Raw genomic sequence first — 55,298 nt, forward strand, 5'->3', positions numbered from 1 at the left:
GCGATCCGGGACGTGACAGCCCGGACCGGGTCACGATGCGATCACAGACGTCTCCACTCGGCGATCGACCACCGGACCCCCGACCAAGCCGACACCGGACGGAGACAACAACACAAGACAGCAGCCCGAGACCACCCATCAACCACTGCCTGAAAAACCCACATCACTCCACCTCGTGCGTGGGGTGGAGCATAGGGGACTCGAACCCCTGACCTACGGCTTGCAAAGCCGTCGCTCTACCAGCTGAGCTAATGCCCCGGAACGGGCCCCGCACGGGCGGCGGAGCGCGCAACGGCGCCTCACAGTGTAGCCGGTGGCCGGCCCCGCGCCGAACCCTCCGGCGGTCGGTTCTCGGTTGTCCCGCTTCCGTCCTTCCGGCCCCGCTCGAAGCGGCCCGCGCCTGGTGGGGGCCGGGTCGGCAGGGGCAGGACGTTCGCGCCCCGCCCGCCGGTCCCGCGCCGAACCCTCCGGCGGCCGGTTCTCGGTTGTCCCGCTTCCGTCCTTCCGGCCCCGCTCGAAGCGGCCCGCGCCTGGTGGAGGCCGGGTCGGCAGGGGCAGGACGTTCGCGCCCCGCCCGCCGGTCCCGCGCCCGCCCGTCGAGGGCCCGTCGCCCCTCGTCCGCGCCCTCCTCGGCCGCCGCCCTCCTCAACCCCCGCGTGACCTCTCATGACGCCCGGGTGCCCCGAGCCGGCCGGCGCAGTTACCCTTGGATTCATGCGGACACAGCGTCAGGTGGTAAGTCATGCGTTGCGGCGTCGGGCGACGCTCGAGGCGATGCGGCGCCCCGATGCCGTCATGATGGAGTCCGATCCGTGCGACGCGGATCCACTCCTCATCCGCTCGGCCCTCCACCACGGCGTTCCGTCCGGCTCCGCCTGCCCGGTCTGCGCCGGCGGGCGCCTGAGCGTGCTGAACTACGTGTTCGGCGACCAGCTCGGACAGTTCTCGGGACGCATCAAGCAGCCCGCGGAGCTGGACGAGATGGAGACCCGGTTCGGCGAGTTCACCGTCCGGGAGGTCGAGGTTTGCCCCGACTGCGGATGGAACTTCATGCTCTCGTCCTACACACTGGGCGATGGCCACCGTCGCCGCCCGCCGCGGCACCAGCAGACAGTTGAGGACATCTATGGCTGACAACAGGAGCACCCCTCGTCGTCCGGTGAAGGCCGCCGGCAAGGGCGGCAAGAAGAGCAGGGGCGGCGGGAAGAAGCGCATCGCCGGCATCGCCGGGATGGTGCTGGCCGGCATCATCGTCCTCGCGCTCATCGTGTCGGGCATCTTCTACCTCTCCGTCGACCTGCCCGAGCCCAACGAGGACTACACGACGCAGACGACGAGCATCTACTACCGCGACGGCACGACGAAGCTCGGCGAGCTGTCGGTGCAGAACCGCACCGAGGTCGACTACTCGACCATGGCCGAGCCCATGAAGAACGCGATCATCGCCGCCGAGGACCGCACCTTCTGGACCAACCACGGCATCTCGCCGAAGGGCATGTTCCGCTCCCTGTGGGCCATCGCCCGCGGCGAGGAGCTGCAGAGCGGCTCGACGATCACCCAGCAGTACATCAAGATCCGCTACCTCACGAGCGCCCAGACGATGAGTCGCAAGCTCAAGGAGCTGGCGCTCGCGGTGAAGATCAACAGGACGGTCTCCAAGGAGGAGATCCTCTCCGGCTACCTCAACACCGTCTACTTCGGCCGCGGCGCCTACGGCATCGAGAAGGCCGCCGAGACCTGGTTCAACACGGACGCGGCCAGCCTCGACGTGGCCCAGTCGGCCATGCTCGCCTCGCTCGTCAACAGCCCCTCGGCGCTCGACCCGTCCAACGGCGACGAGGCCTCGTCCGCCCTGCTCGAGCGCTACCAGTACGTGCTCGACGGCATGCTCGAGGCCGGCAACATCAGCCAGGCCGACCACGACGCCGCCTACGGCTCCCTGCCCGAGACGGCGCCCGTCTCCGAGGACGACACCTACAGCGGCCCCAACGGCTTCCTCATGACGATGGTGCAGAACGAGCTGCTCGACGCCGGCCTCACCGACGAGCAGATCTCCGGCGGCGGCCTGAAGATCGTCACGACCTTCGACTCGTCCATGCAGGACTCGGCGGTCAGGACCGCGCAGGACTACACGAAGCGCGCCGTCGCCAACGCCAGGACCGACGGCCTGTCCGAGTCCGATCTGCACATCGGCATCGCCTCGGTGGCGGTCGGCACGGGCGAGGTCTACGCCCTCTACGGCGGCCCCGACTACCTGTCCTCCCAGATCAACTGGGCCACCACCGCCCGCCCGTCGGCGTCCACCTTCAAGGCCTGGGCGCTGCTCGCCGGCCTCAACCAGGGCTTCGGCCTGGGCACGACCCTCAACGGCAGCACCTTCACGCCGACCGGCGACTCGGTCGTCGTGCACAACGACTCCAACGTCAACTACGGCAACGTCACCCTGCTCAAGGCCACCTCGTACTCGATGAACACGGCCTTCACCGACCTCGTGACGACCATGGACAACGGCCCGCAGTCGGTCGTCGACATGGCCAACGCGGCCGGCGTCCCCACCGGCGACGGCTGGGACATCAACAACCGCATCGCGCTGGGCACCGCCCAGGTGAGCCCGCTGTCGAACGCCACCGGCTTCGCGACGATCGCCAACGACGGCAAGGTCAACTCCACGCACGTCGTGCAGAGCGTCACCGATGCGAGCGGCGCGACGCTCCACAGCGGCGACACGGCGTCCTCCCAGGCGATCGACGAGAACGTCGCGCGGAACGCCCAGACCGCCCTCAAGTCCGTTGTCACGAGCGGCACCGGCACGACGGCCGGCCAGCTGGGCCGCGAGGTCATCGCCAAGACCGGCACCAAGGACGACGGCGACGCCGAGACGATCTCGGCCTGGTTCGTCGGCGCGACGAGGCAGGTCTCGACGGCGGTCATGTTCGTCGCCGGCGACGGCAACGCCGACCTCAACCCCTACTCGCCGTACGGCTCCTTCAGCTCGGCCCTCTACCCGGCCAACACCTGGGAGGACTACATGGAGGCCGCCACCGCGGGCATGGACTACAAGTCCTTCCCCGCGCTCAACAACATCGGCGCGAGCTCGGGCAACAACGCCACCTACGCCCCGACGAGCAACCAGAGCTACTCCTACCCGACGAGCAACCAGAGCTACTCCTACCCGACGAGCAACCAGAGCTACTACTACCCGACGTTCTATCCGACCGAGGAGCCGGCCGCCACCCAGGAGCAGCAGGGCAACGGCGGCACCGGTGAGGGCGGCGGGGACGACGACAACAACGCCCCCGGCGGCAATGATCCCGCCCCCGGCATCGGCGGCGTCCCCAGCTCCAATCACACCTGAGCCGCGCCGGTGACGCGCGCAGGCCCGCCGCTGCGTCCCGGGCCGGCGGTCCATGGCGCCGATCGGCCGCTCCAGCGCCGCCCGAGTGCCGCGGGACGGGCCGCTCGGGCGGCGGCAGGTCGTACTGACGGCGGGGAAGTGGGCATCGCCCGCCCCCGCCACCGGCGACTGGCAGGATGGACGCCATGAACGGAGCGGCACGTCTGACGGAGCGCATCGGCGGCCCGGTGGGGGCCCATGCGCGCCCCTGGGGGCTCTGGTTCAACCCCCTGCCCTGGTCGATCCTCGTCGCCGGGCTGTCCTGGGTCGTCCTCATGCTGCGCCAGGTCCCCTGCCAGCAGCACGTCTACGGCACGACGGTCAACACGTACGCCCGCCTGTGCTACTCCGACATCCCCCTCCTCTACCAGGGCAACGGCGTCGCCACGGGCGCCGGGCTCTACTCCGAGGCCGGCCTCACCCATCCGCCACTGGTCGGCGCCCTCGTCGCGGTCTGCCGCTGGCTCACCGGGCTGTTCGGCGCCGACGTCGGCGCCTCGGCCACCGGCCAGGAGCAGCTCGACGCCTCCTACCTGTTCTTCGTCCTCACCGCCGTCGTCCTGTTCGTCTCCTTCCTGGCGGTCGTCGTCGTCCAGGCCGAGCTGGGCGCCGGCTCGGCCAGCTGGGCCACCCAGGGCGTCGCGACGCGCAGCTTCGACGCGCTGCTCGTCGCGGCCGCGCCCGTCGTCATGGCCTCCGGCCTCATCAACTGGGACATGCTCGCGGTCGCGCTCGTCGGCCTCGGGGTCCTCGCCTGGGCCCGGTGCCGCCCCCTGGTCGCCGGCGTCGCGCTCGGTGCGGCCTTCTCGACGAAGTTCTTCCCCGTCCTCGTCCTCGTCGCCCTGGCCCTCGTGTGCCGGCGCGGCGCCCGCATGGGCGCCTGGCGCGCCTGTCTCGGCGGTTTCGCCGCGGCCTGGGCGCTCATCAACGCGCCGCTGCTCCTCACCGACCCGCACGGCTGGTCGTTGTACTGGTCGAGCAGCATCGGCCGCGGCGCCGACCTCGGCTCGCTGTGGTACGTCTTCGAGCTCATGGGGCTGCGGGTGCCCGGCGTCAACGCGGTGTGCCTCCTGCTCATGGCGGCCGCCCTGTGCGCCATCGCCCTCCTCGTGCGCCGGGCGCCGCGCCGCCCCCGCACCGCGCAGGTGATCCTGCTCGTGCTCATCGCCTTCGCCGTGTGCACCAAGGCCTACGCCCCGCAGTGCGCCCTGTGGCTGCTGCCCTTCGTCGTCATGGCCCGGCCGAGGGTCTTCGACTGGGCCGTGTGGAACATCGCCGAACTGGTCTACTTCTTCGCGGTCTGGGGCTTCCTCGACGGCGTGCTGGGCCCCGGCACCGGCGCCGACGCCCTCTACTGGGGCGCGACGCTCCTGCGCATCGGCGTCCAGCTGTGGCTGGCCGCCCAGGTCTGCCACGACGTGCTCAACCCCTGGGACGACCCGGTGCGGGTCGGCCACGTCGACGACCTCACCGGCGGCGTTCTCGACCACGCCGTCGACGCGGTGCCCCCGCCGGTCCCGCAGGCCCCGCCCGTCCCGCCGACGCCCCTCCCCGCGGCCGGGCACGACGGGTGCCCGCGGTGAGCGCTCCGCGCACCGCGGGCACCGGCGGCACCCTCACCCTCGGCGCCCGCGCGGCGGGCGCCGCGCGCAGCCGCACCGGAGGCGCCACGCGTGTCGTCGTCATGGTCTGGGCCTGCACCCGCGCCCTGCTCGCCGCGGTGCTGCTGCACACCGTCCGTGCCAACGGCACGACGGCGGCGCGGGCCCTCGGCAACTGGGACGTCCAGCACTACCTGGCCATCGCGGTCGACGGCTACGCCGACCAGCTGAGCATGGCCTTCTTCCCGGGCGTCCCGCTCGTCATGCGCGCCCTCGCGCAGCTCGGCCTGCCCGCCGTCGAGGCGACCGCCGCCGTGTGCGCGCTCGCCTCCCTCGTTGCGGCCCTCGCCATGGACCGTCTCGGCGGTCAGTGGGCGGCCATCGCCTGGCTGCTCGCGCCGATGGCCGTCTTCACCGTCGTCGGCTACTCGGAGGCCCTCTTCTGCGCCTTCGGCCTGTGGGCCTGGGTGCTCGCCCGCCGCGGCCGCTGGTGGTGGGCGTCCCTGGCCGCCGCGTTCGCCTGCACCACCCGCATCTCCGGCGTCTTCCTCGTCGGCGGCCTCATCCTGCTCGCCCTGACCGGCGGCGAGCCCACCGCCCCGGGCGCCGCGCCCTGCACGCGGACGACCGGGCCGCGCGACCGGCTGCGGCACGCCGCCATCGCCGCGCTGCCGCTGCTCGTCGTCGTCGCCTTCTTCGCCCACCTGCACGACATCACCGGCGCCTGGGACGCCTGGTTCACCGCCCAGCGGGCCGGCTGGGACCGCAGCTGGACGAACCCCTGGCAGAGCTTCCAGAACACCCTCTTCGCCGTCGACCCGGCGGCCTGGCCCGAGGAGCCGACGCGCGCCTGGATCTTCCGCTTCGAGATCGCCTCGGTCGTCATCGGACTGGTCACCGTGCTCGTCGCCCTCGCCCGCCGGGCCTGGGCGCAGGCAGGCTACGTCCTCGTCCAGCTCCTCGCCCTGACGACCGCCACCTGGTTCATGTCCGTCAACCGCGGCGACCTGCTGTGGTTCCCGCTGTTCATCGGCATCGGCCGGCTCGTCGCCCACCGTCCGGACTCGAAGGGGGCCGATCTGCTGCGCTCGGTCGTGCTGCTGCTCGTCGTCCTGGCCGATCTGGTGCTCATGGCCTGGTGGGCGCGCCTGTTCTTCCTCGGTCACTGGGCCAGTTAGGGCCGCCTCCCGGTCGTGGCCGGTCGTAGAGTGTGGCTGGACCGTGCTGAGTGCACCCGACGAGAGGAGCCCGTGATGTCCGGCTGGAGCGACGACACGATCTGGTGGGCCGTCTACCCGCTCGGCTTCCTCGGCGCCTCCACCCGGCCCGCCGACGGGCGGCGTCCTCTGGAGCACCGCCTGCCCGCGCTGGAGGGATGGCTCGACTACCTGCTGTCGATCGGCTGCAACGGCCTGGCCCTCGGTCCGATCTTCGAGTCGGTCTCGCACGGCTACGACACCCTCGACCACTTCCGCGTCGACCCGCGCCTGGGCGACGAGGACGACCTGGCGCACCTCGTGGCGGCCTGCCACGAGCGCGGCATCCGCGTGGCCCTCGACGGCGTCTTCAACCATGTGAGCGCCGCCCACCCGGCCCTGCTCGCGGCCCTGTCCGGCGGCCCCGGCTCCCCGACCGCCGACATGTTCCACATCGACTGGTCGACGAACCCGCCGACGCGCCTCAATTTCGAGGGCAGCGACGACCTCGTCCGGCTCAACCACGACAGCCCGGCGGTGCGCGAGCTCGTGACGCGGGTCATGAACCACTGGCTCGAGTTCGGCGTCGACGCCTGGCGGCTGGACGCCGCCTACGCCGTGCCGCCGTCCTTCTGGGCGCCGGTGCTCGCCGAGGTACGGGCCTCCCACCCGCGGGCCTTCGTCTGGGGGGAGGTCATCCACGGCGACTACGCGCGGATCGTCGCCGACTCGACGATGGACTCGCTCACCGAGTACGAGCTGTGGAAGGCCATCTGGAGCAGTCTGGCCGCGGAGAACTTCTACGAACTCGACTGGACCCTCGCGCGGCACAACGGCTTCGTCGAGGACTTCGTCCCGATGACCTTCCTCGGCAACCACGACACCACCCGCATCGCCAGCCGGGTGGGGGACGCGAAGGCCGTCCTGGCGGCCGTCGTGCTCCTCACCGTCGGCGGTATCCCGAGCATCTACTACGGTGACGAGCAGGGCTTCCACGGCGTCAAGTACGACCGCCCCTGGGGCGACGACGAGGTGCGTCCGGCCATGCCAGCCGGCCCGGGGGAGCTCTCGGGGCTCGGCGCCGGCATGCTGCGCCGTCACCAGCAGCTCATCTCGATCAGACGTCGCAACCCCTGGCTGGTGCGCGCCCGCACCACCGTCACGCAGCTCGCGAACGACCACCTCGTCTACGAGGCGTACGACCCCGCCGACGCGGCGCGCCGCCTCTACGTGTCGCTGAGCGTGGGCGCGCGCGCCAAGGCCCACGTCGCCGACGCGGCGGGCGGGCTCTTCGCGTTCGAGGGCTGATGCGCCGGTTCCTCCTGCCGCACGGCAGGGCCGCCCGCCCGCGGGGGCTCGGGGCGGTGACGTGGTGCGCGGGCAGCGCCGTTGATGCCCGCGCACCAGGATCGCGGCGGGGCCGCCGCGACGGTCGTCCGCGGCGGCCCCGGGTTCAGACGACCAGCTGGCCGCCCTCGGGCGTGATCGTCTCGGCGTCGATGTCGTCGAACCACTGACCGTTCGCGCCGAGGTAGCGGAAGTGGATGCGGGTTCCGACGGGCACGGTGACCATCGCCGTGGCGCTGCCGTCGGGGCGCATCTTGAGCGGGTTGCGCAGGGGCTGCCAGTCGTTGAAGGAGCCGACGACGCTCACCGGCATGGCCGGGTGGTCCGCCGGCAGGGAGAAGATGACGGCGACGGTGCCCTCCGACACCGGTTCCTTGCGGATCATGGAGAACCTCCGCGTTGGGGCGCCCCCGACTCCGGTACAGGACCGTGCCTCCGGACGAGTCGGGGCTGAACGGTCCGGCAGGCCTTCTGCCCACAGACTAAGGGCGCGCCGCGGATTAATCGAGGCGTCCCATCAGGGGAGAGGGCCCGCGGGCCAGGTCGCCGCGGCCCCTGCGCCGGGCCCCGGCAGCCCGTGTCTGAACCCCGCCCGCACCCTGCTTCGTTCAGGCGTCGGTCCCGAGCAGTCCCGCGGCCCCCTCGAGTCGATCGTCCACCATGCCGATCGCCTGCATCATCGCGTACACCGTGGTGGGGCCGACGAAGACGAAGCCGGCGGCGCGCAGCGCCGCGGCCAGCGCGGCGGACTCGGGCGTGCGGGTCGGGATCTCCGCCGTGCTCACCGGGCGCGGCCGGGCGGGCGGGCGGAACGACCAGACGAGACCCGGCAGTCCGCCGTGCTCGCGCAGGCCCCTCGTCGCGTGGGCGTTCGTGACGGCGGCCCCGATCTTGCGCCGGTTGCGCACGATGCCCTCGTCGCCCAGGAGCCGGTCGACGTCCGCGGAGCCGTAGGCGGCGACCCGGTCGACGTCGAAGTCGTCGAAGGCCCGGCGGAAGGCCGGGCGCTTGCGCAGGATCGTCGCCCAGCTCAGGCCGGACTGGAAGCCCTCCAGACACAGGCGCTCGAACAGCCCCCGCTCGTCGGTGACCGGGGCGCCCCACTCGTGGTCGTAGTAGTCGCGCAGCAGCGGATCGTGGGCCGCCCAGCGCGGGCGGGCGCGCCCGTCCGCGTCGATGACCAACTCGTCGCCGGCCATGGCTCAGCCCCCGAGGACGGGGCCCCGGGCGGACTCGTCGAGGTGGCGCCGCTCGAGGGCCAGAAGCCAGCGCTTCATCTCGGCGCCACCCCGGTAGTTCCCCACGCCGCCGCCCAGCGGCAGCACCCGGTGGCACGGCACGATGATCGGGACCGGGTTGTGCGAGCAGGCGCCGCCGACCGCCCGGGCGGCGCCTGGAGGCGCCCCGGCCATGCGCGCCAGGCGGCCGTAGGTGGCGGTCCGGCCGTAGCCGATCCGGAGCATCGCCCGCTGCACCCGCTCGCGGAACGGGGTCGACAGGCGCAGGTCGACGGGCACGTCGAAGGTCTCGCGCGCCCCGTCGAAGTACTCGTGCAGCTCGTCGACCGCCTCGCTGACGCGCGACGCGGACCGGATCGGGGCCGACCCGGTCGTCGTGGCGAGGGAGCCGAGCACCGCGTCGACGTCCTCGGTGCGCAGGCCGATGCGCGCGACGCCGAGCTTCGAGACGACGAGGAGGAGCCGCCCGATGGGCGAGTTGACCGTGTCCCAGTGCAGGGGGCCCCATTCCCCGCGCTCCTCGTGACGGTCGGCGCCCGGGCCGGCCCCGGCCGGCGATGCGGTACCGCTCATGGCTGCCTCCTGAGGTATCGGCCGAAGTGGGGCACGGTGAATGCGATCTTGCCGCGTTCGCCGGAGTAGATGAGGCCCTTCTTCATGAGGGCGTCGCGGGCCGGCGACAGCGACTGCGGCTTGCGCCCCAGCCGGGCGGCCACCTCGGAGCTGGACACCTCGGCGTCGTCGGTGGACAGCTCGGCCATCGTCCGCAGGTAGTCGCGCTCGGCGGGGGTCGCCCGCTCGAAGCGGCTGCCGAAGAAACCGACCGCCAGCTCGCCCTCGGCCTCGGGGGTGCCCACCCGCACGTCGTCGGCGCTGATCGGGCTCGACGCGGCGACGTCCCAGACGGCCTTGCCGTAGGCCTGGATGAAGTACGGGTAGCCGCCGGTCGCCTCGTACATGGCGGCGAGGGCGTCGGGGCCCCAGTCGGCGTCCTCGTCCTGCGCGGGCACCTGAAGGGCCTTGTCGGCCTCGGCGCGGTCGAGACGGTCGATGTTCTGGTAGCTGAACAGGCGCTCGGAGTAGCTCTTGGACGCCGACAGCAGCGCCGGCAGGTGCGGCAGGCCGGCGCCGATGACGATGAGCGGCAGGCGCTGCTGGCTGATCTCGTGGCAGGCGGCGCACAACGCGGAGACGTCGGCCGGACCGAGGTCCTGCATCTCGTCGATGAAGACCCCGATGCCCACGCCCATGTCGGCCGCCAGGCCGCCGAGGTCGGTGAACAGCTCGACCAGGTCGATCTCGATGTCGCCGGAGTCGGCGCGGCCCTTCACCGCGGGGACGCGGATGCCGGGGTTCCAGCGTTCGGCGAGCTTGGCGCCCGGCTTGGCGTCGCGCTCGATGAAGGCGCGGATCTCGCCGAGGATCTGGTCGGTGTCGGGGTGGCCGAGCTCGCGGACGGCCATGTGCAGGGCCGCGCCGAGGGGCCGGCGCAGCGTCTGGTCGGGGCGGGACTCGAGCTTGCCGGTGCCCCAGCGGGCCCGCACCGCCTGGCCGCGCAGGGCGTTGAGCAGGACGGTCTTGCCGACGCCGCGCAGGCCCGTGAGGATGAGTGAGCGCTCGGGGCGGCTGCGGGCCACCCGCTCCAGCACCACGTCGAAGTGGGCGAGCTGTTCGCCGCGTCCGGCGAGCTCGGGGGGACGCTGGCCCGCGCCGGGCGCGTACGGATTGCGGATGGGGTCCATGGAACCACGCTATGACACCGTCTAGCCGTGTCTAGCCCCCGCGCCGGGGGCCTCGTGCGCCGGAGGGGCGTCGCGCGGACGACGTCTAGTCCCCGTGCCGGTAGTCCCCGTGCCGGGGGACGGGGCGGTGCGCGGGCTCTCGCATCGGGCCCATGCGCGTCGAGACGAGCGCGCTCGCGAGCAGGAGGGCCACGCCGAGGGCGAACGCCGGGGCGCGCCCGAGGGCGTCCGAGACGGCGCCCGCCGCGAGCGGCCCGATGATCGCGCCGGCGTCGTTGCACATCGAGAAGACGGCCACGGCGCTGCCGCCCTCGACGCCGCCGGTGGCGTCCCCGACGCTGGCCGCAGGGGCCGTGCTCATGGCCGCCGCGCCCACCGCGTAGACGCACATGGCCGCGACGACCCGGCCGATCGAGCCGCTGAGGGGCACGCTCATGAGGGAGACCGCCATGACGAGCGCCCCCGCGAGCATCGCCGGCCGTCGCCCCACGGTGTCGACGAAGCGCCCCACCGGGATGATCGCGGCGGTCTGCACGACGGCGGCGACCGCGAAGACGGTGCCCGTCCAAGTGGCGCTCAGCCCGAGGCCGGCCGTGATGACCAGCGGGATCAGCGCATTGCGCACGCCGGTGGAGTTCCAGCCCTGCGCGAAGTTGGCGACGAGGGCCGCCCGGTAGCGGCTGTCGCGGAGCACCCGGCGCATGGGGACGCCGTCCGCCCCGCCGCCCGCGGCGGCGCGGACGGCGTCCCGGGGCAGCAGGGACAGTCCGAGGACGGCGGCGACGAGCAGGGTGAGCGCGTAGAACTCGAAGGGGGCCTGGAGGCTGATGCGGGCCAGCAGGCCGCCGACGGCCGGCCCCGCCATGCTCCCGATGAGGAAGCCGCTCTGGTAGAAGCCGGTCGCCCGCCCGCGCATGCGCTCGGGGACCACCGCCAGCAGCACGGTCATCGCGGCGACGGTGAACAGCGCCGAGCCGACGCCGCCGACCGCCCGCCAGCCGAGCAGCCACCAGTAGCTCCGGGCGACGCCCATGAGGGCGCTCGAGAGGGACACGAGCAGGAGCCCGGCGCCGAGGGTCGCGCGCGCCCCGATCCGCCCCATCACCCGGTTGCTGAACGGGCTCGTCGCCAGGCGCACCGCGGCGAACGCTGAGACGACGACGCCGATCATGAGATCGTTGGCCCGGAAGCTCCCGGCGAACAGTGGCAGCACCGGGACGATGACGCCGAAGCCGAGACCGACGAACAGGGCGATGACGCCGAGGACGACGACGCCTCCGGGCATTCGCCCCCGCCTCCCGATCACCGCACCAATCTACGTCGCCCGTCCGAGGGGCCCGGGCTCCTCCGGGGCGAGCCCCGGGAGCCCGCCGCGGCGCCGGTTGCACGGACCGCCCGCGCGGGGGCCGGGGGCCACTTCGTCGTGAGGGCCGGCCCGAGGCGTCGGTTGCACGGACCGCCCGCGCGGGGGCCGGGGACCGGCTTGCCGGGCCCGGGTGCGCCAGTCGACGGCACGGCCCGCCCGCACGGGACGGAGGAGCCGCCGGGACTCCCCCCGATCCCCTCCTCCCGGTCGCGCGGATCGGGTCGGGGCCCGTCGGTCCGCCCTAGAATCCCACCATGGCCTGGTTCGGCAGGAGGAAGGACGGCGCCGGCGCCGCTCGGCACGAGATCGGCGTCACGGCGGCGCTGCACGCGATGGCGTCCGGGGCGGTGGTCATTGATGTGCGCACCCGGCGCGAGTACGAGCACGGTCACGTGCCCGGCGCCCGGCTGGTCGACCCGCGGGCCCTGCCCGCGAGCCCGGTCGACGCCATCTGGGGCGATGACCCGTTGGCCGAGACCGACCGGCCGATCATCGTCGTGAGCTCCACGGGCTCCCGCGCGCACCACGCGGCGCGCGTCCTGAGGCAGGGCGGTTTCGAGGCCTCGGTCCTCGCAGGCGGGCTCGTCACCTGGGCGCAGGACGGCCAGGTCCTCGTCCCCGGCCCTCCCCGCTGAGTCCTCCCCGGCCGTCCACCCGCCCGGGCGCGGTCCGCCGGGCGGGCCGTCCTCCCCGCAGGCCCCTGCTCGCTCCATTCCCCGTCCACCCGCCCGGGACGGGGGAGCGAAGGCGGGCCGGAGGAGGGTCCCGCAGGTGTGGCCGGGGGGAGGGTCCGCCGGGCGGGCCGGTCCGGCCGCCCCGGCCTAGACCGGCATGGTGAGGTGGGCGACGGCCTCCTCGTCGGTCCGCTCGGTCTCGGCGGCGGCGATCTGGGCGACGCGCCGGGCGTAGGCCTGCTTCTCGGCCCGCGCGGCGTCGTCGTCCCACCCCAGGAGCGGGGCGATCACCTCGAGCACCTCGTCGGCCGCGCCCAGACCGCGGTCGCGCTGCTCGAGGTCGAGGCGGACGCGGCGCAGCAGGACGTCGTCGAGGTGCGCGGCGCCCTCGTGGGTGACGGCCCAGGCGACCTCGACGCGCAGATAGGCGTCGGCCGCGGCGAGCGGGACGCCCAGACCGGGATCGGCGTCGATGGCGGCGAGCAGCTCGGGCGTCTCGTCCCCGTAGCGGTCGAGCAGGTGCATGACGCGGGCCAGCGTCCAGCCGCGCTCGCGGGCGATGTCGCCGGCGCGGGCCGCGAGCTCGTGGTAGCCGGGCGCGCCGATGAGCGGAAGATCCTGCGTGACGCACGGGTGCGTGTGCGCCAAGGCCTGGCCGAGGGCGAAGTCGACGGCGTCGGCGGCCATGACCCGGTAGGTCGTGAGCTTGCCGCCGGCGATCGAGGTGAGGCCCGGCACGACGCGGCTGACCGTGTGCTCGCGGGAGATCTTGGCCGAGGAGGCCTCGGAGCCCGGTCTGAGCCGGGGCTGCAGCAGCGGGCGCAGGCCCGCGTAGACGCCGATGATGTCCTCGCGGCTGATCGGCTCGGCGAGCACCTCGTTGGCGTGGTCGAGCACGTAGTCGATGTCGGCCGCCGTGGCGACCGGCTTGGAGACGTCGTCCGTCCACGGGGTGTCGGTGGTGCCGATGACCCAGTAGCGGGGCCATGGGATGATGAACAGCACCGACTTCTCGGTGCGCAGGAAGATGCCGGTCTCGGCGTCGATGGCCTCCCGCGGCAGGACGAGGTGGATGCCCTTCGAGGCGAGCACCTCGAGGCCGCCGTGCGGCGTGGCGAGATTCTGCGTGCGCTCGGTCCACACGCCGGTGGCGTTGATCGTCCGGGCGGCGCGGACGGCGTGCTCGGCGCCGGTGGCGAGGTCGACGACCCGGGCGCCGACGACATGGCCGCGGTCGTCCTCGAGGTAACCGGTGACCCTGGTGCGGCTCGCCGCCGCGGCGCCGTACGAGACGGCCGTGCGGACCAGGTCGATGACCAGGCGCGCGTCGTCGACGCGGGCGTCGTAGAAGCGGATGGCGCCGGCCAGGCGGCTGGTGTCGAGGGCGGGGGCCAGGGCCGCGGTGCCCTTGCGGGTCAGGTGGTGCTGGAGCGGGACGGTCCGGCGCCCGTGGGAGCCGGCGAGGGCCAGCGCGTCGTACATGCCGACGCCGATCGCCGAGTAGGCGCGTTCGTACTCGTGCTTGAGGGGCCACAGGAAGGGCTGGGCCTTGACGAGGTGCGGCGCGGTGCGGGTGAGCAGTCGGCCTCGTTCGGTGAGCGCCTCGTGCACGAGGGCGAGGTCGAGCTGGTAGAGGTAGCGCAGGCCGCCGTGGACGAGCTTGGACGACCAGCTCGAGGTGCCGCTGGCCCAGTCGCCCATCTCGACGATGCCGGTGCGCAGGCCGCGCGCCGCGGCGTCCAGGGCGATGCCGGCGCCCGTCACCCCGCCGCCGACGACGAGGACGTCGAGGCCCTCCGGCGCGCTCAGCTCCTCGAGGGCTCGGGCGCGCCGGTCGGCGGTCAGTGCCGAGTTGCGACGTGATGCATCCATGACATGCTCCTTCGGGGTGCTCCGGGTTGTGCTGACGGGGCCGATCCTCGATCCGCCCGCGGCCGGGCACAACGGTCACGCACGAAAGTGCATGGTGAGGCTCACCCGAGGAGAAGAAGGACAGCCCGCGCCCCCGGCAGGCCCTGGGGCCGCCGTTCCGCGCCGCCCTCGCCGCCGCAGTCCGGCCGGGCCGTCCCCGCGCGGAACCGGGGTGCTGGCCGTAGATCTCGAGGGCCGCGGTGAGGGGCCGTTCCCGCGCATGCGGAAACCGGGCGCGGCCGCGTCACCTTCCGCATCGACGCGAGCCCGCCGTTCCCGCGCATGCGGAACCGGGCGGGGACTGCGAGGCGGCCGCGGGAGTGGTCAACCGGGTCGTCGTCGCGTAGACTCGGCCACTGGTTGTGCGCACCCGCGCCCGGCCGAGCACGCGCCCTCCTGCCATGGGACCCGCCCATGGCCGTCGAGACCGAAGGAGGTGGAGTTCGCAATGCGCACGTACGAGATCATGGCCATCATCAGCCCGGATGTCGATGAGCGACAGCTGCAGCCCATCGTTGACAAGTACGGCAAGCGTCTGGTCGCCGAAGGCGCCACCGTCGACAGCGTCGACGTCTGGGGTCGCCGTCATCTGGCCTACCCGATCAACAAGAAGACCGAGGGCTACTACGTGGTCTGCACCGTGACCGCCGAGCCCGCGGCCGTCGCCGAGGTCGACCGTCTCATGTCGATCGACGAGCAGGTTCTTCGCACCAAGGTTCTGCGCACCGACGCCTGATCGGGGTCCGTTCAGGGTCCGGGGCGGAAGAGAATGTCGGTGCCGCCGCACACCCTGGAGGTGTCGGGGCGCCGGGCCCGCACGCGCACCGTCCAGGCGGCGCCCCCAGCCGGGCGGCGCGGACGACGAGGACAGCAGACAGCCAGGACTGCACAGCAGGACGACAAGGACAGAGAGAAGGCACATCATGGCAGGCGAGACCCCCATCACGGTGATCGGCAATCTCACCGCCGATCCCGAGCTGCGCTTCACCCCTTCGGGCGCCGCGGTCGCCAACTTCACGGTGGCGTCCACGCCGCGCACCTTCGACCGCCAGACCAACGAGTGGCGCGACGGCGAGGCGATGTTCCTCAACTGCTCCGTGTGGCGCCAGGCCGCCGAGAACGCGGCCGAGTCGCTGACCAAGGGCATGCGCGTCATCGTGAACGGCAGGCTGCGCGCCCGCAGCTACGACGACCGCGAGGGCAATCGCCGCACGGTCTTCGAGATCCAGGTCGACGAGGTCGGCCCCTCGCTGCGCTACGCCACGGCCCGTGTGACCCGCACCCCGTCGGGCGGCGGTGGCGGCGGCGCCTGGCAGAACAACGGCGCCGGGGCGCAGTCCTCGTACGGTGCCGCCCAGCCCGGCTACCAGCAGCAGCCCGCCCCCGGCGGCTCGCAGCAGAACCATCAGGCACCCCAAGGCGGCGGCCAGGCCCAGCAGGTCAACGACCCGTGGGCCAACGCCCAGAGCGACGAACCGCCGTTCTGATCGTCGTCCCGGCCCGCCGCGAGGCGCACGCCATCCCGCATCACATCCACAAGGCACATTCCGGTGGTGGAACACCGGGCTCAGGGGCCGCCGACGGGCGGACCCGCACGATCGAAGGAGCACCACGATGGCCGGTCCACAGCGCAAGTCTGTGAACAAGAAGAAGGTCGCCCCCATCAGGACGACCCACGTCGCCAACATCGACTACAAGGACACCGCCACGCTGCGCAAGTTCATCTCCGAGCGCGGCAAGATCCGCGCCCGCCGCGTGACCGGCCTGTCCGTCCAGGACCAGCGCAAGGTCGCCATCGCGATCAAGAACGCGCGCGAGATGGCCTTGCTGCCCTACACCTCGAACAGCCGCTGAGAAGGGGGTCGACCGACATGAAGCTCATCCTCACCACCGCTGTTCCGCATCTCGGCGTCGCCGGTGACGTCGTCGAGGTCAAGGACGGCTACGGCCGCAACTACCTGCTGCCCCAGGGCTGCGCGATCGTCCACAATCGGGGCGCCGCCAAGCAGATCGAGGGCATTCAGCGCGCCCGCAACGCGCGCACCATCCGCGACAACGAGCACGCCCTCCGGCTGCGGGAGCAGCTCGAGGCCTTGACCGTCCAGGTGCCCGCCAATGTCGCGTCCTCGGGCAAGCTGTTCGGCGCCGTCACCGGCTCCGACATCGCCGTCGCCGTGAAGAAGGCCGGCGGCCCGGCCCTCGACAAGCGCACGATCAAGCCGCTGAAGCCGATCAAGCGCCTCGGCAACCACGCCGTCCAGATCCGTCTCACCGACGCCGTGAAGTTCCGCCTCACCATCGAGGTCGTCCCCGCGGCCTGAGGAGCCGACGTGCGGGCGCGCCCGTCCGTGCCCGATCAACGACCCAGCCGGGTCCTCTGCGGCCGCACCCTGGAGGGTGCGGCCGCAGTCGTGCACGGCGGACCGCGGAGGATCCCCCGATGCCGGTGCCCGCGGGCCCCCATCGCGCCCGCCGGGACGCCCCGACCACCGGCGCGGGGCGCGCCCGTCGTCCGGCACGGGCCCGGTCGGCGTCCCGGGTCAGCGCCAGCGCGCCGCGGGTCTCACGAGGCGCTCCACGAGGGTGGCGAGCAGGCCCAACAGGACGTCGATGCCGATCGCCAGCGCCACGATGACGATCGCCGAGGCGAGCATCTGGGGGTAGTCCTGCGTCTTGAGGCCGCGGAAGAGGTAGACGCCCAGCCCGCCGCCGCCCACGTAGGCGGCCAGCGTGGCCGTCGCGATGACCTGTACGACGGCGTTGCGCACTCCGCCGATGAGCTGGGGCGCGCCGAGCGGGATCTCGACCCTCGTGAGCACCTGCCAGTCCGACATGCCCAGCGCGCGGGCCGCGTCGAGCGTCGCCGGCTCGATGGACTCGAGGCCCGAGTAGGCGCCGGCGATCACCGAGGGCATGGCCAGCACGGTGAGCGCGACGAGCGGGGCCGTCAGCCCGATGCCGGTCAGCAGCCCGACGAGGGTCAGCAGACCGATCGCCGGCAGCGCGCGGGCCGCTCCCGTGAGCCCGACGACGAGGGGGCGCCCCCGGCCGGTGTGCCCGATGAGGTAGCCGAGCGGCACCCCGACGACGAGCGAGATGAGCGTCGCCCAGCCGGTGACCGCCAGGTGCTGGCCGGTCAGGGCCCAGAGGCCGTCGGGCCCCGTCGAGTGCGCCGGGTCGCCGATCCAGGCGAGGGCGCGCAGGATCCAGTTCATCGTCCGCCCCCCGTCCGGCCCGACCAGGGCAGTGCGAGGCGCCCCACCCCGGCGAGCAGCAGGTCGACGGCGAGCGCCAGGACGACGGTGGCGACGAGCCCCGCCATGACCTCGGCGAGGATGCCGCGCTGGAAGCCGTTGACGAAGAGCATGCCCAGCGAGTTCGTCCCGAGCACGCCCGAGACCGAGACGAGGGCGATCGTGCTCACCGAGACGACCCGCAGGCCCGCCAGCAGGCCCGGCCCGGCGAGGGGGAGCTCCACCGCGAGGAATCGCTGCGGGCCGCTGTGGCCCAGCGCGGTCGCGGCGGTCGTCACGTCGGCGGGGACCGCGTCGAGGGCGTCGGTCGCGGCGCGGATCATGAGCGCGAAGGCGTAGACCGACAGGGCGGCGATGACGTTCAGGTCGTCGCGCACCCCCGTGCCGAGGACGAGCGGCAGGACGACGAGCAGCGGCAGGGAGGGGATCGCGTAGAGGAGGCTGCCGAGGGTGACGAGCGCGAAACGCGTCCAGTGGTAGCGGTGCGCGAGCCAGGCCACCGGGATCGAGACGAGGAAGCCGAGGGCGATCGCCGGCAGCGCCAGCGCCAGGTGCGCGCCGGCCGCCGCCCAGATCGTCGGCCAGTTGTTGTCGAGCCAGGTCATGCGCGTCCCGCCGGGTGCCCGTCGATGGACCCGAGGCGCCCGAGGGGCCGGCCGTTGGCGTCCACGACGATGCGGGCGCCGTCCACCTCGTCGACCGACAGGGCGCTGGCACCGCCGGTCAGACCGATGAGGTCCGACACGTACGCGCTCGCGGGATGGGCGATGAGCTCCTGCGGGGTGCCGGTCTGGGCGATCCGCGCCCCGGTCTCCAGCAGGACGATCCGGTCGCCGAGGGCGAAGGCCTCGCCGATGTCGTGGGTGACGAACAGGATCGTCTTGGACAGGTCGGCCTGCAGCCCCGCCAGGTCCTCCTGGAGGCCGGTGCGGACGATCGGGTCGACGGCGCCGAAGGGCTCGTCCATGAGCAGCACGTCGGGGTCGGCGGCCAGTGCGCGGGCGACCCCGACGCGCTGGGCCTGGCCGCCCGAGAGCTGGCCCGGGTAGCGCATGGCGAGGGACTCGTCGAGGCCGACGCGCTCGAGCAGCCCGAGGGCGTCGGCGCGCGCCCGCCGGCGCGTGCGGCCGAGCAGCACGGGCACGGTCGCGATGTTGTCGACGACCCGTCGGTGGGGCAGCAGGCCGGAGTTCTGCATGGCGTAGCCGATCGAGCGGCGCAGCGCGACCGGGTCGGAGCCGGCGACGTCCCGGTCCCCGATGAGGACGCGCCCGGACGTCGGCGCGACGAGCCGGTTCACCATGCGCAGCAGGGTCGTCTTGCCGCACCCCGACAGGCCCACGAGGACGGTGATGCGCCCGGCCGGGGCCGTCAGCGAGAAGTCCCGCACGGCCGCCGTGCCGTCGGCGAAGGTCTTGCTCACCGCGTCGAACCGGATCTCGGGGGCCTCGCCCGTGACTGCCGTGGTCATGCGCCCAGGGTATGCGCAGCCGCCCAGCGGGTGCGGCGCGTCCTCGTCGCGCGCCGCCGCCTCTCTAGACTGGGGGCCCATGAGCGGACGCACGATCATCATCACCGGGGCGAGCGGCGGCATCGGCGCCGAGGCCGCGCGGCAGCTCGTCGCGCAGGGCGAGAAGGTGGTGATCGTCGGGCGCAATCCCCAGCGCACCGCCGACGTCGCCCGCCCGATCGGGGCCGACTACTTCCTCGCCGACTTCACCCACCTCGACCAGGTGCGCGAGCTCGCCCGCCAGCTGGACGAGCGCTACGGGCGCATCGACGTGCTCGTCAACAACGCCGGCGGCGCCGCGCCCCGCCGCCGCGTCACCGACGACGGCTTCGAGCAGGATTTCCAGGTGAACTACCTGGCGGCCTTCCTCCTCACGAATCTGCTCATGGACCGGCTCGTCGCCAGCCAGGCGACGGTCATCACCACCTCGTCCATCGCGCACCGCCTCGCCAGGCTCGACCCCGACGACCTCCAGCTGGAGAGGGGCTGGAGCGTCATGCGCGCCTACGCCAACTCGAAGCTGCTCGACATCCTCCTCACCCGTCAGCTGCAGCGCCGCTTCGGCGACCTCGGCATCAACGCCGTCTGCTTCCATCCCGGCATCGTCTCCAGCGGCTTCGCGCGCGACGTCGGCGGCTGGCTCGGCCGGTGGTACCGTTCGCGCCTCTGCAGGCTCGTGATGACGACGCCCGCCGAGGCGGCCGGCATCGTGGTCCGTCTCGCCGAGGGCGTCCCCGGGCAGGACTGGACCCCCGGCGACTACTGCGTCGGCGCGAGGCGGGCCTCCACGAGCTCCGCGGCGCGCAACCGGGGGCTCGCCGAACGCGTCTGGACGATGACCGCCGAGATGCTCGACATCGAGGCCTGACCGGCGCGGGGCCGGCCCGTCCTCACTGATGCCGGCGCACCCAGCCGGCGACCGCGGCGCGGAGGTTCCGGCCGCCCTCGGCCAGCGCCCTGTCCAGCGGCGTGCCCTCGGGCGTGATGGTCACGAGCCCGGCCACCCCCTGGTCGAGGAGCGCCCGGGCGTCGTCCGCGATGCGTCCGGCGAAGACGACGACCGGGACGCCCCTCTCGCGGGCCGCGGCGGCCACGCCGGCGGCGGTCTTGCCGGTGAGGGTCTGGGCGTCCGCCGCGCCCTCGCCGGTGAGCACGGCGGTGGCCCCCGTGAGGGCCTCGCGCAGGCCGGTCGCCTCGATGACGAGGTCGACGCCGGGCCGCATCCGCCCGCCCAGGAAGGTGAGGATCGCCCAGCCCAGGCCGCCGGCGGCACCTGCGCCGGGCTCGGACGCCAGCGCGACCCCGCGGGTACCGCTGAGCGCCGAGAGGCGCGTCAGGAGGGTGTCGAGCAGCATGACCTGCTGGGCCGTCGCGCCCTTCTGCGGCCCGAAGACCGCGCTCGCGCCCCGGGGACCCAGGAGCGGCGAGTCGACGTCGCAGGCCGCCTGCACCTCGACGTCGGCCAACCGCGGGTCGAGCCCGCCGACGTCGAGGCTGGCGAGATGGGCCAGGCCCGTCGGCGTCGTGGCGACGGGCCGGCCCCTGGCGTCGAGGAAGCGCACCCCGAGCGCCGCCAGCATGCCGGCGCCGCCGTCGTTGGTCGCCGAGCCGCCCAGCCCGATGACGAGCCGGCGGGCCCCGGCGTCGAGCGCGGCGAGGACGAGCTCGCCGACGCCGTACGAGTCGCAGTTCAGCACGTCGCGGAGCGCCGGCTCGACGAGCTCCAGGCCGCAGGCGGTGGCGACGTCGAGGACGACCGTGTCGCCGACCCGGTGGATGAGGCCCTCGATCGGCCGGCCCAGCGCGTCGTGGGAGGGGACGGAGATCGGCTCGGCGCCGAGCGAGGAGGCCAGGGTCAGGGCGAATCCCTCACCGCCGTCGGTCATGGGGCACGCGACGGTCTCGGCCGTGGGGTCGGCGTCGCGGACGCCGGCGGCCATCGCCTCGGTCGCCTCGGTGGCCGTGAGGGACTCCTTGAACGAATCGGGTGCCAGGACGTATCTGCTCATCGCGGACCTCGTGGATCGGCTCGCACCCGCAGCGGGTGCCCGGCCCGGGCGCCGTGCTCGGCGTCCGGCGGTGCCGGGCCGCAGCGCCCGCCACCGCTGTCCATGCTAACTGCCCATGTCCGCCGGTGAATCCGGCTCGTCCGATGCCGACCGGAATCGGGTGGCGCGCGCAGGCCCCCGGTGCGGGCCGGGGCGTTCGTCCGGGCCCGGCGGGAATCCGGGGTCTGCGCCCGAGCGGGCGGGCGGCGCGCCGTCCTCCCGCATCGTCCTCCCGGTTCAGCAGGTGATGAGTCCGTAGCCGAGCAGGACGGCGCGCAGCCCCGTCGTCCCCGAGTCGCGGTCGAAGAGGACCGCCTCGATGCCGAGGGCGCGGGCGGTCTCGACGTTCTCGGCGACGTCGTCGATGAACAGGGTGGCCCGCGGCTCGCAGCCGAGCTCGTCGAGGATGATCCGGAAGAAGCGCGGGTCGGGCTTGGCCACGCCCATCTGGTACGAGTAGAAAGCCCCGTCGGTGTGCAGCTCGTAACCCTTCTCGGCGATCATCCGCTCGCCGCGGCGGGGCTGCTGGTTGGTGGCCAGGTAGACGCGCACGCCGCGCCGACGCACCTCGTCGAGCAGGTCGAAGACCCCCGGCAGGGTGTGTGTCTCGTGCCAGACGGCGAGCACCGCATCGGGGTCGACGTCGAGGCCCTTGTCCGCGACGAACAAGGTGATCACGGTGCGCAGATCGGCGGTGCCGTCGAGTGACGGCGGCTCGAGACGCAGGATCTCGGTCAGCGTGGCCCTGTCGCCGAACAGGTGTTCCATGCCGGACGCGAAGTTCGGATTGTGCTGAGTCACACCGTCAGCATCCAGCAGGAGCGTGGCGATGGGCTGGATCACCTGTTCCTCCAGTGGAGTGCGGAGCGGTCGGCTCCAGTCTGCCAGATCCCGGTGCCCGTCCGTGGACCGGCGCCGCCGGACGGAGGCTCCGCCGGGCCGGGGCCGGCACGGTCCGCACCGCTGAGTTACACCGATGTCGTTGTGCACACTGTGGACAAGTCCTGTGGAAAGAGCCGTTGTGCGGGAAGAAAATGCTTGTCAGGCCGTTGTGGAAAGCGGTCCGGGGACGTGCCGGGCGCCGGTGGACGGCCGGGCCCCCCGCTGGGGGCGGCGCTGAGCTGGGGTTCCGCCGGCCCGCCCCGGCCGCACAGCCGCGTAATTACAGGGATGTGAGTTGTACACAGTGTGGACAACTCCTGTGGACAACTCGTCGTGCCTGGGGTTCTCCGGGGACGGCGCCCCGGACGGGCCCGTGCGGCGACACCGCGCCGTTCCGGTCGGGCCCCGCCGCAGGGCCCGGGAGCGGGCATCGTCCGCCCCGGATCTGTCGGTGCCGCCGTCTAGTGTCGGGGCCATGATGACGAGTACCACCACGGACGGTGCCCGGGCGGCCCGTGCGGCCGGCTCGCGCACCGTCGCCGGGGCGGCGCACCGCCTCGACGAGATGATCGCGCGTCTGGCCGGCGGCCCGGGCGACCCCACCCACCAGCGGCTCGCGCCGAGGCACTGGCTGCGCGCCACCGGCACCGGGCAGGGCCCGGCCCTCGTCGAGCTGCTCGGTGAGGGGCCCGATGTGCGCGTGCGTGCCTGGGGCCCCGGGGGCTCGTGGGTCCTCGATCAGGCGCCCCGGCTGCTGGGCTGCCACGACGATCCGTCCGGCTTCGGGGCCCTGGCCGCCCGCTCCCCGGTGCTCGCCGCCGCGCACGCGGCCCACCGGTGGTTGCGCATCGGGGCCACCGACAACCTTGCCGAGGCCCTCGCGCCGGCCGTCATCGAGCAGAAGGTCACGGGCCCCGAGGCCCTCGGCGGACTGCACCGGATCGTCGTCCGCCACGGTCGGGTGCCGCCCCTGCCCGCCGGGCCGCTGGGGGCCCCGGCCGCCCGCATGAGGGTGCCGCCGAGCGCCCGCGAGTGGTGCCGCGTGCCGAGCTTCGAGTTCACCCGCGCTGGCGTCGATGCGCGCCGGGCCGGGGCCCTGCGCGCGGCCATGAGCCGCTGCGCCTCTCTTGACCGCGCCCTGACCAGGGCCGATGATGGTGACGGGCGCTCCGTGCTGCTTCAGGCGGTCCCGGGCATCGGCCCGTGGACGGCGGCCCGGGTGCTCCAGCGGGCCTGGGGCGACCCCGACGCGTGGAGCGTCGGGGACTTCCACGTTCCGCGGCTCATGGCCGTGGCCCTCACCGGTGCGCGCGGCGGCGACGAGGACGCCGAACGGGCCCTCGCCCCCTACCGCCCGCACCGCTACCGGGTCGAACTGCTCCTGGCGCCCGCCACGGCCCCCGCCGACCGGCGCGGTGCCCGCTTGGGCCTGCCGGGGCACGTGCCGGGCATCGACCCGGGGGCGCGCCGCAGTTCTTGCGGGCGCCCGTCCCGCGGCCGATGGTGAGATCCGACCGGACGCCCGGTGGTCCCCGCGGGCGGCCCGGGCCCGCGGCGACCCGGTCACGGCCCCGCGGCCGGTCCGCCCCTGCCGCGGGGTCGTCCCTCCCCGGGCCGTTCTCTGGAAGACTGTGCGCATGGAGATTCAACTGCGACACACACCGTCATTCGGTGTGGCCCGCCTTCTGCTCGCCGGCAATGAGCCCGTCACCGTGCAGGGCGGCGCCCTCATGGCCTACAGCGCGGCCATGACCGTCGACGCGAACACCAACGGCGGCGTCCTGGCGGGCCTCAAGCGGTCGGTGCTGAGCGGCGAGAGCTTCTTCGTCTCGACCGTCACGGCGCCCCCGCAGGGCGGCTGGGCCGACGTCGTGGGCACCCTGCCCGGCGACATCATCGCCCTGCCCATCACGGCGGGCCGCGACCAGTTCATCACCCGGGGCTCCTGGGTGGCCAACTCCTACGGCGTCTCCACCGAGACGAAGTGGGCCGGCGCCCGCAACCTGATCGGCGGCGAGGGCGGCTTCGGCCTGCGCGCCTTCGGCGAGGGGCAGGCCCTGGTGAGCGTCTACGGCGCCCTCGACGTCATGGACCTCGGCCCCGGAGAGCAGGTCATCATCGACACCGGCCACGTCGTCTCGTACGACATGGGCATGTCCGTCGAGCTGCGCCAGTCGAGCTCCAGCCTGTGGCGGACGGTCAAGAGCGGCGAGGGCTTCGTCTTCTTCTTCACCGGCCCGGGGCGCGTCCTGCTCCAGTCGCGCAACCCGCGCGATCTCAACGCCTACATCACCTCGCACTCCGCGAACTCGTGACCCGCGGCCGCGAGGAGAGCGGGGCCCCCGGCCGCCTCGTCGCGGCGCGCGCGGGGGTGCTCGTCATCTTCGTCGTCAACGGCGCCACCTTCGCCTCGATGGTGCCCCGCTACCCCTGGATCATCGAGCGCCTCCATGCGAGCACGGCCGACTGGGGCCTGGTCCTCGGGCTCTGCCCGATCGGCGGCATCGCCCTCGGATGGGCCGCCGCCGGGCTCATGGCCTGGCTCGGCTCGCGCACGACGGCCGCCGTCTTCCAGATCGTCTCGACCGGCGCGCTGCTGCTGCTCGCCGGAGCCCCCTCGCTGCCGTGGGCGGCCGTGGCGATGCTCGTCATGGGCGCCTTCGACGCGCTGACCGACACGGCCATGAACTACCACGCGCTCGTCCTGCAGCGCGAGTACGGGCGTTCGATCCTCAACTCCTTCCACGGCTGGTGGAGCATCGGGGCCGTCGCCGGCGGACTCGTCGGCTCGGCCATGGCCCAGCTGCGGGTGCCCCTCATGGCCCAGGGCGTCGGGACGCTCGTCGTCTGCGCGGCCCTGTCCGTCCTCGCCCGGGCGCTCATGCTGCCGGGCGCCGGCGCCCACGACGGCCGGGGGGACGGCCTTCGCCCCGGGGCGGCCGGGCTGACCCCGCGATCCCTCGCGGTGCTCGTCGGCCTCGGCGCGCTGGGCGCCTTCGGGGGCGGCATCGAGCAGGGCGGAAGCGCCTTCGCACCGCTCTACATGACCGATCGGTTCACCGTCCCGGCATTCGTCGCCGGCCTCGGATTCGTCTCGCTCATGGTCGCCCAGACCGCCGGCCGGCTGCTCGGGGACCGCATCGTCGATCGTCTCGGTCCACGACGCACCGTGCAGCTGGGCGCCCTCGTCTGCGTCGCCACGATGACCCTGGCCGTCGGGCTGCCCGCGCCCGCCACCGCGCTCGTCGGCTTCGCCGGCGCGGGCTGGGGGATCGCGACGATGGTGCCCGCCGCCATGCACGCCGGCGACCGGGTGCCCGGCGTCGCGCCCGGCGTGGGCCTGACCGTCACCACGTGGGTCATGCGCATCGGCATGGTGCTCTTCCCGATCCTCATCGGGGCCGTCGGTGACGCCGTCGACCTGCGCGCGGCCATGCTCCTGCTGCCCGGCACGGCGGTGTGCGTGCTGGCGCTGTCCCCGCTGCTGGGCGGGCCGGGGGACGCCTGACGGGCGGCGCGCTCGGGAAGTCCCCGATCCCCGAGGGGCCGACCCCGGGGCTCGGGGCGTCCGCGGTCAGTCCTCGGAGCCCTCCGCGGCCTTGAGGGCCTCGGGCGGGGCGGGGGGCAGACGAAGCGTGAACATGGCGCCCCCGCCGGGGACGTTGTCGGCACCGACCATGCCGCCGTGCGCGCCGACCGTGTGCGCCACGATCGACAGGCCCAGGCCGGTGCCCGGGGTGTTGCGCGCCTTGTTGGAGCGGTAGAAGCGGTCGAAGATGTGCGGCAGGTCCTCGGGCGCGATGCCGGGGCCCTCGTCCGAGACGGTGAGCGTGCCGTCGGCGAGCCGCACGTGGACGGTGCCGCCCTCGGGGCTGAACTTCACGGCGTTGTCGAGCAGGTTCGTCACGGCGCGCTCGAGGGTGTCCGGCTCGCCGACGACGAAGTGGGGCTCGGTGCTCACGTCGAAGACGAGCCCCTTGCCGCGCCTCTTCGCCCGGGTGACGGCCGCGTTGACGACGTCCGCGAAGTCGAGGGGCTCGGGGCTCGGCAGCACGACGTCGTCGCGGCTGAGCTGCACCAGGTCGCCGACCAGCGAGGTGAACTCGCCGAGTTGGGCCGCCACGTCGTCGAGGATCTCGGCGCGGGCGCCGGGCGGGAGCATGCCGGACTTCTCATCGGCCACGAGCAGCTCGACGTTGGTGCGCATCGAGGTGAGCGGGGTGCGCAGCTCGTGCCCGGCGTCGGCGATGAGGCGTTTCTGTCGTTCGCGGCTGGACTCCAGGGAGACCATCATCTGGTCGAAGCTGCGCGACAGGTCGCCCAGCTCGTCGTCCCTCGTCGAGCCGACGGGCGTGAACGTGTCGGTCGCGGTGACGTGCTTGACGGCGTCCGAGAGCTGGCGCAGCGGGCGCATGACCGTGGCGCCGGCGCGGAAGCCGAGGAAGGCGGCCAGGGCGACGAAGGCCAGGCCGAGCCACAGGGTCGTGACGCGCAGGGACTCGATCGTGCTGAGCAGCGGCCCGAGCGGGCGGGCCAGCACGAGCGCGTAGCCGGCGTTGTCCTCGGACTCCATCGGCACGGCGACGAGGCGGTACTTCGTGTGGGTGGAGCCGATCTCGACGGTGCGCGCCGACTTGCCGTACTGCATGCGCGCCACCCGGATCTCCGGGGAGCCCGGCTCGATCGAGACCTTCTCGTCCTGCACGCGGATGATCGTCCGGTCGGACTTGACGAGGACGACGTTCACGTTGGCCGCGGCCAGCGAGGTGCTGTTCAGCCCGCCCAGGCCCGTCACGTCGGACTGGATGGGGGCGACCATGTAGCCGGCCGCCGTGACCAGCTCCTCGTCGATCTCGCGGTAGAGGGCGCGCTGGGTGACGACGTAGGTCATCGTGCCCACGACGAGCACGGCGATCGCCACGGAGATCGCCGTGAGCATGCTGAAGCGCTGCTGGAGGTCGCGGCCGCCGCGTTCGGAGGCCCGGCGGAGCCGGACGAGGAGCCGTCTCACGATGCGGCTTCGCGCAGGACGTAGCCGACGCCGCGCACGGTGTGGATGAGGCGCGGCTCGCCGCCCTGCTCGGTCTTGCGGCGCAGATAGCCGATGTAGACCTCCAGCGAGTTGGCCGTCGTGGGGAACTCGAAGCCCCAGACCTCGTTGAGCAGCCAACTGCGCTCGAGCACCTTCGTCGGGTTCTTCATGAAGGTCTGGAGCAGCGCGAACTCGGTGCGCGTGAGCGTGATGTGGCGCCCGCCCCGGGTGACCTCGCGGGTCGTCGGCGACAGGGTGAGGTTCGAGAAGGTGAGGGTCTCGTCGGCCTGGTTCTGGTCGGGATGGTTGCGGCGGGTGAGCGCGCGCAGCCGGGCGAGCAGCTCGTCGAGGGCGAAGGGCTTGACCATGTAGTCGTCGGCGCCCGCGTCGAGGCCGTCGACCCGGTCGCCCACGGCGTCGCGGGCCGTCAGGACGAGGATCGGCACGTCATTGCCGCTGGCGCGCAGCATCCGGGTGGTCTCCAGGCCGTCCAGGCGGGGCATCATGACGTCCATGACGACGGCGTCGGGGCGCATGGCCGAGAGCTTGGCGAGCGCATCGACGCCGTCGTCGGCGGTCTCGACCTCGTAGCCGCTGTAGTGCAGAGAGCGGGCGAGCGAGTCCCGGACGGCCTGGTCGTCGTCGACGACGAGGATTGTCATGGGCATGAGGAGGCCTTCCCACTGGCGGGTGCTGACGGGTCGACCCCGGTCGGGCCGCCGGTGGGTCCCGGGGAGGGGGCGGGGTCGCCCGCGGCCGCCGCGGGCGCGTCCCCGGTGGGCGCCGGGGTGAGGGGGACGGCGCGGGTGCGGCGGATGCGCACGTCGCCGCCGTCGCAGTGCAGCCACTGGACGATGCCGGCGCCGAGCGCCTCGTGGGAGCCGCTGACCGGATCGACGAGGAGCGTCACGCTCTCGTCGAGGGCGAGCGCGTATGCGGCGGGACTCGTGATGACGGCGGTGACGGCCCGCTCGAGGCGCTGGTGCGCGTCGGTGTCGGTCTCGATCGTCGTGCCGACGAGGGCCAGCCCGTCGGCGAGGACCAGCTCGCCGGGGCCCGAGGCCTCGTCGGCGATCCGGCGGCCGTCGGACAGCGAACCGGAGACGATGGCGTGCCGGGCGGCCAGGCGCGACCCCGCGCCCAGGCCCAGGTAGGCGAGCCCGCCGCGGATCGTGCGGGCGAGCGGGGCGAGCCGTTCGCCGAGCGCGGCGAGCAGCGTCCCCGCGTCGACGTCGGTGACGACGAGACCGCCCAGCCGGGCGGGATCATCGGGCAGCGCCAGCGGCTCGCCCGGGGCGAGGGGCAGCGCCTCGACCTCGACCGGGCCGGCGGAGTTCAGCCGCGCAGCGATCCCCTCGAACGGTTCGGGGTCGCTCCCGGCCCCGACGACGACCGCCACCCGTCCGCCGCGCGCCGTCGCCGCCGCGACGAACCGTGCGAGGACGGGTTCGGGCAGCAGCCGCGGATCGGCGCCGGACAGGAGAACACTCATGGGCTCAGCCTACCGAGCCGGTGCCGGGAGGCCGGGGCGTGCCCGCGGGCGAGTTCCGATCGGCCGGGGGACGTCGAGGGACCCGCCACCGCGGGGGAGGGGCGCTCACCGGGGGACCGCCTCGTCCAGCAGGGCGGGCATGGCCGCCTCGATCACCTCGAGGGTCGACTCGAAACCGGCGGGGCCGCCGAACCAGGGGTCGGGCACGTCGGTGCCCTCGCGTCCGGGGACGAAGTCGGTGAGCAGCCGCACCGGCCCGGCGGCGCCGAGCGCGACGAGCCGGTCGACCTGGTAGGTCTCCATGGCGACGAGGAGCCGCGCGCCGAGCTCGTCGCGGGTGATGCGGTGGGCGCGGTGCTCGCCCGGCTCGTAGCCGTGGGCGCGCAGGCAGCGTGCCGCCCGCGGGTCGATCGGGTTGCCGTGCTCCTCGTCGCTGATGCCCGCCGAGCCGATGCCCAGCTGCAGGCCGGCCAGCCGGGTCCGCGCCCTGGCGACTTGCTCGGCCATCGTGGACCGGCAGATGTTGCCGAGGCAGACGAAGACGAGGTCGGTTCGGCTCATGCACGCTCCCGGCGGGTGGCGCCGCGCGTCCCGCCCGGCCCCGGAGCGCCGTCCGGGCCCTGCGCGCTCGTGCCCCGGACGGACGGCGAGCCGCTCCCGGCCATGCCGATGCCCCGGGCCGCGACGGAGAGGGAGGTCCTGCGGGCCCGTCCCAGGGCGGCGTCCGCACCGGGCCCGCCCCTGGGCATCGTCGCCTTGATGGCGTTGAGGCCGAAGGCGTCCCACCAGCTCTTGACACCGGGCCGCTCGCGCAGGAGCGCCCTGCGTTCCCGCTCGGTCATGCCGCCCCAGACGCCCCACTCGATGCGATCGTCCAGGGCCACGGCGAGACATTCGCGTCGGACGGGGCACTTCTTGCAGATGCCCCGCGCGCTCTGCTGTCCGGAGGCCTCGGGGAAGAGGTCATCGCCCATGCCCCGGCAGCTGGCGCGCATCATCCATTCGTATTCCTCGCCTGTTCTTGGGCGCCCCTCGCTGCGCGCCGTCATATCGGGTTCTCCTTCCCCAGTGGTGGAGGTGCATCGGCCCGGGTGGGCCATGACCGAGGTGAAGAGAGCGCTGCGAACCCCGTTGGTCGCCGTGCAGCGCAAACTTCAACGATGCTGCCCCATCGATCGTTGCTTGCGTTGCCTCAGTGCTTACTCGGTTTCATCAATCGGCGCAAGTCGCGGTGGGAACGGCGGTCATCGACCGGCTGCTGGGGCGGGTCGCGCCGGGGCCGGTAGAGTGTGCCTCTCGAACCCGGGGGAGAACTCATGTCAGTGGATCTGCACGGCCGCAGCTTCCTGAAGGAAGCCGACTTCACGTCCGAGGAGTGGGCCCATCTGCTCCGCCTCGCCGGTGAGCTGAAGGCCGCCAAGCGGGCCGGCGCCGAGCGCCAGCACCTCGTCGGGCGGAACATCGCGCTGCTCTTCGAGAAGGCCTCCACGCGCACGCGCTGCGCCTTCGAGGTGGGCGCCCACGACCAGGGCGCCCACGTCACCTATCTCGACCCCTCCGGCTCGCAGCTCGGCCACAAGGAGTCCATCGCCGACACCGCCCGCGTGCTGGGCCGCATGTTCGACGGCATCGAGTACCGCGGATTCGGGCAGGAGCGCGTCGAGGAGCTCGCCGCCGAGGCCGGCGTCCCGGTGTGGAACGGCCTGACCGACGAGTGGCACCCCACCCAGATGCTCGCCGACCAGCTCACGATGACCGAGCGCACCGGGCGCCGGCTCCAGGACGTCTCGGTGGCCTACATCGGCGACGCCCGCTTCAACGAGGCCAACTCCCACCTCGTGGCCGGCGCCCTGTCCGGCATGGACATGCGCATCATCGCGCCGGTCCCGCTGCAGAACGAGCCCTGGGTGCGGGACACCGCGGCCCGCATCGCCGCGACGACCGGGGCCCGCCTGACCGTCACCGACGACCTCGGGGCCGTCGAGGGCGTCGACTTCCTCTCGACCGATGTGTGGGTCTCGATGGGTGAGCCCGAGCAGGTGTGGGCCGAGCGCATCGAGCTGCTGCGCGACTACCAGGTCGACCGGGCCCTGCTCGAGGCCACCGGCAACCCCGGCGTCGAGGTGCTCCACTGCCTGCCGGCCTTCCACGACCTGGGCACCGCGGTCGGCCGGCGGGTCTACGAGGCCACCGGCATGGACGCCCTCGAGATCACCGACGAGGTCTTCGAGGCCAACGCCGACGTCATCTTCGACGAGGCGGAGAACCGCATGCACACGATCAAGGCCGTCATGGTGGCCACCCTGGCCGGGCGGTGACCGCGCCCCGGCGGCCCGTCCCGCGATGGCCGTCCCGGGGTCCGCGCCTCGGACACGACCCGGGTGCCGGCGCGGAGGCGGGGGCCGGGGCGCGCCCTGTGTCGGGGCGGGACGGGGCGGCTGGCCCCGGTACTCGTATCGGCGGGACGGGGCCGTAGCCGCGACGGTCCCGAGTCGTCCCTGAGCGCTCCCGGAATTCCCGTCCCGTCACCGGGTGACGGAGACGCCTCCCCGGCGGGGGACGTCGGCCCCCTGAATGATCCCGGAGTTTTCGCCCCACTACCCCTGAGGCGCTCCGCTTGGTGGCCCTGACCAGTGTCTTTGCGATCCGCTGTGCGCACTCTGTGCGGGTGTGGACGCGGCGCGGGGCCCGGGACGGGCGGTGACACCATGAGCACATGCTCTACGCGACCCACGCCGAGATCAACCTCCACGCCCTCACCGTGAACGCGCGCGCCCTGCGCGAGCGGGCCGGCGGCCGCAAGGTCCTCGCCGCGGTCAAGGCGAACGCCTACGGCCACGGCGCCGTCAACGTCGCGCACGTCCTGGAGCGCCGTCGTCTCGTCGACTGGTTCGGCGTCGCCACCGTTCCCGAGGGCATCGAACTGCGGGACGCCGGCGTCTCGCTGCCGATCCTCAAGCTGTCGCACTCCTTCCCCGAGGAGCTCGCCGAGCAGCTCGCCGCGGGCATCACCCCCACCGTCGTCGACGGCGCCAGCGCCGTCCTCGTGGCCCGGGTCGCGGGCGACATGGGGCGGGTCAACGTCCATCTGGCCGTTGACACCGGCATGGGGCGCATCGGCTGCACGCCCGAGGACGCCGTCCCCGTCGCCCGCCGCATCGATGAGCTGGGCCTCGTCCTCGAGGGCGTCTTCACGCACCTTCCGGTGAGCGACACCCCCGAGGGGCACGACTTCACCGTCGACCAGCTGCGCCTGTTCGCCGACACGGTCGCCGCGATCCAGGCCGACCGCGCCGCACGCGGCCTGCCGCCGGTGCCCCTCGTCCACGGCGGCGCCTCGGCGGCCGTACTCGGGCACGACCTGGCCGGCCTCACGATGGTGCGTCCCGGCGTGTCCCTCTACGGTATGTACCCGGACCCGACCACTCCCCGCACGGTCGACCTCGAACCGGTCATGTCGGTCCACAGCCGCGTGAGCATGGTCAAGCGCGTCCCGGCCGGTGCGACGGTCGGCTACGGCCGCACCTGGCGGGCGCCCACCGACCGCTGGATCGCCACCGTCCCGATCGGCTACGGCGACGGGTTCAGCCGCCTCAACTCCAACGTCGGGCGCATGCTCGTCAACGGCCGCAGCTTTCCGATCGCCGGACGCGTCTGCATGGACCAGACGATGCTCGACCTGGGCGCCGAGGACGACCACGGCGTGCGCCCGGGCAACAAGGTCATCATCCTGGGCGCCGACGGGGACCAGCGGATCACCGCCGACGAGCTCGCCGAACGCGCCCGCACGATCAACTACGAGGTGACGACGCTCGTCACGCCCCGCGTGACGCGCATGCCGTACTGAGGCGCGCCGTCCCGTCCGCGCTGCCCTGCCGGGGGCTCGTCCCGACCGCCCGGGGGGCGGGGCCTACTCGACGTCGGTCGGCGTGATGGACCGGCGCACGACGAACTGCTGGCGCGCGTAGCGCGCGACCGTCCAGGTGGTGTAGCCGTCGGTGGCCATGCCGACGCCGCCGCCGATCATCGGAACCCGTTTGCCGAGGAAGGCGACCGTCTGCTTCGTGCCGGCGCGGCCGAGCAGCGAGCTCAGCACCTGCTCGGCGATCTGCTGCTCCAGCGCGTCGTCGGCGACCGGGGCCGTCGCGACGCCCAGCGGCGTGCTCGGCAGCTTCCCCTCGGAGAGGAGCGACTCGACCGTGCGGTGCCCCAGCAGCGTGATCCACACGGCCTGGCGCACGCGCGGGTCGTCCAAGTCGTAGCCGCGCAGGTGGGCGATCGCCGCGACCATGCGCGTCTGGATCACCGTGACGGCGGCCAGGTTGGCGGGGACGCCGGCGAGGGCCGTGATCATCCCGCCGAGGTTCGTGAGGAATCCCTGGGCGCCCGCCATGGAGGTGTGGGCGCGCGTGACGGCGTCGATGGCGGCCTCGGTGCCGCCCTTCTGGTGGCCGAGGGCGGTCGCCGCCGCCTCACGGGCGCCGGGCAGCCTCGCGACGCCGTTGATGGCGTAGTCGGCCAGGTAGCGCATGACGTTCGCGGTGGGGGTCGGGGCGACCACCGGGACGATCGACACGAGCGCGCCGCCGACGTCCGCCGCCGACGGCTTCTTGATGACTGCCATGGAACCTCCTGGACGGGGTGCACCCACCGTATCCCGGGGTCGGCCGTTCTTGGTCGGCCCGCCAGTCCGCGGGGTGGCGTGCACCCACCGTAATCCCGGGGCCGGCCCCGGGGCCTGCGGGGCCCGCCGACCGCGGGGCTCCCCGTGCCCCGCGCCGGCCCGGGGTCGCGGGCCCTCGGGCGTCGTGCGGCCCGGCGTCCCGGTGCGGGCTCCGGTGTCGACCGGACGGGCGGGCGATCGTAATATGGACCGGTTACCGCGCCTCGGCGGCGTCACTGGTCTTCCGCCGGCACGGTTTCCCGCCCGTGCGGTGCGGCGCTGCCGATCGGGCGCGCCGTCCCCGGCCCCGGGGCGGCCATCGGCGTAGGGAAGGACGGATCGTGACGGAATTCGCCAGACTCGAGATCGACGGGAAGGTCTACCGGCTGCCCATCGCGGTCGGCAGCTGCGGCGAGCGGGCCATCGACATCAGCTCGCTGCGCGCCGAGTCGGGTCTCATCACCCTCGACGAGGGCTACCGCAACACCGGCTCGTGCAGCTCGGCCATCACCTTCATCGACGGCGAGAAGGGCATCCTGCGCTACCGCGGCATCCCGATCGAGACCCTCGCCGAGAAGTCCGACTTCCTCGAGGTCGCCCAGCTGCTCATCTTCGGCCACCTGCCCACCGAGGCGCAGACGCAGAGCTTCAGCGACCTGCTCACCGAGAACGCCGCGCTGCACACCTCGATGGCCAAGCACTACGAGGCCTTCCCCGAGCACACGAACCCGATGGCGATCCTCTCGGCCATGATCAACGCGCTGTCGGCGCACGACCGCCCCAAGATCGACTCGGGCGACGACGCGATGCTCGAGCGCTACGCCGCCAACCTCATGTCGAAGGTGCGCACCATCGCCGCGGGCTCCTACAAGACCTCGGTCGGCGAGCCGATCGTCTACCCGCGCCACGACCACCGCTACGCGCAGAACTTCCTCCACATGATGTTCTCGCTGCCCTACAAGGAGTTCTACCCGAGCGAGGCCCAGGCCCACGCGCTCGACCTGTTCTTCATGCTGCACGCCGACCACGAGCAGAACTGCTCCACCTCGACGGTGCGCATGGTGGCCTCGGGCAACGCCAACCTCTACGCCTCGTGCTCGGCGGGCGTCGACGCCCTGTGGGGCTCGCGCCACGGCGGCGCGAACGTCGCCGTCGTCCAGATGCTCCAGCGTCTGCGCCGCGACGGCGTCGCCCCCCGGCAGTTCCTCGACGACGTCAAGGACCGCAGGAACTCCGTGCGGCTCATGGGCTTCGGCCACCGCGTCTACAAGACGATGGATCCGCGCGCCAGGCTCCTCGGCGCGGTGGCGGACGAGCTGCTCGAGGCCATGCGCATCGAGGATCCGCTGCTCGATCTGGCCCGCGAGCTCGCCGACGTCGCCCGCGCCGACGACTACTTCGTCGAGCGCAACCTCTACCCGAACGTCGACTTCTACTCCGGCGTCATCCTCCGCGCGCTCGGCATCCCGCTGAGCATGTACACGGTGATGTTCGCGATCGGGCGGGTGCCGGGCTGGATCGCCAACTGGCGCGAGATCGCCTTCAACGAGGGCACCCGCATCTACCGTCCCCGCCAGATCTACATCGGCCCGGCCGAGCGGCCGTGGATCGACCTCGAGGACCGCTGAGGGGCTCCCCCGGCCGGCGGCGCACCCCGGGGCGGCCCGAGGGGGCGACGGGGTGCGCGGAGCCCCGTGCGCCGGCCCCTGACCGCCCCGCGCGCCGGCCTCCCGGAGTGATCCTGAGGGGTCCGCTCAGGAGGTTCTCCCATTCTCACAGGAAACTTCTCCGACTAGGGGTGCAACCTGACAGGAAGCGCTCAATCCTGAGAGAACCTGAGAAAACGATTTGGCTTTTCTCAGGAACCAGGCCATGATGGGGGACATGGCTAAGACACTCTCTCGAATTGCTTCCGTTGCGGCTGCGGCTGCCCTGGCCGGTGGCGTCTCCGTGACTGCGGCGCAGAGCGCGTCAGCAGATGATGTCAACTGGGACGCCATCGCCAACTGCGAGTCCGGCGGCAACTGGGGCATCAACACCGGTAACGGCTACTACGGTGGCCTTCAGTTCTCCCAGAGCACCTGGAACGCGTACGGCGGTTCGGGCAGCGCCTCCAGCGCCTCCCGCGACGAGCAGATCGCCGTCGCCGAGCGCGTGCTCGACAGCCAGGGCATCGGCGCCTGGCCGGTCTGCGGGCAGTACGGCTCCAGCGGGCAGTCCTACAGCGGCACCAACACCGAGGGCTCCTCCGGCTACTCGCAGGACACCTCGTCGTCCTACTCGGAGGACTACTCGCAGGGGGCCGACTACTCCCAGAGCGCCGATTACTCCTCCGACTACTCGGGCGGCGCCGACTACAGCGCCAGCCGTGAGGCCACCGGCACCTACGAGATCCAGGCCGGTGACACCCTCAGCTCCATCGCCGAGGCCCATGGCACCACGTGGCAGGACCTCGCGGCGCTGAACTCCGGCATCGTCGACGCGAACCTCATCTACGCCGGCGAGACGATCAACGTCTGATCCCCGATCCCACGACGAGGGGCCCCGCCGACGGCGGGGCCCCTCGTCGTGCCGTTGCGGTCGTCTCGTGCCGGTGGCGGAGCCCCCGCCCACCGGCACGTCGTGAGGGCCCTCCTCAGCGCCCCAGCTCGCGCCGACCGTCCGAGCGGCCGCCCCGGCGCAGGCCCGCCGCTCCGGCGACCAGGACGATGCCCGCCCACGAGATGAGCGCGCCGAGGAGGCCCCCGGCGTCGACGGCGATCCCGGTGAGGGGGATGGCGAAGGACAGGCAGATGACCAGATCGCGGGTGCGGGTCCGCCGCTCCGCGGTCCCGCGCTGCTCGTCCTGCTGGCGCCGGTACTCGCGCTGCTGCCAGTCGGCGGCCAGCTTCGCGTTGACGTCGGCGACGAAGGCGTCCACGACGTCCCCGCGCAGGCCGGGGCCGAGCTCGGCGCTCGCCTCCATCGCGGCCAGGGCGTCGTTGCGCGTCACGGTCGGAGGCCGGTCCCGGGGGGAGAGCGGTTCCACGGGGGGACGCGGGGCGTCGAAGCCGTACGGGTCGGCGGCGCTCGGCCAGCCGGTGGGCATGTGAGTCATGCGCTCCATTAAACTCTCGGGCCGGTGCGCTTGTCATCCGCCGAGAGGATGAGTCGGCCGTCGGCCCCTTGGCGGACGGCGCGCATGCGGCGCGCATGCGTGTCGAGGCGCATGGGCGCCGGGCGCATACATTGGGGCCGTGATCTGCGAACTCTTCGGCGACGTGGGCGACTGGCCCGACCAGGACCTCATCGGCTTCACCGCCGGGCTCGACGCCGATCTCACCCTGGCCGCCTACGCCTCCGGCGTCTTCCCGATGCCGCTCCACGAGTCCGGCTACGAGGGCATCGGCTGGTGGTCGCCGATGCGTCGGGGGATCCTTCCGCTGTCGGGGCTGCACGTCAGCCGGAGCCTGCGCAAGTCGCTCGGGCGCTACACGACGAGCGTCGACAGGGCCTTCGCACGGGTGCTCGACGGCTGCGCCGATCCCTCGCGTCCCCACGGCTGGATCGACGAGGACATCCGCGCGGTCTACACCGAGCTCCACGAGCGCGGCCGGGTGCACTCCGTCGAGACCTGGGACGGGCGGGGCCGCCTGGTCGGCGGGCTCTACGGTGTCGGTGTGCGCGGGCTCTTCGCCGGCGAGTCCATGTTCCACGACCCGCGGTACGGCCGTGACGCGTCGAAGACGGCGCTCGTCCGCCTCGTCGACGAGCTGAGCGCCGACGGCGCCGGGCGCCTGCTCGACATGCAGTGGCTCACCCCTCATCTCGCCGGCCTCGGCGGCGTCGAGGTGCCGCGCCGGCGCTATCTCGAGCTTCTCGGGCGGGCCCTGGAATGCGCCGATGTGGCCTGGCCCGCGCCCGCGACGAGCGTCAGCCGGGCGCGCAGCGCCCTTGAATCGTACGAGCGCCGCGCCCTCGAATCATCCGAGCGAAGCGCCACCGGCTCCCACGGGTGCGGCGTCCCCGGTCGGTGCGGGGGTCGCGCCGCGTCCTGATCGCGCGGGCCGGTCGCCGCGGGGCGCTCCGCGCCCGGCCCCGGGGACTCCGGGCGCCCGGGCGGACACGGCCGGGGCGGGGGCCGCCCATCGCCTAGGCTCGTGGGCATGCTCGGATACTTCGGCCCGGCGGGCACCTTCACGCACCAGGCCCTGCTGTCGTACAGCACGGCCGAGGCGATCCCTTTCCGCACCGTCGCCCAGGCCCTCGACGCCGTGCGCGTCGGCCGGGTCGAGGCCGTCATGGTGCCGATCGAGAACTCCGTCGAGGGCGGCGTCTCGGCCACCCTCGACAACCTGGCCGACCCGGGGGCCGAGCCGTTGCGGATCCTCCACGAGGTGCTCGTGGGCGTGCGCTTCACCCTGTGCGCGCGTCCCGGCACGGGCATCGACCGGATCCGCCGGGTCATCACCCACCCGCATGCCGCCGCCCAGGTGCGCGACTGGCTCGCGGAGAACCTGCCGGGCGCCGAGATCATCGAGCGCGGCTCGACCGCCGGCGCCGCCCGGACCGTCGCCGACCCCGACTCCGGCTTCGACGCCGCCGTCTGCGCGGCCGTCGCCGGCGAGATGTACGGCCTGGTGCCGCTCGCCACCGACATCGCCGACAACGACGCGGCGGTCACCCGCTTCGTCCTCGTCGCCAGACCCGGGCACGGGCCCGCGCCGACCGGAGCCGACAAGACGACGCTCGTCGCCCACATCGCCCACGACGAGCCGGGCGCCCTCTTGGCGATCCTCCAGCAGCTCGCGGTGCGCGGGGTCAACCTGTGCCGGATCGAGTCGCGGCCGACCAAGACCGCGCTCGGGAGCTACTGCTTCAGCATGGACGCCGAGGGCCACATCGCCGATGCCCGGATGGCCGAGGCGCTCAAGGGCCTCCGACGGATCTGCAAGGAGGTCGTCTTCCTGGGGAGCTATCCGCGCGCCGACGGGGTGCGCCCCGTCCTGCGTCCCGGCGCCGGCAACGGCGACTACGAGGCCGCCTCCCAGTGGTTCGCCGGGCTCGAGGCCACCATGACCGACACCGCCCCCGGGTCCACCTCCGCCTCGAAGTAGGAGCCCTCGCCGACGGTGTCGCCGTCCAGCTCGAAGGGCATCGGCGCGTCCATCCGCACGCTCATCGCGCGGCCCGCGTAGCGCTCGAGGGAGCGGTCGGCGCCGATGCGGGTGAGGACGCGGGTGGCCATGCGCGCCCAGCTCGACAGCCCCGACGGGGAGCCGACGATCATCTCCATGCGCCCGTCGGTCGGGTCGGCGTCGGGGATGAGCATGACGTTGCCGCCGATGGACGGCATATTGCCCATGACCGTGAGCACGGCGTTGCCGCGCACCTGCTTGGCTCCGTCGACGCTGATCTGCACGCGGTGCGGCTTGGCGAGCAGCTCGGGCACCGCCGAGACGACGTAGGCGGCGGTGCCCATCATCCTCTTCAGCGCGTCGTTCGTGCGCGCCATGAGGCGGGCGTCGAAGCCGATGCCCGCCATGACGGCGAAACGATAGGGCTCGCCGGTCCGTCCGTCGACGACGAGCCGGATGAGGTCGATGTCCTGCGGCTGGCCGTTCACCGCGACGAAGATCGCGTCCTCCTGGTCGAGCGGCAGCCCGAGGTTCTTGGCGAGCAGATTGCCGGTGCCGGCCGGGATGAGACCGATCGGGATCCCCGAACCGGCCAGCGCCTGGGTGACGATGCGCACGGTGCCGTCGCCGCCGGCGACGATGACGAGGTCGGCGCCGCGGGCGATGGCCTCGGCGGCCTGTGCCGCGCCGGGGTCCTCGGGCGTCGTCTGCAGCCACAGTGGGGACTGCCAGTGGCGCCCGGTCAGCTCGTCGACGACCTGTCGGCGGAAGACCATCTCGTCGGCCAGCTTGATCGGGTTGTAGATGACGGCGCACAGCCCGCCGACCGGGCGCGGGGTGCTGTGCCGCCGGGTCGCGATGAGCGGCAGCATGCGCACCCTGGCCAGGAGCAGGACGCACGAGGTCACCAGGCCGCCGAGCAGGGCGCCGCCGACGATGTCGGTGGGGCGGTGGGCGTTGAGGGCGAAGCGGTCGGCCGCCTCCAGCGCGATCGCCGTCACGCCGGCGACGCGCCAGCCGAGCACGGTGGCGCGCGACTGGCGCGTCGTCGTGCTCACGGCGATCGCCGTCATCGCCCCGGCGACGATGAGCGCCATGTGGGAGCTCGGGTACGCCGAGCCCCGGTAGGTGAGCAGCCCCTCCAGCGGGGAGGGCGGGCGCGGGCGTCCGATGAGCCTCTTGAGGAGGACGCAGACCAGCCAGCTGCCCAGGCCGGAGGCGATGACGGCCACCGCGAGGTGGCGCAGTCTGCGGCGCCAGGTCCACGCGCCCAGGCCGAGCAGGGTCAGGAAGATGATGAGCGGGTGCGTGACGAGGGCGCCGGCGGCGGCGATCTGCTCGCCGGTCGAGCCCGGCAGCAGGTGCGGGACGTCGCTGAGGGCGTCGAGGCCGGCGAGGGCCCGCGTGCGCAGCGCCAGGTGCGTCCAGGCCCCGAATGCGAGCGCGAAGAGGCACATGACCCACAGGTTGAAGCGGCTGAACGTCCGGGTGGTCACGCGACGATTCTCTCAGGCGACGGCGGCAGCGACGACGCCGCCGGGCGTCGGGGCCCGGACGGTAGGCTTGCCCCCATGATCGACCCGAAGCTGCTGCGCACCGACCCCGATCGTGTCCGTCGTTCTCAGCGGGCCCGCGGCGAGTCCGTGGCGCTCGTGGACGAGGCGCTCGCCGCGGACGAGGCGCGCCGGGCCTCGATCAGCGCCTTCGAGAGCGCCCGCGCCGAGCAGAAGTCGCTCGGCGCCCGGATCGCCGTGGCCTCCGGCGACGAGCGGGCCGCCCTGCTGGCCCGCACCAGGGAGCTGGCGGCGCAGGTGAGGGCCCTCCAGACGGCCGCCGACGAGGCCGACGCCGCCTGGACCGAGGTCGTCGAGCAGTTCGGCAACATCGTTTTCGAGGACGTCCCGCTCGGCGGCGAGGACGACCTCTACGTCATCGACGCGGTGGGGACCCCCCGCGACTTCGCCGCCGAGGGCATCGAGGTGCGCGACCACCTCGACCTCGGCGAGGGCATCGGCGCCATCGACATGGAGCGCGGCGCCAAGGTCTCCGGCTCCCGCTTCTACTTCCTCACGGGCCCGGGCGCCATGCTCGAGTTCGCCCTCATCCAGTTCGCCCTGTCGAAGGCCCTCGAATGGGGCCTGGTCCCGATGATCCCGCCGGCCCTGGTCAACCCCGAGGCCATGGAGGGCACCGGCTTCCTCGGCCAGGCCGCCGACGACGTCTACTACCTCGAGCGCGACGACCAGTATCTCGTCGGCACGGCCGAGGTGCCGCTGGCCGCCTACCATTCGCACGAGATCCTCGACGCCGGCGAGCTGCCGATCCGCCTGGCCGGCTTCAGCCCCGCCTACCGCCGCGAGGCCGGCTCGTACGGCAAGGACACCCGCGGCATCTTCCGCGTCCACTGGTTCGACAAGTTCGAGATGTTCACCTACTGCCGCCCCGAGGACGCCGTCGCCGAGCACCAGCGGCTGCTGGAGCACGAGAAGGAGTTCATCGCCGCCCTGGGCATCCCCTTCGAGGTGCTCGACGTGGCCTCCGGCGACCTCGGCGCCTCGGCCGCCCGCAAGTACGACTGCTACGGCTGGGTGCCGTCCCAGAGCCGGTACCGCGAGATCACCTCGACATCGAACTGCACTCAGTTCCAGGCCCGCCGGCTGGGCATCCGCATGCGCGACGGCAAGCGGATCGAGCCCCTGGCCACGCTCAACGGCACCCTGTGCGCCATGAGCCGCATGATTCTCATGATCCTCGAGAACCACCAGCAGGCCGACGGCTCCGTCGCCGTCCCCGAGGTGCTGCGCCCCTGGCTGGGCGGCCGCGAGCTCTTCACCGCGCGCTGAGGGCGGGTCGCTGGGACGCGCCCCACGACGCCGCCCTCGCCGACGGGGACAACCGGCCGCGCCGGGGCGGATCCGTCGGGGCGCGCCGGGCCCGTTCGCCCGTACTCGTCCAGGAGCCGGGACGATCGCCCGGGGAGGAGGGCGCGTCGGCGCTGGCCGGGGACATAATGGGCACATGCACCCGAGGGAGGGTGCGCACCGCACCACAGGGGGTCCGGACCATGACGACCACAGCGAATCTGAATCTTGCGGCGGAGTACCTGCTGCTCGTCCTCAACGACCGGAAGGGCGGCTTCGTCCGCGACCTGACGACGGTGAACTTCACCATCGCCGCGGCCGAGATCGTCGAGCTCGTCGCGAAGGGCCAGCTCGTCTTCGTCGACGGGCCGAAGGGCACGAAACTGCTCGCCAAGGGCGAGAACGAGCCGAGTGGGGAGTTCTTCGGCTACATCGTCGAGGCCGTCGAGGGCAAGACCTACGACCAGGCCATCTCCACCCTTGTCGGACCCTTCTCGTCGCGGCCCGGCCCGGCCCGCTCGCTGCGCTCCTACGAGCTGCAGCACCTCGTTGAGGCCGGCATCCTGCGCGAGCGCCACATCAAGCTGCTCGGACTCATCCCGCTCACCCGCTACCCCGAGGGCGATGCGAGCACCGAGATCGACTTGCGCGCCCGGGTGCGGGCGGCCCTCGGCGGCGCGGAGCCGGACGACCGCACCCGCGCCCTCATCGCCCTGCTCTACGCCTCGCACTCGCTGACCGCCGTCTTCCCCCGTCTGGAGGCGAAGCCGATGAAGCGGCGGGCCCGCGAGATCGCCGAGCGCAGCTGGGAGGATGACGGCCTGGCCATGGCGCTGGCCGAGTACTTCTCGTACATGACGCAGCTGTCGGCCTCGACGATGGTCTGACTCGCCCGGCCGCACCGACGACGCAGGCCCCCGCGCACCGGCGCGGGGGCCTGCGTCGTGTCCGCTCCGTGACGGTCACCCGGCGGCGGGCCGGGGCTCCTTGGGCGGCTTGGCCTTCGTCTCGAAGATGGCGTCGCCCGGGTTCACTCCGCCCTCGGCGAGCCGGGTGACCTCGGCGAACCTGCGGCCGTTCGTCACGAGCACTGGGGTGACCAGCGAGTAGCCGGCCTCGGTGATGACCTTGGGGTCGAAGGTGACGAGCGGGTCGCCGGTCCTGACACGGTCGCCCTTGGCCACCTTCACCTCGAAGCCCCGGCCCTCGAGGTTCACGGTGTCGATGCCGACATGGATGAGCAGCTCGATGCCGTTGTCGAGCTTGATGCCGAAGGCGTGGCCGGTGGCCTGCGCGACGACGATCGTGCCGTCGCCGGGGGCCACGACGGTGGTGCCGGTCGGCTCGATGCCGACGCCCTTGCCGACGGTCCCGGCGCTGAACACGGGGTCGGGCACTTGGTCGAGGGGGATGACCCGGCCGGCCAGCGGTGAGAGGACCCGGGTCACGGCGCCCGGCTCGAGGGCCGTCTTCGCCGGGGCGGGAGCGGCGGCCCTCCCGGCTCCGTGCTCGGTCCTGCGGGCCTCGTGCCCGATCCGCTTGACCTCGTGCTCGGCGCGCTCGCGCGCCTGGTGCTCCTTCGTCTCGGCCTTCTGCTCGGGCGTGCGGTAGTCGGAGAGGAAGACGGCGATGAACGCGGTGATGAAGGCCGCGCCCACCGAGATGGCGTACAGCGGGATGTTGCTGAAGGCCGGGATCGTCAGCAGCGAGGTGAAGACGAAGGCGTGGGTGACGACGCCGCCGCCGATGCCCTGGATGAGGCCGCCGACGACGCAGCCGATGAGCATGCGCGGGTAGATGCGCTTGAAGCGCAGGTGGATGCCGTACAGGCTCGGCTCCGAGATGCCGCCCAGCAGGCCGGCGACGACGGCGCCGGTCGCCGTCTGGCGCATCTCGGCGTCCCTGTCCCTGATCGAGATGGCCAGGACGGCGGCCGAGGCGCCGAAGCAGGCGAAGTTCCAGGCGCCCATCGGGCCCTGGATGTAGTCGTAGCCGATCGTGCTGATGTTGAGCAGCATGACGGCATTGAGCGGCCAGTGCAGGCCCAGCGGCACCATGAACGGGTACAGCAGCGGGATGAGCAGGCAGAAGATGAACGGCGACAGGTCGTTGACGGCCTTCAGCGCGGTCGACAGGCCGGCGCCGGCGTAGACGCCGATCGGGCCGAGGACGAACGCGGTGAGCGGGATCATGACGAGCATGCACAGGAAGGGCACGAAGATGAGCTGCAGGTTGTCGGGGATGATCCTCTTGAACAGCTTGTACAGCGGCCCGAGCACCCCGGCCATGAGCAGCGGCGGGAAGACCTGCGAGCCGTAGTCGAAGATCGTGAGCGGCAGCCCGAAGGCCCGGACGATGTGGATGTCCTGGCCCAGGATGTGCGAGACGTGCGCGCTCGCCAGCAGCGAGTTGTCGGCCGAGAAGAAGCCCGGCAGCAGGAGCACGGCCATGACGGAGAAACCGATCCACGGGTCGGCGTCGACCTTCTTGGCCGCGTTGTAGGCCACCATGAGCGGCAGGAAGTAGAAGACGCAGCGCCAGCACAGGTTGATGAATGCCCAGCCCGGGGTCAGCTGGGCCTCGCCGCTCGACCAGTTGCCGATGACGTGGAGCGTGCTCATGAGGGCCATGAAGGTGATGAACAGCGAGGCGCCGAGCAGCACGCCGATGATCGGGCGGAACGAGTCGGACAGGAACTCGAAGAAGGAGTCCACCCAGTTGAACCGGCCGCGGATGCCGCCGGCGCGGGCGGCCGCCTTGACCTCGGCGTCGGTGGGTCTGTCGTCGCCGCCGGCTCCTGCCTCGGCCATCTGCGGCAGGGCCATGATGTCGTTGTAGACGGTGGCCACGGCGCCGCCGATGACGACCTGGTAGCGGTCGCCGGTCTGCGGGACCGCGCCCATCACCACGGGGATCCGCTCGACGGCGTTCTTGTCGACGCCGGAGCCGTCGCGCAACTGGAAGCGCAATCGGGTTGCGCAGTGGGTGAGGCTCACGACGTTGCCGGGGCCTCCCAGTGCCTCGATGATCGCCGCGGCGTCGCTCGTCTTCTGGGCCATGGCTGCTCCTTGATGACACCGGCGGCCTCCGTGCCGCCGGCTGGAAGGGGCCCGAGGGCCGGAGCCCCCGGGATTCCCCTCAGAGTAGAGGCAGATGGGGTCGCTGGTGGGGAAATCCACGATGTGCGTCGTTCTCAGTGAGCGTTGGCTGGGCGTTGACGCGGAACGGTGCGCCCGCGCGGGCGCACCGGGGCTCGCCGGGCGGCCGCCCCGACCTCGTGCCCGCCCGTCGGCGCGGGCGGCGGCGGGGATCTGCGCCGGGTCTGTGCGGAGGGCGCGCGGCCCATGCGCCCGCGCGGGCGCCGCCGGGCCCGGCCCGTCTCGGTGGAGAGCCGGCCGGAGGGGCATGCGCCCGCGCGGGCGCCGTCCGTACTCCCATGAGGCCGGATGCGCTCAGCTCGTGGGTGAAAGGCTCCCACCCGCGCCGCGCATGCCGTAGACATGAGGCATGGCAGACATCACCTTCCACGGCAACCCCGTCCACACCCGCGGCGAGCTTCCGGCCGTCGGCTCCAGGGCCCCCGAGATCGACCTCGTCGGCGTCGACCTGGGCCCCGTCACGCTCGCGGGCCTCGCGGGCCGCCGCGTCGTCCTCAACATCTTCCCGAGCCTCGACACCTCGGTGTGCGCGACGAGCGTCCGCCGGTTCAACGAGCTCGCGGCCGGCCTCGAGAACACGACCGTCGTGTGCGTCTCGAAGGACCTCCCGTTCGCCGCCGGGCGCTTCTGCACCACCGAGGGCATCGAGAACGTCGTCACCGGCTCGGCCTTCCGCTCGCACGCGATGAGCAGGGACTACGGCCTGCGCATGACCGACGGCCCGCTCAAGGGACTCCTGGCCCGTGCCGTCGTCGTCATCGACGAGGACGGCACGATCATCCACACCCAGCTCGTGCCCGAGGTCACCGACGAGCCCGACTACGACGCCGCCGTCGCCGCGCTCGCCTGAGCCCGGCGCCGTGCGCGGGCGACGCCACCATGTTCTCGAAGGTCTGGGCTGTTCGGCGATCCCGGCTCGCGCGCGGACGGCGTTCATCGCCTCCCGACCCGGATGCCGTCCCGAACGGTGCGCCGCCGGGGCCCGGGGACGCGGAGGCGCGCCTCAGCGCTCAGGCCTCCCCGAGGGCCTCGTCGGTCGCGGCGCCCAGCACGGCGCCGATCGAGTCGTGGACGACGAGGTCGGCGCGCCGGTCGGCCGGTGTCGCCGACTTGTTGACGAGGACGAGCGGCTCGCCGCGGAAGTAGTCGAGCAGCCCCGCCGCCGGGTAGACGTTGAGGGAGGTGCCGCCGACGATGAGCACGTCGGCGCGGCCGATCGCCTCCACGGCGGCGGCCATGACGTCCATGTCGAGGCCCTCCTCGTAGAGGACGACCTCGGGCTTGATGATGCCTCCGCAGTCGTCGCAGCGCGGGACGCCGGTGGAGTCCGCGATCGCCTCGACCGGGTAGGACCGGCCGCAGCCCGTGCAGTGGTTGCGCAGCACCGAGCCGTGCACCTCGTGGACGGTCCGCGAACCGGCCATCTGGTGCAGGCCGTCGATGTTCTGGGTGACGACCGCCGCCAGACGGCCGGCCGCCTCGAGCCTGGCGAGCGCCGTGTGAGCGGCGTTCGGGCGGGCCTCGGGATGGAGCATGGTCGCCCGGTAGAACTCGTAGAAGTCCTCCGGGCGGTCACGCCAGCAGCTGTGGGAGAGCATGTACTCGGGCGGGTACGCCCCGCCCGCGTGGGTCGTGTACAGGCCCGTGGCCGACCGGAAGTCGGGGATGCCGCTCTCGGTCGACACGCCCGCCCCGCCGAAGAAGACGGCCCGCGAGGCCCCTGCCAGAATGCTGCTCAGCTCGTCGACAACGCTCATGACCCCACATTAGGTGCTTTCGGCCGCGTCGGCGCCGGTGCGGGGTTGCCCATCGGGCGAGGGGACCGCATGCGAGCCGAGCGGGGCGTGGGCCGACGCGGTGCTGCACGGTCCCCCTGGCCCGCCGGCCGGTACGCGCGGGACGCGGCGTCCAGGACATCGGGCCGATGCGCCGCCCGGCGGGGTCATCGGCCCGACGCACCGCGCGCCTTCGTGCGGCGGGGTGCCGCCGGGGCGGGCGCACGTCGCCCGGGTACCGGTCGGATGACTGGCCGGTATCCGGACGACGGGATCGGTGGGGCTCAGTCGGTGCCGGTCTCCATGGCGGCGTTGTCGAGCGGGGTCGCCTCGGTCTCGCCGGCGTGCAGAGGGTTGTCGGCGATCTCGGACGACTTGCCGGCCTCGAGCCGGCCGACGAGCTTGGCGGCCTCGCCGCCGGTGAGCCGGCCCTGGGCGGCGTACTGCTCGAGGCGGGCGCGCGAGTCGGAGATGTCGAGGTTGCGCATCGTCAGCTGGCCGATGCGGTCGAGCGGGCCGAAGGCGGCGTCCTCGACGCGCTCCATCGACAGACGCTCCGGGTGGTAGCTGAAGGCCGGGCCGTCGGTGCGCAGGATCGAGTAGTCGTCGCCGCGGCGCAGGCGCAGCACGACCTCGCCGGTGACGACGGAGGCCACCCAGCGCTGGATCGACTCGCGGATCATGAGCGACTGCGGGTCGAGCCAGCGGCCCTCGTACATGAGGCGGCCCAGGCGCAGGCCCTCGGTGCGGTAGTTGGTGATGGTGTCCTCGTTGTGGATGGCGTTGACCAGCCGCTCGTAGGCGATGAACAGCAGTGCCATGCCGGGGGCCTCGTAGATGCCGCGGCTCTTGGCCTCGATGATGCGGTTCTCGATCTGGTCGCTCATGCCGAGGCCGTGGCGTCCGCCGATCTCGTTGGCCCGCAGGACGAGGTCGACGGGCGAGTCGAACTCCTCGCCGTTGATCGAGACGGGGCGGCCCTGCTCGAACCCGATGGTGACGACCTCGGGCTCGATGACGACCGACGGATCCCAGAAGCGGACGCCCATGATGGGCTCGACGGTCTCGATCGAGACGTCGAGACGCTCCAGGGTCTTGGCCTCGTGCGTCGCGCCCCAGATGTTGGCGTCGGTGGAGTAGGCCTTCTCCTTGGAGTCGCGGTAGGGCAGGTCGTGCTCAGTGAGCCAGGTGCTCATCTCGTCGCGCCCGCCGAGCTCGGTGACGAAGTCCTCGTCGAGCCAGGGCTTGTAGATGCGCAGCGCCGGGTTGGCCATGAGGCCGTAGCGGTAGAAGCGCTCGATGTCGTTGCCCTTGTAGGTGGACCCGTCGCCCCAGATGGAGACGTCGTCCTCGGCCATGGCGCGCACGAGCAGCGTGCCGGTGACCGCGCGGCCGATCGGCGTGGTGTTGAAGTAGAACTTGCCGGCGCTCGAGATGTGGAAGGCGCCGCAGGCCAGGGCCGACAGGCCCTCCTCGACGAGCGCCTCGCGGCAGTCGACGAGACGGCTGAGCTCGGCGCCGTACTGCCCGGCCCGGCCCGGCACCGAGGCGATGTCGGGCTCGTCGTACTGCCCGATGTCGGCGGTGTAGGTGCACGGGATGGCGCCCTTTTCGCGCATCCAGGCGACGGCGCAGCTGGTGTCGAGGCCACCGCTGAATGCGATGCCGACCCGCTCGCCCACGGGGAGAGACGTCAGTACTTTGCTCACGGGAACCAAGCATAACCTGAAAAATATGCGATGTCGAACCCGTTCTTGAGCGTGAAACAGGTGAGTACTATTCCTTGGTAAGAATAAGTATGTCGAGTGGGTTCATTCGGTGTCATTCGGCGGGGAGCGGGCGGCCGGTCCCCGCGGCACTTGGCGCGAGCGACGCCGGCGCGGTCCTCAACGGTTCGAGCGGCCGGTCCGGGCCTGCCCCGGAGTCAGGCGGGGCGACGCGCCGGCACGGTCCTCGGCGGTTCGGGGCGACCGGCCCGGACGTGCGCGCCCGGACCGAGCCGCGCCCCCGCCGATCCCGTCCGGGCCGGTGCTCACCGGGGCATCGGCGGCCCCATGTCCGTGCGGCACGGCTGAGTGGCACGACCGTGCGGCCGGCCGGCCCCGTCCGTCTCCGGACCCGCTCCCCGGCAGCGGCCCCCGGGGCGTGGTGGACGGGCGCTCACCGCGGCGGGTCGGCGACCAGGATGATCTTCCCGGTGTTCTCGCCGGACTCGAGCAGCTCGTGGGCCCGGGCGGCCTCCCGGAGCGGGATGCGCGTCTGGTTGCCGGGCCTGATCGTCCCGTCGGTCAGCAGCGGCCAGACGACCTGCTCCACCCGGCGGCAGATGGCGGCCTTCTGGTCGGCGGGGCGTCCGCGCAGGCTCGTGGCGGTGATCGTGCCGCGCTTGTTGAGCAGGACGGCCAGGTTGAGGGTGCCCTTGACGCCCTTCTGCAGGCCGATCGTCACCATGCGGCCCTCGGTGGCCAGGCAGCGCACGTTCGCCTCGAGGTATCTGGCGCCGATGATGTCGAGGATGACGTCGACGCCGCGGTCGGCCGTGGCGACCATGACGGCCGGCTCCCAGTCGCCGGCGTAGTCGATGACCTTGTCGGCGCCGAGCCGGCGGCAGTAGGGGCCCTTCCGCCGCGAGGCGGTCGTGAGGACGCGGGCGCCGAGAGCCTTCGCGTACTGGATGGCGAAGCCGCCGACGCCGCCGGCGCCGCCGTGGATGAGGACGGTCTCACCGGCGCCCAGTCCGACGCGGTCGAAGTTGGAGACGACGGTGGCGGCCACCTCGACCAGCCCCGCCGCCTTGACCGGGTCGACCCCGGCCGGGACCGGCAGCAGGTGCTCGGCCGACGCGACGAAGTACTCGGCGTAGGCGCCGCCGGCGAGCAGCGCCAGGACCTGCTCGCCGACCTCGTGGTCGCCGACGCCCTCGCCGAGCTCGGCGATGATCCCGAGGCCCTCGAGGCCCATGACCTCGGTGGCGCCGGCGGGGGGCGGGTAGTGGCCCTGGCGCTGGAGGACGTCGCCCCGGTTGACGCCGACCGCCTGCGTGCGCACGAGGACCTCGCCCGGTCCCGGCTCGGGGGTGGGCACCTGCGCCCACGTGATCTTGTCGGCCCCGCCGGGCTCGGAAACGGTGATCGCGTACATGGGTCCAGCTTGCCAGAGATGCCCATCGGCTACCATGAGTGGGCGCCGCCGGATGTCTCCGGCGGTCATGGCGAGGTCGCACAGTGGACTAGTGCAGCCGCCTTGAAAGCGGCCGAGCGAGAGCTCCGTGGGTTCGAATCCCACCCTCGCCGCCCGGAGGGCGCGCCGCCGACGCCCGGGGTCGGGGCCCGCTTGGGCGATGGTGCCCGAGCGGGCCGCCGACCGGTCAGCCCACCGGGTTGTACTCGCAGGCGTCCGAGACGTTTTCGGCGGTGGCGCTCGTCGTGGGGGAGGACGCCGAGCTCTCCTCGTCGTGGCCGGTGCTGCCGATGCCGTGGCTGCCCGCCGTGCCGGCGTCCGTGCCCTCGTCCCCGGCGGCGGGGCTCGGGGCCCGGCTCGTCGCCGGGGACGAGGCGCTCGTTGCGGGGGCCGTGCCGCCGTTCTCGCTCTGGGCGACGGCGTCGGCCACCGCCGCGCGGATCGCGTCGTAGTCGGGGTTGCCCGGGTCGACCTCGAGGGCGCCCGAGGTGCTCGCGCCGGACAGGTTCTGGGCGATGACCAGGCGGCTCACCGTGCCGTCCTTGACGGTGAGGGCCAGATTGGCCAGGTTGTCGAGCAGGTCCTGCGGGATGTCGGTGCTCATCATGTTCTCGCTCGCTGCGGCGATCGCCTCGTAGCGGGTGAGCAGCGTCTGCGGGTTGACCTGCTTGATGATGGCGTTCACCAGGCAGCTCTGGCGGCGCATGCGGCCGTAGTCGTAGTCGGGGTCGTTGCAGCGGCTGCGGGCGTACCACATGGCGTCCTCGCCGTCGAGCGTCTGGTTGGGGCCGACGGTGAGGTATCCGTCGACGCCGCACTCCTCGTCGCCGTAGCCGTTCACGTGGCCGCCCTTGGCGATCGGGAAGTTGATGTTCACGGTGACGCCGCCCATCGCGTCGATGAGCGCTTGGATGCCGTCGATGTTGACCATCATGAAGTAGTCGATCTTGAGACCCGTGACGCCCTGGACGGCCATCTTCGTCGCATCGGCCCCCGGATAGTCGGTGTCGGTGAACAGCTCGGGGTGCTCCCGGGGCACCTCGTTCCAGATGGCGTTGACCATGTAGCTGTCCTCGCTGTCCGAGTAGCCGTCCCAGACGCGCCCGCCGGGGTAGGCCCCGGCCAGGGCGCTGCCCTCGGGGAAGGGCACGTTCTCGAGGTTGCGCGGCAACTGGATGATGACCGTGTCGCCCGTCGTGACGTCGACCGACGCCACCATGAGCGTGTCGGTCCGCAGACCCAGCTCGTCGTCGCGGTTCTCGCCGGAGTCGGCGCCGACGAGCAGGATGTTGAGTCGTCCCATGCCGGCCCACGGGTTGTCGCCGCTGACGTTCGGGCGGGTCTGCGAGCGCGAACCGGTGCCGAAGATGCTGCCCAGGACGATGCTCGTCTGCAGCGCGTAGGCCGAGGCGACGGCGGTGGGCGTGGCCACGAGGAGGGACATGAGGAAGACGACGCCCGCGCCGACCAGGCGCTGGGGGCGGGTCATGCGGCGCGGCCGCGAGACCAGATAGGTGCCGATGATGACGATGACCCACGCCAGCGCGCCGACGAGCAGGGCCACGGCGAGGACGAGCAGGTTGCGCGAGTTGGCGACGAGCGACACGAGCGTGCTGCGGTGCACGAAGGCGAGGACGGCGGCCGCGCCCCCGGCGATGAGGCTCACCGCGAAGAGGAACAGGCCGAGGAGGGTGCGCCGGGTGCCGACGAGGCCCAGCCCCGGGATGATCGAGCCGAAGGTGGTGCGGACCAGGGTCCGACCGAAGCCGGCCGAGCGGTCGTACAGCGGGCTGCCCGCGCCGTGAGTCGCGTGCTCCCCGTCGCGCAGGCCGACCTCCTCGACGTCGAAGATCTCACCGTCGTGGCCGGCCCCGGAGGCCTCCTCGTCGGCGGGACGGGCGTACCGGGGGGTGTAGGTGTAGGTGTCCTCTGCCGCTGCCCGGCGGGGACGGTTGCTGCGCGGGGCGTCGTCCTTGTCGTGGTTTGCCATGACACCTTCTTGGTCGTACGTGCCGGAGGTCGGGCCGGTCGACCCGTGCCCGGGCGGTCCGGGTCGAACCGGTCGGATGCGCTCCGACCGATTCCCTGACCCACCCATGATGCCCCGTGCAGCTGTGGACTGAGCGTGCCGCGCCGCGGAGCGCCCGCGTGGACGCCACGATCGGCGGTCGGCGCGTTGCCCGTCGCGCCCGCAACGGATATGGTTGGAGGCCGCTGGAGGTGTCGCCTAGTCCGGTCTATGGCGCCCGCCTGCTAAGCGGGTTTGGGACTCACATCCCATCGCGGGTTCGAATCCCGCCACCTCCGCCAGCCGGACAGCCCGCCGCATCCGCGGCGGGGCGGACTGCTTCTCCCTCCGGGGTCGGCGTGCCGCTCGCCCGGGGTTCCGCTCGGCGGGCGACAGACTGCTCTCCATCCGCGGTCCGTTCCGTCGTCCGGGGCGACTGGAGATTCCGCCGGTGAGGGGGTATTGTTCTTTCTCGCCGTCCGGCAAGCGCCCATAGCTTAATGGATAGAGCATCTGACTACGGATCAGAAGGTTGGGGGTTCGACTCCCTCTGGGCGCGCAGCGAAACGAGATGGGCCACGGGGACCCTGAGCACTGTGCTCAGGGTCTCCAGGTCTTCCAGGGACCATGCGCGCTTGCCCCGCCACTTCCTGCTCACCGAGCTTTGCGCTTGGTCGATTGCCATGCCCAGGCTCGTCTGGTTGAACCCCTTCCTCGCCGCCTCGGCGCGCACGTTGGCGGCGACTGCCTGCACTAGGTCGCTCTGGGTGGGGTGCGGAATGCGCGGACTTCACTCATGGCGCTCGAGCATGCCATACTGGCATGCTCGAGCGCCATGCGGGGTAGGAGACGTTAGACAGTTAGCTCAGAATGGCATACTTCAGGCTCCATGTGATCTCGAAACAGCATAATCCACCCTGTATCGGGTTGTCAGGTCATCAAGACTCTGATGGAGCAGCGCAGCATCACGCAGGAAGAGCTTGGCCGCCTCGTCGGACTTGCCCAGCCAGCGGTAAGCAAGCGGCTCAGCGGCGAGCGCCGGTGGCAGGTCGATGAGCTGGTCGCCCTGTCCAGGGCTTGGGGGGTCAGCGTCGACGAGCTCATCGGCAGCGGCCCCGGGCGCGAGGAGGCGGCGTCATGAGCGTCATCTTCGCGACGGTCTCGGCCGCGGGCGCGCTGCTCGCGCTTGCAGCCGCGGTCAGCACGTTCCTGGACGGCCGGCGATGAGCGCCGGTCAGTGGAAGGGCACGTGCGAGGCCCTCGACACCCTCGACTCGTAGCACGAGAGATGGCGGCATAGGCGCCGCCTCCAGCGTCGCCGCCGCCTCGTCGCGGGCGGTCTCCGCGCCGGTCTTCGCCTTCTTGGACAGGTTCGCCCTCCACCAGGCGAAGGCCGCCCCGGCGATCGGACAGGGCGGCGCAGACGGCGCTCACCGCGTCAGGCCAGCCATCCCACGAGGAGGCCGTGCTGTGAGCAGAGAGCTGTACCTCGACCGCGACGACATCGATCTCGTCGCCGCCGCCCTCCACAAGCTCGCCGACGGCTACCGGGCCACCGCCGCCCGGCCTGCGCCGGCCGGAGGCCCTCCCGTCTTCGGCCAAGGCGGCAGGCGCCGCGCCGCCAGGCAGGCCGGCCGCTGTGTGAACCTCGCCCAGCGGCTCAGCCGGTTCCCATCCGCACTCGCCGACGAAGGGCCACGCGCATGACCCCCAGAACCCCCAGATTCCAGCGCCGCAACTACGGCTCGGGGCACGGCTACACCCTCGACGGGCACAAGATCCCCGGTGTCACCACAATCATCGGGAAGACCCTCGACAAGCCCGCCCTCGTCGGCTGGGCGGCCAACACCACCGCCCGCTACGCCGTCGAGAACTGGGCCCACCTGTCCGCCGTCGACCCGATCGCCCGCTACGAGGAGCTCTCGAGGGCCCGCTTCAACACGGTGAAGAAGGCCGCCGACCAGGGCACCCGCATCCACGCCATGGCCGAGCAGATCGCGCTCGGCCGCGAGGTCGAGGTGCCTGAGGAGATCAGCCTCCAAGTCGAGGCCGCAGCCCGGTTCCTCGACCGGTGGGGGGCTCGAGACCGTCGCCGTCGAGTTCCCCGTCTGCCACACCGGCTACCGGTACGCCGGCACCGGCGACCTGCTGGTGCGCTCCGACCGGTTCGGCCTGTCCCTCATGGACTGGAAGACCGGCCGGGGCGTCTACGACGACTTCGCGCTGCAGCAGGCCGCCTACCGGTACTCGGACGTGATGCTCGCCGAGACCCCGCAGACCGGCCCGAGGGGCGGGCGGCGGCCGTCCCTGTGGGCGGAGGAGCCGATGCCCCAGGTCGACTCCGTGCTCATCGCGCACGTCACCGGTGACACCGTCGACCTTCACCCGATCCGCGCCGGCCGTGACGTGTTCGACGTGTTCCTGTACCTCCTCGAGGTCTACGAGGCGTGGATCCGGCGGACCGGCTGGGAGTTCCGCGACGCCGACACCTACGCGCCGACCATCGGCGCGGCCATCTACCCGGAGCAGGACCTGACGAGGGAGGGATTCCCCAATGAGTGACTTGAGTGAGCGGAGGGCCGGGCGCGTCGAGGACCAGGGCGACGAGCAGCCCGTCGGACAGGACGTCGCGGGTGGCGAGGTCATGCCCTACGTGGCGGCGCCGGTCGCGAACCGCGCCTCCGACCTGAGGGATGTCGCGACGGACTCGTGGACGGACGTCCTGGGCGACGTCGTCACTCTGTCGCGGGGGATCGCGGGCACCGAGTTCGTGCCGGCCGGGCTGCGCGGCTCGGTCGAGAAGACCACCGCGGCGATCCTGTACGGCCGCGAGCTCGGCCTTCCCCCGATGACCGCGCTCGGCTCGATCCACGTCATCGATGGTCGGGCCGGTACGTCGGCGGAGTCGATGCGCGCCCTGATCCTCCAGGCGGGCCATGAGCTCGAGATCCGCGAGATGACCACGAGTCGCTGCCGGATCGCCGGGCGCCGGCGGGGGAGTGAGTCGTGGACCGAGGCGGTCGCCGCGGAGGCCGAGTTCGACCAGGTGCGGATCCGTACCCGTGGCGGGTCGATGAAGCTGACGGAGAAGGACAACTGGCGGAACTGGCCGGCCGAGATGCTGCTGGCGAGGGCCACGACCCGGCTCGCTCGGATGATGTTCGCGGATGTGATCCATGGCATGCGCTCGACCGAGGAGTTGTCGGACATGACCGAGACCGGCCAGGCGCCTGCCGCCGGGCGGGCCGACGCCGGGCAGGTTCCGGCGCCGGCCGGGCGCACGAGGGTCGCCCGCAAGCGCAAGCCCCACGAGCCCCGGCAGGCCGCCGCGCCAGCAGAGTCCGGCCCTGCCGCCGAGCAGCCTCAGACCCCGGAGCGGCGGCGGAAGCCGCTGCTACACCCGGGCCGAGATGGCCGCACGCGGCATGCGGACCGACGGCCGGGACGTCTGGCATCTGAAGAGAGGACCGAGAGTGCCCGAAATCACCCCTACCGGTGAATCTAGGGCGGCTTCCCAGCCCGTCCGGGGCCCCCAGGGTCCGGCCCTGAAAGGCCGTCAGAATCTATTCTCGCGGGTTTCAGGAGTGGCGTGCGATGACTGGACCGCGAGTACGTGCCCCTGGAGCCCATGCAGGGCCGCACCGGCGGCCCCGAGCCGGCCTACGACGCCTCCTGGAACGACGAGACCCGAGTCCGCTGGCTGGGGCTACGACGCCTCCCGGACCGGCGTAGAACTGCGCGTCACCGCCGTCCGCCGCCCCGGCCGCCGGACCCGGTTCATGGTCAGCTGCGGCCCGGTGGGCTTCAGCGACTGCGGCGGCGAGACGGCATGCCAACTGATCCACGACC

The 55,298-nt window shown here is 72.7% G+C and carries 51 protein-coding genes, 4 tRNA genes and 1 pseudogene; 30 read left to right on the plus strand and 26 right to left on the minus strand.

The features are described 5' to 3' along the window. Positions 1-185 precede the first annotated feature (185 nt). Positions 186-258 (minus strand) — tRNA-Ala (locus tag K336_RS0103395). Between the two features lie 456 nt (positions 259-714). Between K336_RS0103395 and K336_RS0103400 the strand changes: the two genes are divergently transcribed. The 5 genes from K336_RS0103400 (at position 715) to K336_RS14115 (ending at position 7,499) form a co-directional block, all read left to right on the plus strand. Continuing rightward, positions 715-1,134, plus strand: a complete 420-nt coding sequence (locus tag K336_RS0103400; protein WP_028706290.1) for a DUF5318 family protein — start codon at positions 715-717, stop codon at positions 1,132-1,134. Continuing rightward, positions 1,127-3,355, plus strand: coding sequence for a transglycosylase domain-containing protein (locus K336_RS14105; RefSeq protein WP_081660542.1), 2,229 nt, complete (start codon positions 1,127-1,129; stop codon positions 3,353-3,355). The genes K336_RS0103400 and K336_RS14105 overlap by 8 nt, the downstream gene beginning before the upstream one ends. Positions 3,356-3,540: 185 nt before the next feature. Further along, positions 3,541-4,977 (plus strand): glycosyltransferase 87 family protein, encoded by a 1,437-nt coding sequence (locus tag K336_RS14110; protein ID WP_021796350.1) that lies wholly within the window; start codon positions 3,541-3,543, stop codon positions 4,975-4,977. Continuing rightward, entirely contained in the window at positions 4,974-6,173 is a 1,200-nt protein-coding gene (locus K336_RS0103415) for a mannosyltransferase family protein (RefSeq protein ID WP_123826109.1), read from the plus strand. The genes K336_RS14110 and K336_RS0103415 overlap by 4 nt, the downstream gene beginning before the upstream one ends. Before the next feature lie 75 nt (positions 6,174-6,248). After that, positions 6,249-7,499: an alpha-amylase family protein gene (locus tag K336_RS14115; RefSeq protein ID WP_021796094.1), complete on the plus strand. Its 1,251-nt coding sequence runs from the start codon at positions 6,249-6,251 to the stop codon at positions 7,497-7,499. Between the two features lie 145 nt (positions 7,500-7,644). Here K336_RS14115 and K336_RS0103425 read toward each other — a convergent pair whose 3' ends face one another. From K336_RS0103425 to K336_RS14125, 5 genes are all read right to left on the minus strand, one after another. Beyond that, positions 7,645-7,923, minus strand: a complete 279-nt coding sequence (locus K336_RS0103425) for an isoamylase early set domain-containing protein (RefSeq protein WP_028706292.1) — start codon at positions 7,921-7,923, stop codon at positions 7,645-7,647. Between the two features lie 223 nt (positions 7,924-8,146). Continuing rightward, positions 8,147-8,737, minus strand: coding sequence for a DNA-3-methyladenine glycosylase I (locus K336_RS0103430; RefSeq protein ID WP_028706293.1), 591 nt, complete (start codon positions 8,735-8,737; stop codon positions 8,147-8,149). A gap of 3 nt (positions 8,738-8,740) precedes the next feature. Continuing rightward, positions 8,741-9,349 carry a methylated-DNA--[protein]-cysteine S-methyltransferase gene (locus tag K336_RS14120; protein WP_081660543.1) on the minus strand — a complete coding sequence of 203 codons (609 nt, stop codon included), beginning with the start codon at positions 9,347-9,349 and terminating at the stop codon, positions 8,741-8,743. Continuing rightward, positions 9,346-10,518: an AAA family ATPase gene (locus tag K336_RS0103440; RefSeq protein WP_021796082.1), complete on the minus strand. Its 1,173-nt coding sequence runs from the start codon at positions 10,516-10,518 to the stop codon at positions 9,346-9,348. Before K336_RS0103440 ends, K336_RS14120 begins: the two co-directional genes overlap by 4 nt. A gap of 85 nt (positions 10,519-10,603) precedes the next feature. After that, positions 10,604-11,803, minus strand: coding sequence for an MFS transporter (locus K336_RS14125; RefSeq protein ID WP_081660544.1), 1,200 nt, complete (start codon positions 11,801-11,803; stop codon positions 10,604-10,606). 335 nt (positions 11,804-12,138) lie between these two features. Here K336_RS14125 and K336_RS0103450 point away from each other — a divergent pair, with 335 nt between their 5' ends. Continuing rightward, complete coding sequence (locus K336_RS0103450; RefSeq protein ID WP_081660545.1) at positions 12,139-12,519, plus strand: rhodanese-like domain-containing protein; 381 nt, start codon at positions 12,139-12,141, stop codon at positions 12,517-12,519. 186 nt (positions 12,520-12,705) lie between these two features. Here K336_RS0103450 and K336_RS0103455 read toward each other — a convergent pair whose 3' ends face one another. Further along, the gene (locus tag K336_RS0103455; RefSeq protein ID WP_028706295.1) at positions 12,706-14,430 is read right to left on the minus strand and encodes a glycerol-3-phosphate dehydrogenase/oxidase; all 1,725 of its coding nucleotides are present in this window, start codon (positions 14,428-14,430) and stop codon (positions 12,706-12,708) included. A 487-nt stretch (positions 14,431-14,917) separates the two neighbouring features. Here K336_RS0103455 and rpsF point away from each other — a divergent pair, with 487 nt between their 5' ends. From rpsF to rplI, 4 genes are all read left to right on the plus strand, one after another. Further along, the gene (gene rpsF, locus K336_RS0103460; RefSeq protein ID WP_021796097.1) at positions 14,918-15,205 is read left to right on the plus strand and encodes a 30S ribosomal protein S6; all 288 of its coding nucleotides are present in this window, start codon (positions 14,918-14,920) and stop codon (positions 15,203-15,205) included. 187 nt (positions 15,206-15,392) lie between these two features. Next, positions 15,393-15,956: a single-stranded DNA-binding protein gene (locus K336_RS0103465; protein ID WP_021796091.1), complete on the plus strand. Its 564-nt coding sequence runs from the start codon at positions 15,393-15,395 to the stop codon at positions 15,954-15,956. A 127-nt stretch (positions 15,957-16,083) separates the two neighbouring features. Continuing rightward, positions 16,084-16,323, plus strand: coding sequence for a 30S ribosomal protein S18 (gene rpsR / locus K336_RS0103470; RefSeq protein ID WP_021796083.1), 240 nt, complete (start codon positions 16,084-16,086; stop codon positions 16,321-16,323). Positions 16,324-16,340: 17 nt separating this feature from the next. Further along, positions 16,341-16,790, plus strand: coding sequence for a 50S ribosomal protein L9 (gene rplI, locus K336_RS0103475; protein ID WP_021796084.1), 450 nt, complete (start codon positions 16,341-16,343; stop codon positions 16,788-16,790). Positions 16,791-17,009: 219 nt separating this feature from the next. On the opposite strand, the gene K336_RS0103480 is transcribed toward rplI, so the two are convergent. From K336_RS0103480 to K336_RS14130, 3 genes are read right to left on the minus strand one after another with little or no spacing between them, the layout of a single operon-like run. After that, positions 17,010-17,684 carry an ABC transporter permease gene (locus tag K336_RS0103480; RefSeq protein ID WP_021796222.1) on the minus strand — a complete coding sequence of 225 codons (675 nt, stop codon included), beginning with the start codon at positions 17,682-17,684 and terminating at the stop codon, positions 17,010-17,012. Further along, positions 17,681-18,328, minus strand: coding sequence for an ABC transporter permease (locus tag K336_RS0103485; protein WP_028706296.1), 648 nt, complete (start codon positions 18,326-18,328; stop codon positions 17,681-17,683). Before K336_RS0103485 ends, K336_RS0103480 begins: the two co-directional genes overlap by 4 nt. Continuing rightward, a complete protein-coding gene (locus K336_RS14130; protein WP_043150206.1) occupies positions 18,325-19,194 on the minus strand; it encodes an ABC transporter ATP-binding protein in 870 nt (289 codons plus the stop codon). Before K336_RS14130 ends, K336_RS0103485 begins: the two co-directional genes overlap by 4 nt. Before the next feature lie 79 nt (positions 19,195-19,273). Between K336_RS14130 and K336_RS0103495 the strand changes: the two genes are divergently transcribed. After that, positions 19,274-20,101, plus strand: coding sequence for an SDR family NAD(P)-dependent oxidoreductase (locus tag K336_RS0103495; RefSeq protein WP_028706297.1), 828 nt, complete (start codon positions 19,274-19,276; stop codon positions 20,099-20,101). Positions 20,102-20,123: 22 nt separating this feature from the next. Here the strand turns inward: K336_RS0103495 and K336_RS0103500 are convergent, their stop codons facing one another. Further along, positions 20,124-21,242 (minus strand): glycerate kinase, encoded by a 1,119-nt coding sequence (locus K336_RS0103500; RefSeq protein ID WP_028706298.1) that lies wholly within the window; start codon positions 21,240-21,242, stop codon positions 20,124-20,126. 276 nt (positions 21,243-21,518) lie between these two features. Next, positions 21,519-22,124 (minus strand): HAD family hydrolase, encoded by a 606-nt coding sequence (locus tag K336_RS14135; protein ID WP_051245370.1) that lies wholly within the window; start codon positions 22,122-22,124, stop codon positions 21,519-21,521. 514 nt (positions 22,125-22,638) lie between these two features. Between K336_RS14135 and K336_RS14140 the strand changes: the two genes are divergently transcribed. The 3 genes from K336_RS14140 (at position 22,639) to K336_RS0103520 (ending at position 25,671) form a co-directional block, all read left to right on the plus strand. Further along, positions 22,639-23,670: a DNA-3-methyladenine glycosylase family protein gene (locus K336_RS14140; RefSeq protein WP_051245371.1), complete on the plus strand. Its 1,032-nt coding sequence runs from the start codon at positions 22,639-22,641 to the stop codon at positions 23,668-23,670. A gap of 130 nt (positions 23,671-23,800) precedes the next feature. After that, positions 23,801-24,478 (plus strand): TIGR00266 family protein, encoded by a 678-nt coding sequence (locus K336_RS0103515; protein WP_028706299.1) that lies wholly within the window; start codon positions 23,801-23,803, stop codon positions 24,476-24,478. Beyond that, positions 24,475-25,671 (plus strand): MFS transporter, encoded by a 1,197-nt coding sequence (locus tag K336_RS0103520; protein WP_028706300.1) that lies wholly within the window; start codon positions 24,475-24,477, stop codon positions 25,669-25,671. Before K336_RS0103515 ends, K336_RS0103520 begins: the two co-directional genes overlap by 4 nt. 66 nt (positions 25,672-25,737) lie before the next feature. On the opposite strand, the gene K336_RS14145 is transcribed toward K336_RS0103520, so the two are convergent. The 5 genes and pseudogenes from K336_RS14145 to K336_RS19640 form a co-directional block, all read right to left on the minus strand. Further along, a complete protein-coding gene (locus K336_RS14145) occupies positions 25,738-27,177 on the minus strand; it encodes a sensor histidine kinase (protein WP_377174333.1) in 1,440 nt (479 codons plus the stop codon). Beyond that, entirely contained in the window at positions 27,171-27,857 is a 687-nt protein-coding gene (locus K336_RS0103530; protein ID WP_269210595.1) for a response regulator transcription factor, read from the minus strand. Before K336_RS0103530 ends, K336_RS14145 begins: the two co-directional genes overlap by 7 nt. Next, the gene (locus tag K336_RS0103535) at positions 27,854-28,687 is read right to left on the minus strand and encodes a type 1 glutamine amidotransferase family protein (RefSeq protein ID WP_028706301.1); all 834 of its coding nucleotides are present in this window, start codon (positions 28,685-28,687) and stop codon (positions 27,854-27,856) included. Before K336_RS0103535 ends, K336_RS0103530 begins: the two co-directional genes overlap by 4 nt. Positions 28,688-28,792: 105 nt before the next feature. Beyond that, complete coding sequence (locus K336_RS0103540; RefSeq protein WP_021796756.1) at positions 28,793-29,248, minus strand: low molecular weight protein-tyrosine-phosphatase; 456 nt, start codon at positions 29,246-29,248, stop codon at positions 28,793-28,795. A 218-nt stretch (positions 29,249-29,466) separates the two neighbouring features. Beyond that, positions 29,467-29,685 (minus strand): annotated as a pseudogene (locus tag K336_RS19640) (WhiB family transcriptional regulator); the annotation flags it as partial. Positions 29,686-30,003: 318 nt separating this feature from the next. Here K336_RS19640 and argF point away from each other — a divergent pair. After that, positions 30,004-31,005 (plus strand): ornithine carbamoyltransferase, encoded by a 1,002-nt coding sequence (argF, locus tag K336_RS0103550; RefSeq protein WP_028706302.1) that lies wholly within the window; start codon positions 30,004-30,006, stop codon positions 31,003-31,005. A 398-nt stretch (positions 31,006-31,403) separates the two neighbouring features. Continuing rightward, positions 31,404-32,534 (plus strand): alanine racemase, encoded by a 1,131-nt coding sequence (gene alr / locus K336_RS0103555; RefSeq protein ID WP_021796758.1) that lies wholly within the window; start codon positions 31,404-31,406, stop codon positions 32,532-32,534. A 63-nt stretch (positions 32,535-32,597) separates the two neighbouring features. Here alr and K336_RS0103560 read toward each other — a convergent pair whose 3' ends face one another. Further along, on the minus strand, positions 32,598-33,311 hold the full coding sequence (locus tag K336_RS0103560; protein WP_021796763.1) for an EcsC family protein: 714 nt from the start codon (positions 33,309-33,311) through the stop codon (positions 32,598-32,600). 380 nt (positions 33,312-33,691) lie between these two features. Between K336_RS0103560 and K336_RS0103565 the strand changes: the two genes are divergently transcribed. Continuing rightward, a complete protein-coding gene (locus K336_RS0103565) occupies positions 33,692-34,978 on the plus strand; it encodes a citrate synthase (protein ID WP_028706304.1) in 1,287 nt (428 codons plus the stop codon). A 256-nt stretch (positions 34,979-35,234) separates the two neighbouring features. Continuing rightward, positions 35,235-35,870 (plus strand): LysM peptidoglycan-binding domain-containing protein, encoded by a 636-nt coding sequence (locus K336_RS19975; protein WP_196807781.1) that lies wholly within the window; start codon positions 35,235-35,237, stop codon positions 35,868-35,870. Positions 35,871-35,985: 115 nt separating this feature from the next. On the opposite strand, the gene K336_RS0103575 is transcribed toward K336_RS19975, so the two are convergent. Continuing rightward, the gene (locus K336_RS0103575; protein ID WP_155944975.1) at positions 35,986-36,447 is read right to left on the minus strand and encodes a hypothetical protein; all 462 of its coding nucleotides are present in this window, start codon (positions 36,445-36,447) and stop codon (positions 35,986-35,988) included. 139 nt (positions 36,448-36,586) lie between these two features. Here K336_RS0103575 and aat point away from each other — a divergent pair, with 139 nt between their 5' ends. Together aat and pheA are read left to right on the plus strand one after the other, a co-directional pair. Beyond that, the gene (gene aat, locus K336_RS14155) at positions 36,587-37,387 is read left to right on the plus strand and encodes a leucyl/phenylalanyl-tRNA--protein transferase (protein WP_021798152.1); all 801 of its coding nucleotides are present in this window, start codon (positions 36,587-36,589) and stop codon (positions 37,385-37,387) included. Between the two features lie 108 nt (positions 37,388-37,495). Next, positions 37,496-38,446, plus strand: a complete 951-nt coding sequence (pheA, locus tag K336_RS14160) for a prephenate dehydratase (RefSeq protein ID WP_051245381.1) — start codon at positions 37,496-37,498, stop codon at positions 38,444-38,446. Here pheA and K336_RS0103590 read toward each other — a convergent pair. Then, the gene (locus K336_RS0103590) at positions 38,362-39,963 is read right to left on the minus strand and encodes a bifunctional phosphatase PAP2/diacylglycerol kinase family protein (RefSeq protein WP_021797363.1); all 1,602 of its coding nucleotides are present in this window, start codon (positions 39,961-39,963) and stop codon (positions 38,362-38,364) included. The genes pheA and K336_RS0103590 overlap by 85 nt on opposite strands. A 75-nt stretch (positions 39,964-40,038) precedes the next feature. Here K336_RS0103590 and serS point away from each other — a divergent pair, with 75 nt between their 5' ends. Both serS and K336_RS16775 read left to right on the plus strand, forming a co-directional pair. Beyond that, positions 40,039-41,310, plus strand: coding sequence for a serine--tRNA ligase (gene serS / locus K336_RS0103595; RefSeq protein WP_028706307.1), 1,272 nt, complete (start codon positions 40,039-40,041; stop codon positions 41,308-41,310). A gap of 221 nt (positions 41,311-41,531) precedes the next feature. Further along, entirely contained in the window at positions 41,532-42,215 is a 684-nt protein-coding gene (locus K336_RS16775) for a GOLPH3/VPS74 family protein (RefSeq protein WP_021797364.1), read from the plus strand. A 75-nt stretch (positions 42,216-42,290) separates the two neighbouring features. Here the strand turns inward: K336_RS16775 and K336_RS0103605 are convergent, their stop codons facing one another. Next, positions 42,291-44,387: a glucose PTS transporter subunit IIA gene (locus K336_RS0103605; protein WP_028706308.1), complete on the minus strand. Its 2,097-nt coding sequence runs from the start codon at positions 44,385-44,387 to the stop codon at positions 42,291-42,293. Between the two features lie 448 nt (positions 44,388-44,835). On the opposite strand from K336_RS0103605, the gene tpx reads away from it, so the two are divergent. Next, complete coding sequence (gene tpx / locus K336_RS0103610) at positions 44,836-45,336, plus strand: thiol peroxidase (protein ID WP_021797893.1); 501 nt, start codon at positions 44,836-44,838, stop codon at positions 45,334-45,336. Between the two features lie 160 nt (positions 45,337-45,496). Here the strand turns inward: tpx and K336_RS0103615 are convergent, their stop codons facing one another. From K336_RS0103615 to K336_RS0103625, 3 genes are all read right to left on the minus strand, one after another. Beyond that, positions 45,497-46,243, minus strand: a complete 747-nt coding sequence (locus K336_RS0103615) for an NAD-dependent protein deacylase (protein ID WP_021797898.1) — start codon at positions 46,241-46,243, stop codon at positions 45,497-45,499. Positions 46,244-46,545: 302 nt separating this feature from the next. Then, entirely contained in the window at positions 46,546-47,979 is a 1,434-nt protein-coding gene (gene argG / locus K336_RS0103620) for an argininosuccinate synthase (RefSeq protein WP_021797882.1), read from the minus strand. A 442-nt stretch (positions 47,980-48,421) separates the two neighbouring features. Continuing rightward, a complete protein-coding gene (locus K336_RS0103625) occupies positions 48,422-49,402 on the minus strand; it encodes an NAD(P)H-quinone oxidoreductase (protein ID WP_021797899.1) in 981 nt (326 codons plus the stop codon). Between the two features lie 69 nt (positions 49,403-49,471). Here K336_RS0103625 and K336_RS0103630 point away from each other — a divergent pair. Then, positions 49,472-49,554: transfer RNA gene (locus tag K336_RS0103630), tRNA-Ser, on the plus strand. A 74-nt stretch (positions 49,555-49,628) separates the two neighbouring features. On the opposite strand, the gene K336_RS14170 is transcribed toward K336_RS0103630, so the two are convergent. After that, a complete protein-coding gene (locus K336_RS14170; protein WP_021797888.1) occupies positions 49,629-51,431 on the minus strand; it encodes an LCP family protein in 1,803 nt (600 codons plus the stop codon). Between the two features lie 226 nt (positions 51,432-51,657). Here K336_RS14170 and K336_RS0103640 point away from each other — a divergent pair. Together K336_RS0103640 and K336_RS0103645 are read left to right on the plus strand one after the other, a co-directional pair. Next, positions 51,658-51,751, plus strand: a tRNA-Ser gene (locus K336_RS0103640). A 184-nt stretch (positions 51,752-51,935) separates the two neighbouring features. Then, positions 51,936-52,008, plus strand: a tRNA-Arg gene (locus K336_RS0103645). On the opposite strand, the gene K336_RS20070 is transcribed toward K336_RS0103645, so the two are convergent. Further along, positions 51,967-52,203, minus strand: coding sequence for a helix-turn-helix domain-containing protein (locus tag K336_RS20070; protein ID WP_390896297.1), 237 nt, complete (start codon positions 52,201-52,203; stop codon positions 51,967-51,969). The two genes, K336_RS0103645 and K336_RS20070, sit on opposite strands and share 42 nt — an antisense overlap. Before the next feature lie 195 nt (positions 52,204-52,398). Between K336_RS20070 and K336_RS14175 the strand changes: the two genes are divergently transcribed. From K336_RS14175 to K336_RS14185, 4 genes are all read left to right on the plus strand, one after another. Then, positions 52,399-52,590, plus strand: a complete 192-nt coding sequence (locus K336_RS14175; RefSeq protein ID WP_021797886.1) for a helix-turn-helix domain-containing protein — start codon at positions 52,399-52,401, stop codon at positions 52,588-52,590. Positions 52,591-52,919: 329 nt separating this feature from the next. Next, positions 52,920-53,156: a hypothetical protein gene (locus tag K336_RS0103660; protein ID WP_021797887.1), complete on the plus strand. Its 237-nt coding sequence runs from the start codon at positions 52,920-52,922 to the stop codon at positions 53,154-53,156. A 474-nt stretch (positions 53,157-53,630) separates the two neighbouring features. Continuing rightward, positions 53,631-54,011, plus strand: coding sequence for a hypothetical protein (locus tag K336_RS16780; RefSeq protein ID WP_123826115.1), 381 nt, complete (start codon positions 53,631-53,633; stop codon positions 54,009-54,011). Beyond that, positions 54,004-54,948, plus strand: coding sequence for a recombinase family protein (locus K336_RS14185; RefSeq protein WP_051245372.1), 945 nt, complete (start codon positions 54,004-54,006; stop codon positions 54,946-54,948). Before K336_RS16780 ends, K336_RS14185 begins: the two co-directional genes overlap by 8 nt. Positions 54,949-55,298 lie beyond the last annotated feature (350 nt).

The sequence above is a fragment of the Propionibacterium acidifaciens DSM 21887 genome (assembly GCF_000426605.1).
GTDB lineage: Bacteria > Actinomycetota > Actinomycetes > Propionibacteriales > Propionibacteriaceae > Propionibacterium > Propionibacterium acidifaciens.

Bases quoted from the DNA above. Each gene is read 5' to 3' on its own strand.
- K336_RS0103400 (WP_028706290.1), top strand. From the start codon at position 715: ATGCGGACACAGCGTCAGGTGGTAAGTCATGCGTTGCGGCGTCGGGCG.
- K336_RS14105 (WP_081660542.1), top strand. From the start codon at position 1,127: ATGGCTGACAACAGGAGCACCCCTCGTCGTCCGGTGAAGGCCGCCGGC.
- K336_RS14110 (WP_021796350.1), top strand. From the start codon at position 3,541: ATGAACGGAGCGGCACGTCTGACGGAGCGCATCGGCGGCCCGGTGGGG.
- K336_RS14115 (WP_021796094.1), top strand. From the start codon at position 6,249: ATGTCCGGCTGGAGCGACGACACGATCTGGTGGGCCGTCTACCCGCTC.
- K336_RS0103425 (WP_028706292.1), bottom strand. From the start codon at position 7,923: ATGATCCGCAAGGAACCGGTGTCGGAGGGCACCGTCGCCGTCATCTTC.
- K336_RS0103430 (WP_028706293.1), bottom strand. From the start codon at position 8,737: ATGGCCGGCGACGAGTTGGTCATCGACGCGGACGGGCGCGCCCGCCCG.
- K336_RS14120 (WP_081660543.1), bottom strand. From the start codon at position 9,349: ATGAGCGGTACCGCATCGCCGGCCGGGGCCGGCCCGGGCGCCGACCGT.
- K336_RS0103440 (WP_021796082.1), bottom strand. From the start codon at position 10,518: ATGGACCCCATCCGCAATCCGTACGCGCCCGGCGCGGGCCAGCGTCCC.
- K336_RS14125 (WP_081660544.1), bottom strand. From the start codon at position 11,803: ATGCCCGGAGGCGTCGTCGTCCTCGGCGTCATCGCCCTGTTCGTCGGT.
- K336_RS0103450 (WP_081660545.1), top strand. From the start codon at position 12,139: ATGGCCTGGTTCGGCAGGAGGAAGGACGGCGCCGGCGCCGCTCGGCAC.
- K336_RS0103455 (WP_028706295.1), bottom strand. From the start codon at position 14,430: ATGGATGCATCACGTCGCAACTCGGCACTGACCGCCGACCGGCGCGCC.
- rpsF (WP_021796097.1), top strand. From the start codon at position 14,918: ATGCGCACGTACGAGATCATGGCCATCATCAGCCCGGATGTCGATGAG.
- K336_RS0103465 (WP_021796091.1), top strand. From the start codon at position 15,393: ATGGCAGGCGAGACCCCCATCACGGTGATCGGCAATCTCACCGCCGAT.
- rpsR (WP_021796083.1), top strand. From the start codon at position 16,084: ATGGCCGGTCCACAGCGCAAGTCTGTGAACAAGAAGAAGGTCGCCCCC.
- rplI (WP_021796084.1), top strand. From the start codon at position 16,341: ATGAAGCTCATCCTCACCACCGCTGTTCCGCATCTCGGCGTCGCCGGT.
- K336_RS0103480 (WP_021796222.1), bottom strand. From the start codon at position 17,684: ATGAACTGGATCCTGCGCGCCCTCGCCTGGATCGGCGACCCGGCGCAC.
- K336_RS0103485 (WP_028706296.1), bottom strand. From the start codon at position 18,328: ATGACCTGGCTCGACAACAACTGGCCGACGATCTGGGCGGCGGCCGGC.
- K336_RS14130 (WP_043150206.1), bottom strand. From the start codon at position 19,194: ATGACCACGGCAGTCACGGGCGAGGCCCCCGAGATCCGGTTCGACGCG.
- K336_RS0103495 (WP_028706297.1), top strand. From the start codon at position 19,274: ATGAGCGGACGCACGATCATCATCACCGGGGCGAGCGGCGGCATCGGC.
- K336_RS0103500 (WP_028706298.1), bottom strand. From the start codon at position 21,242: ATGAGCAGATACGTCCTGGCACCCGATTCGTTCAAGGAGTCCCTCACG.
- K336_RS14140 (WP_051245371.1), top strand. From the start codon at position 22,639: ATGATGACGAGTACCACCACGGACGGTGCCCGGGCGGCCCGTGCGGCC.
- K336_RS0103515 (WP_028706299.1), top strand. From the start codon at position 23,801: ATGGAGATTCAACTGCGACACACACCGTCATTCGGTGTGGCCCGCCTT.
- K336_RS0103530 (WP_269210595.1), bottom strand. From the start codon at position 27,857: ATGACAATCCTCGTCGTCGACGACGACCAGGCCGTCCGGGACTCGCTC.
- K336_RS0103535 (WP_028706301.1), bottom strand. From the start codon at position 28,687: ATGAGTGTTCTCCTGTCCGGCGCCGATCCGCGGCTGCTGCCCGAACCC.
- K336_RS0103540 (WP_021796756.1), bottom strand. From the start codon at position 29,248: ATGAGCCGAACCGACCTCGTCTTCGTCTGCCTCGGCAACATCTGCCGG.
- argF (WP_028706302.1), top strand. From the start codon at position 30,004: ATGTCAGTGGATCTGCACGGCCGCAGCTTCCTGAAGGAAGCCGACTTC.
- alr (WP_021796758.1), top strand. From the start codon at position 31,404: ATGCTCTACGCGACCCACGCCGAGATCAACCTCCACGCCCTCACCGTG.
- K336_RS0103560 (WP_021796763.1), bottom strand. From the start codon at position 33,311: ATGGCAGTCATCAAGAAGCCGTCGGCGGCGGACGTCGGCGGCGCGCTC.
- K336_RS19975 (WP_196807781.1), top strand. From the start codon at position 35,235: ATGGCTAAGACACTCTCTCGAATTGCTTCCGTTGCGGCTGCGGCTGCC.
- K336_RS0103575 (WP_155944975.1), bottom strand. From the start codon at position 36,447: ATGACTCACATGCCCACCGGCTGGCCGAGCGCCGCCGACCCGTACGGC.
- pheA (WP_051245381.1), top strand. From the start codon at position 37,496: ATGCTCGGATACTTCGGCCCGGCGGGCACCTTCACGCACCAGGCCCTG.
- serS (WP_028706307.1), top strand. From the start codon at position 40,039: ATGATCGACCCGAAGCTGCTGCGCACCGACCCCGATCGTGTCCGTCGT.
- K336_RS16775 (WP_021797364.1), top strand. From the start codon at position 41,532: ATGACGACCACAGCGAATCTGAATCTTGCGGCGGAGTACCTGCTGCTC.
- K336_RS0103605 (WP_028706308.1), bottom strand. From the start codon at position 44,387: ATGGCCCAGAAGACGAGCGACGCCGCGGCGATCATCGAGGCACTGGGA.
- tpx (WP_021797893.1), top strand. From the start codon at position 44,836: ATGGCAGACATCACCTTCCACGGCAACCCCGTCCACACCCGCGGCGAG.
- K336_RS0103615 (WP_021797898.1), bottom strand. From the start codon at position 46,243: ATGAGCGTTGTCGACGAGCTGAGCAGCATTCTGGCAGGGGCCTCGCGG.
- K336_RS0103625 (WP_021797899.1), bottom strand. From the start codon at position 49,402: ATGTACGCGATCACCGTTTCCGAGCCCGGCGGGGCCGACAAGATCACG.
- K336_RS14170 (WP_021797888.1), bottom strand. From the start codon at position 51,431: ATGGCAAACCACGACAAGGACGACGCCCCGCGCAGCAACCGTCCCCGC.
- K336_RS14175 (WP_021797886.1), top strand. From the start codon at position 52,399: ATGGAGCAGCGCAGCATCACGCAGGAAGAGCTTGGCCGCCTCGTCGGA.
- K336_RS16780 (WP_123826115.1), top strand. From the start codon at position 53,631: ATGGACTGGAAGACCGGCCGGGGCGTCTACGACGACTTCGCGCTGCAG.
- K336_RS14185 (WP_051245372.1), top strand. From the start codon at position 54,004: ATGAGTGACTTGAGTGAGCGGAGGGCCGGGCGCGTCGAGGACCAGGGC.